Annotated in this window: 58 protein-coding genes and 1 pseudogene (2 of these 59 only partly in view); 30 read left to right on the top strand and 29 right to left on the bottom strand. The window is 67.8% G+C overall.

What is annotated here, in order from left to right; genetic code table 11:
• Positions 1-1,321, bottom strand: the 5' portion of a protein-coding gene (locus tag FHU33_RS22975; protein WP_170182661.1) for a putative bifunctional diguanylate cyclase/phosphodiesterase. The gene continues 596 nt to the left of window position 1, outside the view; only the first 1,321 of its 1,917 coding nucleotides appear in the window; the start codon lies at positions 1,319-1,321; its stop codon lies beyond the left edge, outside the window.
• Positions 1,322-1,583: 262 nt separating this feature from the next.
• Here FHU33_RS22975 and FHU33_RS22970 point away from each other — a divergent pair, with 262 nt between their 5' ends.
• Positions 1,584-3,857: a hypothetical protein gene (locus FHU33_RS22970; RefSeq protein WP_142027867.1), complete on the top strand. Its 2,274-nt coding sequence runs from the start codon at positions 1,584-1,586 to the stop codon at positions 3,855-3,857.
• Between the two features lie 84 nt (positions 3,858-3,941).
• Entirely contained in the window at positions 3,942-4,127 is a 186-nt protein-coding gene (locus tag FHU33_RS22965; protein ID WP_142027866.1) for a hypothetical protein, read from the top strand.
• Between the two features lie 18 nt (positions 4,128-4,145).
• On the opposite strand, the gene FHU33_RS25225 is transcribed toward FHU33_RS22965, so the two are convergent.
• On the bottom strand, positions 4,146-4,316 hold the full coding sequence (locus tag FHU33_RS25225) for a hypothetical protein (protein WP_170182660.1): 171 nt from the start codon (positions 4,314-4,316) through the stop codon (positions 4,146-4,148).
• Positions 4,317-4,589: 273 nt separating this feature from the next.
• Between FHU33_RS25225 and FHU33_RS22955 the strand changes: the two genes are divergently transcribed.
• From FHU33_RS22955 to FHU33_RS22945, 4 genes are all read left to right on the top strand, one after another.
• Positions 4,590-4,934 (top strand): DUF4916 domain-containing protein, encoded by a 345-nt coding sequence (locus tag FHU33_RS22955; protein WP_170182659.1) that lies wholly within the window; start codon positions 4,590-4,592, stop codon positions 4,932-4,934.
• A 173-nt stretch (positions 4,935-5,107) separates the two neighbouring features.
• Positions 5,108-5,242: a hypothetical protein gene (locus FHU33_RS26360; protein ID WP_281281704.1), complete on the top strand. Its 135-nt coding sequence runs from the start codon at positions 5,108-5,110 to the stop codon at positions 5,240-5,242.
• Positions 5,243-5,339: 97 nt separating this feature from the next.
• A complete protein-coding gene (locus FHU33_RS22950; protein WP_142027864.1) occupies positions 5,340-5,591 on the top strand; it encodes a type II toxin-antitoxin system VapB family antitoxin in 252 nt (83 codons plus the stop codon).
• The gene (locus tag FHU33_RS22945) at positions 5,588-5,992 is read left to right on the top strand and encodes a type II toxin-antitoxin system VapC family toxin (protein ID WP_142027863.1); all 405 of its coding nucleotides are present in this window, start codon (positions 5,588-5,590) and stop codon (positions 5,990-5,992) included. The genes FHU33_RS22950 and FHU33_RS22945 overlap by 4 nt, the downstream gene beginning before the upstream one ends.
• Before the next feature lie 48 nt (positions 5,993-6,040).
• Here the strand turns inward: FHU33_RS22945 and FHU33_RS26425 are convergent, their stop codons facing one another.
• Positions 6,041-6,748 carry an SGNH/GDSL hydrolase family protein gene (locus tag FHU33_RS26425; protein ID WP_342778703.1) on the bottom strand — a complete coding sequence of 236 codons (708 nt, stop codon included), beginning with the start codon at positions 6,746-6,748 and terminating at the stop codon, positions 6,041-6,043.
• 128 nt (positions 6,749-6,876) lie between these two features.
• On the opposite strand from FHU33_RS26425, the gene FHU33_RS22935 reads away from it, so the two are divergent.
• The gene (locus FHU33_RS22935) at positions 6,877-8,331 is read left to right on the top strand and encodes a lipopolysaccharide biosynthesis protein (protein ID WP_142027861.1); all 1,455 of its coding nucleotides are present in this window, start codon (positions 6,877-6,879) and stop codon (positions 8,329-8,331) included.
• A 470-nt stretch (positions 8,332-8,801) separates the two neighbouring features.
• Positions 8,802-10,046 (top strand): hypothetical protein, encoded by a 1,245-nt coding sequence (locus FHU33_RS22930; RefSeq protein ID WP_142027860.1) that lies wholly within the window; start codon positions 8,802-8,804, stop codon positions 10,044-10,046.
• Between the two features lie 222 nt (positions 10,047-10,268).
• On the opposite strand, the gene FHU33_RS22925 is transcribed toward FHU33_RS22930, so the two are convergent.
• Entirely contained in the window at positions 10,269-10,514 is a 246-nt protein-coding gene (locus tag FHU33_RS22925; RefSeq protein WP_142027859.1) for a hypothetical protein, read from the bottom strand.
• 21 nt (positions 10,515-10,535) lie between these two features.
• The gene (locus FHU33_RS22920; RefSeq protein ID WP_142027858.1) at positions 10,536-10,841 is read right to left on the bottom strand and encodes a hypothetical protein; all 306 of its coding nucleotides are present in this window, start codon (positions 10,839-10,841) and stop codon (positions 10,536-10,538) included.
• 88 nt (positions 10,842-10,929) lie between these two features.
• Here FHU33_RS22920 and FHU33_RS22915 point away from each other — a divergent pair, with 88 nt between their 5' ends.
• Positions 10,930-11,148 (top strand): hypothetical protein, encoded by a 219-nt coding sequence (locus tag FHU33_RS22915; RefSeq protein WP_142027857.1) that lies wholly within the window; start codon positions 10,930-10,932, stop codon positions 11,146-11,148.
• 262 nt (positions 11,149-11,410) lie between these two features.
• Here FHU33_RS22915 and FHU33_RS22910 read toward each other — a convergent pair whose 3' ends face one another.
• The gene (locus FHU33_RS22910; protein ID WP_142027856.1) at positions 11,411-12,265 is read right to left on the bottom strand and encodes a GDSL-type esterase/lipase family protein; all 855 of its coding nucleotides are present in this window, start codon (positions 12,263-12,265) and stop codon (positions 11,411-11,413) included.
• Positions 12,266-12,383: 118 nt separating this feature from the next.
• Here FHU33_RS22910 and FHU33_RS22905 point away from each other — a divergent pair, with 118 nt between their 5' ends.
• The 3 genes from FHU33_RS22905 to fdh all read left to right on the top strand — a co-directional run bounded on the left by FHU33_RS22905 (position 12,384) and on the right by fdh (position 15,935).
• The gene (locus FHU33_RS22905; RefSeq protein WP_142027855.1) at positions 12,384-12,596 is read left to right on the top strand and encodes a hypothetical protein; all 213 of its coding nucleotides are present in this window, start codon (positions 12,384-12,386) and stop codon (positions 12,594-12,596) included.
• 72 nt (positions 12,597-12,668) lie between these two features.
• Positions 12,669-13,229 carry a dehydrogenase gene (locus FHU33_RS26580; protein WP_170182658.1) on the top strand — a complete coding sequence of 187 codons (561 nt, stop codon included), beginning with the start codon at positions 12,669-12,671 and terminating at the stop codon, positions 13,227-13,229.
• A gap of 12 nt (positions 13,230-13,241) precedes the next feature.
• Positions 13,242-15,935: a formate dehydrogenase gene (fdh, locus tag FHU33_RS22895; protein ID WP_142027853.1), complete on the top strand. Its 2,694-nt coding sequence runs from the start codon at positions 13,242-13,244 to the stop codon at positions 15,933-15,935.
• A 5-nt stretch (positions 15,936-15,940) separates the two neighbouring features.
• Here the strand turns inward: fdh and FHU33_RS22890 are convergent, their stop codons facing one another.
• A complete protein-coding gene (locus FHU33_RS22890; protein WP_246064145.1) occupies positions 15,941-16,282 on the bottom strand; it encodes a type II toxin-antitoxin system PemK/MazF family toxin in 342 nt (113 codons plus the stop codon).
• Entirely contained in the window at positions 16,279-16,524 is a 246-nt protein-coding gene (locus FHU33_RS22885; RefSeq protein ID WP_142027851.1) for a CopG family ribbon-helix-helix protein, read from the bottom strand. Before FHU33_RS22885 ends, FHU33_RS22890 begins: the two co-directional genes overlap by 4 nt.
• 45 nt (positions 16,525-16,569) lie before the next feature.
• Here FHU33_RS22885 and FHU33_RS22880 point away from each other — a divergent pair, with 45 nt between their 5' ends.
• On the top strand, positions 16,570-17,628 hold the full coding sequence (locus FHU33_RS22880; protein WP_142027850.1) for a 4Fe-4S dicluster domain-containing protein: 1,059 nt from the start codon (positions 16,570-16,572) through the stop codon (positions 17,626-17,628).
• A gap of 2 nt (positions 17,629-17,630) precedes the next feature.
• The gene (gene nrfD / locus FHU33_RS22875; protein ID WP_142027849.1) at positions 17,631-18,686 is read left to right on the top strand and encodes an NrfD/PsrC family molybdoenzyme membrane anchor subunit; all 1,056 of its coding nucleotides are present in this window, start codon (positions 17,631-17,633) and stop codon (positions 18,684-18,686) included.
• Positions 18,687-18,717: 31 nt separating this feature from the next.
• Here the strand turns inward: nrfD and FHU33_RS26070 are convergent, their stop codons facing one another.
• The 3 genes from FHU33_RS26070 to FHU33_RS22860 all read right to left on the bottom strand — a co-directional run bounded on the left by FHU33_RS26070 (position 18,718) and on the right by FHU33_RS22860 (position 20,654).
• Positions 18,718-19,053, bottom strand: a complete 336-nt coding sequence (locus tag FHU33_RS26070) for a hypothetical protein (RefSeq protein WP_246064143.1) — start codon at positions 19,051-19,053, stop codon at positions 18,718-18,720.
• 459 nt (positions 19,054-19,512) lie between these two features.
• Positions 19,513-19,713 (bottom strand): S-adenosylmethionine decarboxylase, encoded by a 201-nt coding sequence (locus FHU33_RS26065; RefSeq protein ID WP_246064141.1) that lies wholly within the window; start codon positions 19,711-19,713, stop codon positions 19,513-19,515.
• 284 nt (positions 19,714-19,997) lie between these two features.
• Positions 19,998-20,654: an EAL domain-containing protein gene (locus FHU33_RS22860; RefSeq protein ID WP_246064140.1), complete on the bottom strand. Its 657-nt coding sequence runs from the start codon at positions 20,652-20,654 to the stop codon at positions 19,998-20,000.
• Positions 20,655-20,684: 30 nt separating this feature from the next.
• Here FHU33_RS22860 and FHU33_RS26060 point away from each other — a divergent pair.
• From FHU33_RS26060 to FHU33_RS22825, 7 genes and pseudogenes are all read left to right on the top strand, one after another.
• Positions 20,685-20,981: pseudogene (locus tag FHU33_RS26060) on the top strand (transposase); the annotation flags it as partial.
• A gap of 85 nt (positions 20,982-21,066) precedes the next feature.
• Positions 21,067-21,846 (top strand): DDE-type integrase/transposase/recombinase, encoded by a 780-nt coding sequence (locus tag FHU33_RS22850; protein WP_170182657.1) that lies wholly within the window; start codon positions 21,067-21,069, stop codon positions 21,844-21,846.
• 16 nt (positions 21,847-21,862) lie between these two features.
• Positions 21,863-22,060, top strand: coding sequence for a hypothetical protein (locus tag FHU33_RS22845; protein ID WP_142027847.1), 198 nt, complete (start codon positions 21,863-21,865; stop codon positions 22,058-22,060).
• A gap of 144 nt (positions 22,061-22,204) precedes the next feature.
• Positions 22,205-22,780 carry a methyltransferase domain-containing protein gene (locus FHU33_RS22840; protein ID WP_142027846.1) on the top strand — a complete coding sequence of 192 codons (576 nt, stop codon included), beginning with the start codon at positions 22,205-22,207 and terminating at the stop codon, positions 22,778-22,780.
• 484 nt (positions 22,781-23,264) lie between these two features.
• Positions 23,265-24,389 carry a polysaccharide pyruvyl transferase family protein gene (locus tag FHU33_RS22835; RefSeq protein ID WP_142027845.1) on the top strand — a complete coding sequence of 375 codons (1,125 nt, stop codon included), beginning with the start codon at positions 23,265-23,267 and terminating at the stop codon, positions 24,387-24,389.
• A 215-nt stretch (positions 24,390-24,604) separates the two neighbouring features.
• Positions 24,605-25,576, top strand: coding sequence for a glycosyltransferase family 4 protein (locus FHU33_RS26550; RefSeq protein ID WP_425456799.1), 972 nt, complete (start codon positions 24,605-24,607; stop codon positions 25,574-25,576).
• A 201-nt stretch (positions 25,577-25,777) separates the two neighbouring features.
• Positions 25,778-27,103 (top strand): polysaccharide pyruvyl transferase family protein, encoded by a 1,326-nt coding sequence (locus FHU33_RS22825; protein WP_142027843.1) that lies wholly within the window; start codon positions 25,778-25,780, stop codon positions 27,101-27,103.
• A gap of 1,293 nt (positions 27,104-28,396) precedes the next feature.
• Here FHU33_RS22825 and FHU33_RS22815 read toward each other — a convergent pair.
• From FHU33_RS22815 to FHU33_RS22795, 5 genes are all read right to left on the bottom strand, one after another.
• Positions 28,397-29,911: a lipopolysaccharide biosynthesis protein gene (locus tag FHU33_RS22815; protein WP_170182653.1), complete on the bottom strand. Its 1,515-nt coding sequence runs from the start codon at positions 29,909-29,911 to the stop codon at positions 28,397-28,399.
• Positions 29,912-30,157: 246 nt separating this feature from the next.
• Entirely contained in the window at positions 30,158-31,369 is a 1,212-nt protein-coding gene (locus tag FHU33_RS22810; protein ID WP_170182652.1) for an O-antigen ligase family protein, read from the bottom strand.
• Positions 31,370-31,664: 295 nt separating this feature from the next.
• A complete protein-coding gene (locus FHU33_RS22805) occupies positions 31,665-32,309 on the bottom strand; it encodes a YveK family protein (RefSeq protein ID WP_170182651.1) in 645 nt (214 codons plus the stop codon).
• A 322-nt stretch (positions 32,310-32,631) separates the two neighbouring features.
• Positions 32,632-33,516, bottom strand: a complete 885-nt coding sequence (locus tag FHU33_RS22800; protein WP_170182650.1) for a sulfotransferase — start codon at positions 33,514-33,516, stop codon at positions 32,632-32,634.
• On the bottom strand, positions 33,513-34,442 hold the full coding sequence (locus FHU33_RS22795) for a glycosyltransferase (RefSeq protein WP_142027838.1): 930 nt from the start codon (positions 34,440-34,442) through the stop codon (positions 33,513-33,515). The genes FHU33_RS22800 and FHU33_RS22795 overlap by 4 nt, the downstream gene beginning before the upstream one ends.
• A gap of 342 nt (positions 34,443-34,784) precedes the next feature.
• Between FHU33_RS22795 and FHU33_RS26055 the strand changes: the two genes are divergently transcribed.
• Positions 34,785-35,084 (top strand): helix-turn-helix domain-containing protein, encoded by a 300-nt coding sequence (locus tag FHU33_RS26055; RefSeq protein ID WP_170182649.1) that lies wholly within the window; start codon positions 34,785-34,787, stop codon positions 35,082-35,084.
• Positions 35,077-35,742, top strand: a complete 666-nt coding sequence (locus tag FHU33_RS22785; protein WP_142027836.1) for a helix-turn-helix transcriptional regulator — start codon at positions 35,077-35,079, stop codon at positions 35,740-35,742. Before FHU33_RS26055 ends, FHU33_RS22785 begins: the two co-directional genes overlap by 8 nt.
• Before the next feature lie 47 nt (positions 35,743-35,789).
• Here FHU33_RS22785 and FHU33_RS22780 read toward each other — a convergent pair whose 3' ends face one another.
• Positions 35,790-35,918 carry a lasso RiPP family leader peptide-containing protein gene (locus tag FHU33_RS22780; RefSeq protein WP_142027835.1) on the bottom strand — a complete coding sequence of 43 codons (129 nt, stop codon included), beginning with the start codon at positions 35,916-35,918 and terminating at the stop codon, positions 35,790-35,792.
• Between the two features lie 379 nt (positions 35,919-36,297).
• Between FHU33_RS22780 and FHU33_RS22775 the strand changes: the two genes are divergently transcribed.
• Positions 36,298-36,924 carry a hypothetical protein gene (locus tag FHU33_RS22775; protein WP_142027834.1) on the top strand — a complete coding sequence of 209 codons (627 nt, stop codon included), beginning with the start codon at positions 36,298-36,300 and terminating at the stop codon, positions 36,922-36,924.
• On the opposite strand, the gene FHU33_RS22770 is transcribed toward FHU33_RS22775, so the two are convergent.
• The 4 genes from FHU33_RS22770 to FHU33_RS22760 form a co-directional block, all read right to left on the bottom strand.
• Complete coding sequence (locus FHU33_RS22770) at positions 36,874-37,944, bottom strand: asparagine synthase-related protein (RefSeq protein ID WP_246064198.1); 1,071 nt, start codon at positions 37,942-37,944, stop codon at positions 36,874-36,876. The genes FHU33_RS22775 and FHU33_RS22770 overlap by 51 nt on opposite strands.
• A gap of 119 nt (positions 37,945-38,063) precedes the next feature.
• Positions 38,064-38,333: a PqqD family protein gene (locus FHU33_RS25215; RefSeq protein ID WP_170182648.1), complete on the bottom strand. Its 270-nt coding sequence runs from the start codon at positions 38,331-38,333 to the stop codon at positions 38,064-38,066.
• A gap of 28 nt (positions 38,334-38,361) precedes the next feature.
• Complete coding sequence (locus FHU33_RS25210) at positions 38,362-39,105, bottom strand: class I SAM-dependent methyltransferase (protein ID WP_170182647.1); 744 nt, start codon at positions 39,103-39,105, stop codon at positions 38,362-38,364.
• 41 nt (positions 39,106-39,146) lie between these two features.
• A complete protein-coding gene (locus tag FHU33_RS22760; RefSeq protein ID WP_142027831.1) occupies positions 39,147-41,048 on the bottom strand; it encodes an ABC transporter ATP-binding protein in 1,902 nt (633 codons plus the stop codon).
• 103 nt (positions 41,049-41,151) lie between these two features.
• Between FHU33_RS22760 and FHU33_RS25205 the strand changes: the two genes are divergently transcribed.
• Positions 41,152-41,409, top strand: a complete 258-nt coding sequence (locus tag FHU33_RS25205; protein WP_170182646.1) for a PqqD family protein — start codon at positions 41,152-41,154, stop codon at positions 41,407-41,409.
• Positions 41,410-41,479: 70 nt separating this feature from the next.
• Positions 41,480-41,896, top strand: coding sequence for a lasso peptide biosynthesis B2 protein (locus FHU33_RS26545; RefSeq protein WP_142027829.1), 417 nt, complete (start codon positions 41,480-41,482; stop codon positions 41,894-41,896).
• Here the strand turns inward: FHU33_RS26545 and FHU33_RS22745 are convergent.
• The 4 genes from FHU33_RS22745 to FHU33_RS22730 all read right to left on the bottom strand — a co-directional run bounded on the left by FHU33_RS22745 (position 41,829) and on the right by FHU33_RS22730 (position 46,346).
• Positions 41,829-42,926, bottom strand: coding sequence for a nucleotidyltransferase domain-containing protein (locus FHU33_RS22745; RefSeq protein ID WP_170182645.1), 1,098 nt, complete (start codon positions 42,924-42,926; stop codon positions 41,829-41,831). The two genes, FHU33_RS26545 and FHU33_RS22745, sit on opposite strands and share 68 nt — an antisense overlap.
• Positions 42,927-43,020: 94 nt before the next feature.
• Positions 43,021-44,226 (bottom strand): Coenzyme F420 hydrogenase/dehydrogenase, beta subunit C-terminal domain, encoded by a 1,206-nt coding sequence (locus tag FHU33_RS22740; RefSeq protein WP_142027827.1) that lies wholly within the window; start codon positions 44,224-44,226, stop codon positions 43,021-43,023.
• Positions 44,227-44,563: 337 nt separating this feature from the next.
• Complete coding sequence (locus FHU33_RS22735; protein WP_142027826.1) at positions 44,564-45,502, bottom strand: glycosyltransferase family 2 protein; 939 nt, start codon at positions 45,500-45,502, stop codon at positions 44,564-44,566.
• Positions 45,495-46,346, bottom strand: a complete 852-nt coding sequence (locus FHU33_RS22730) for a glycosyltransferase family 2 protein (protein WP_170182644.1) — start codon at positions 46,344-46,346, stop codon at positions 45,495-45,497. The genes FHU33_RS22735 and FHU33_RS22730 overlap by 8 nt, the downstream gene beginning before the upstream one ends.
• Positions 46,347-46,702: 356 nt before the next feature.
• Between FHU33_RS22730 and FHU33_RS22725 the strand changes: the two genes are divergently transcribed.
• The 3 genes from FHU33_RS22725 (at position 46,703) to FHU33_RS22715 (ending at position 50,554) form a co-directional block, all read left to right on the top strand.
• The gene (locus tag FHU33_RS22725; protein ID WP_142027824.1) at positions 46,703-47,440 is read left to right on the top strand and encodes a hypothetical protein; all 738 of its coding nucleotides are present in this window, start codon (positions 46,703-46,705) and stop codon (positions 47,438-47,440) included.
• A gap of 616 nt (positions 47,441-48,056) precedes the next feature.
• Entirely contained in the window at positions 48,057-49,481 is a 1,425-nt protein-coding gene (locus FHU33_RS22720) for a sugar transferase (protein ID WP_246064138.1), read from the top strand.
• Positions 49,482-49,609: 128 nt separating this feature from the next.
• Positions 49,610-50,554, top strand: a complete 945-nt coding sequence (locus tag FHU33_RS22715) for a hypothetical protein (RefSeq protein WP_246064137.1) — start codon at positions 49,610-49,612, stop codon at positions 50,552-50,554.
• Between the two features lie 13 nt (positions 50,555-50,567).
• On the opposite strand, the gene FHU33_RS22710 is transcribed toward FHU33_RS22715, so the two are convergent.
• Positions 50,568-51,671 carry an LCP family protein gene (locus tag FHU33_RS22710; protein ID WP_246064135.1) on the bottom strand — a complete coding sequence of 368 codons (1,104 nt, stop codon included), beginning with the start codon at positions 51,669-51,671 and terminating at the stop codon, positions 50,568-50,570.
• A gap of 309 nt (positions 51,672-51,980) precedes the next feature.
• Positions 51,981-52,166, bottom strand: coding sequence for a hypothetical protein (locus FHU33_RS22705; protein ID WP_142027822.1), 186 nt, complete (start codon positions 52,164-52,166; stop codon positions 51,981-51,983).
• A gap of 247 nt (positions 52,167-52,413) precedes the next feature.
• On the opposite strand from FHU33_RS22705, the gene FHU33_RS22700 reads away from it, so the two are divergent.
• Positions 52,414-53,733 carry a UDP-glucose dehydrogenase family protein gene (locus FHU33_RS22700; protein WP_142027821.1) on the top strand — a complete coding sequence of 440 codons (1,320 nt, stop codon included), beginning with the start codon at positions 52,414-52,416 and terminating at the stop codon, positions 53,731-53,733.
• A 53-nt stretch (positions 53,734-53,786) separates the two neighbouring features.
• On the opposite strand, the gene FHU33_RS22695 is transcribed toward FHU33_RS22700, so the two are convergent.
• Positions 53,787-54,923 (bottom strand): right-handed parallel beta-helix repeat-containing protein, encoded by a 1,137-nt coding sequence (locus FHU33_RS22695; RefSeq protein ID WP_142027820.1) that lies wholly within the window; start codon positions 54,921-54,923, stop codon positions 53,787-53,789.
• On the bottom strand, positions 54,920-56,422 hold the 3' portion of the coding sequence (locus tag FHU33_RS22690) for a right-handed parallel beta-helix repeat-containing protein (RefSeq protein WP_142027819.1). 213 nt of this gene lie beyond the right edge of the window; only the last 1,503 of its 1,716 coding nucleotides appear in the window; the start codon falls outside the window, past its right edge; its stop codon occupies positions 54,920-54,922. The genes FHU33_RS22695 and FHU33_RS22690 overlap by 4 nt, the downstream gene beginning before the upstream one ends.

The raw sequence follows: 56,422 nt of genomic DNA, 5'->3' as shown, positions 1-56,422 counted from the left end.
CGGTGATCAGCGGGGACTCCTCGGCCAGGGGCACGAATTCGGTGGGGGAGACCTCGCCGAAGAGGGGGTGCCGCCAGCGCAGCAGCGCCTCGACGGAGACGGTGCGGTGCATGACGATGTCGACGACGGGCTGGAAGACCAGCCGCAGCTCGCCGCGGTCGAGCGCGCCGTCGAGGTCGGTGCGCAGGGCGGCGCGGCGGTCCTCCTCGACGCGCAGGGCGTCGTCGTAGCGGTGGACCGAGCCGGGCCCGGCCGTGGCGGCGCTGCGCAGGGCGAGCTCGCCGCGGCGCAGGGCCTCCCCGGTGTCGACGTCGGCGAACAGCGCGGCCACGCCGGCGACGGCGGACAGCCGGAGCGAGCCGCCGGGGATCGGCACGGGGCCGACGGCGGCGACCAGGCGGGCGGCCACGATCTCGGCGTCGGCGATGCTGCCGTCGACGAGGACGACGAAGTCGCCGTCCTTGCCGCGGGCCAGCCAGTCCTCCCCGCGCAGGGCGCGGGTGAGCCGGGCGGTCAACGATCGCAGGACGGCGGTCTCGGTGTCGGGCGCGAGGATCTCCGAGGCCAGGCCGCTGATCCGCACGAGGGCGAGGGAGAACGACCGGCGGTGCGCCTCGCGCTGCACGGCGCCCAGGCTGCGGACCAGCGCCGCGCGGTTGGGCAGGCCGGTGACGGGGTCGGTGAGGGAGAACTCGTGCAGGTCGGGGTCGATGCCGGCCGCGGGGACGCGGGAGGAGGCGTCGCGGCAGAACAGGACGAACGCGCCGACGTCGGGGTCGGCGCGCAGATCGCGGACGGTGGCCTGGATCAGCCGCCACCGTCCGTCGGCGTGCCGTATCCGCGCGGTGCGGACGGCGAGTTCCTCGGGGCGGATGCGGTCGGCGTCCAGGATGCCGGAGACGGCGGAGCGGTCGTCGGGGTGGACGGCGCGGAGCAGCGGCAGCCCGACCACGGCGGCGGCGTCGAACCCGAGCAGGTCGGCGATGCCCTGGGAGGCGAAGGTGACGCGGAATCGGTCGTCGAGGATGACGACCGGGTCGACGCTGCTCTTCACCAGCGTCCGGAACGAGGACTGGCTGCGCTGCAGCGCCCCGGTCAGTCTGCGCTGGCGGGTCCACAGGGTGGCCTGGAAGGAGACCAGGACGGCGAGCCCCGTTCCGGCGAGGACCAGGCCGAGAACCGTGGGCACGGCCAGCAGGCCGACCACGACCGCGGCGACGGCGACCACGGCCACGGGGACGGCGAGGAGTCCGGCGCGCCCGCTGGGGGACGCGACCGGGAACGCAGCCGCTGGCTGCCCCGGGACGGGGGCGGTGGTCACACGCCTCTGATCGGGCTCCCGCCGGGGGTGCTGCAGCACCGTTCTCGGCCTGTCACCCCTTCGGGGGACGTCGCGATCGTTCGCGGACGCCGATCCCCGGTTCGGCGCGGCCGGAATCGGGTGTGTCCAGACGGGGGCCGGGGTAGCAGGGGGTCTCGTTCCGTAATGCCGCAGCGGACGCGCCCCGTTCCTTCGCCGGGTGTCGCGTCCGGAGCGAGCCTTGGATTGCTGACGCCGCACGAGCCCGGCGGGAGGGGTGACCATGAGCCGACCGGGTGGACGGCACCGGGCCCCCGCCGACGGGCAGGGTGGCGCGCCCCACGCGGGTCGGCATCGCGCTCCCGAGGACGGCCACGCGCGGGAAGTGATCCTCCGGGAGCGGGCGATCCCGGCGCTGTGGGGTGCGAACAGTTCGCTGGCCCTTGCCGCCGTGGCGGTCCTCCTGGTCGTGGGGCAGCCGGAGTCGGGCGGATGGACCGCCGATCAGCCGTACGGGCCGTCCGAGGCGTGGCCGGAGAGGCCGGGCGACGGGGACGCGGGAGGTCCCGCCGTCACGCCGGTCGGCCGGCAGCTCCCCCCGATCGCCGGTGGCATGGGCAGCTTCTGGTCCGCGGGAGGCCGGGATGCGCCGCTGCTCGAGGCGGCGCTGATGAGCACAGCGGCGGCGAGCGGCTCGCGGTCGGCGCCGCAGGATCCGTCCGGTGGTGCAGTGGCCCAGTTCACGGCAAGGTCGCAGCCGTCGCGTGGTGCGCTCGTTGCCCCGTCGTCGGCCGGTGCGCCCGGTGCGCAGCCGTCGCCCGGTGCGCCGGTAGCGCCCGGGTCCGGGCAGCCGACTACCGCGCCTTCCGGCGGGTCGCCGCAGGTATCGGACGGTCCGTCGCAGGACAGCAGCGGGTCGCAGCCGGACGGCGAGGAACCGTTGGTGGGGGCGGTGCCGCCGACGACCGCCCCGGCGGTGGAGCCGGTGACCGAGTCGGTGGTCGAGCCGGTGGGCGAGGCCGTGGAGCCGGTGACCGAGCCGGTGGGCGAGGCCGTGGAGCCGGTGACCGAGCCGGTGGCCGAGGCCGTGGAGCCCGTGACCGAGCCGGTGGGCGAGGCCGTGGAGCCGGTGACCGAGCCGGTGGTCGAGCCGGTGGGCGAGGCCGTGGAGCCGGTGGTCGAGCCGGTGGGCGAGGCCGTGGAGCCGGTGACCGAGCCGGTGGCCGAGGTTGTGGAGCCCGTGACGCAGCCGGTGGCCGAGGCCGTGGAGCCCGTGACCGAGCCGGTGGCCGAGGTTGTGGAGCCAGTGACGCAGCCGGTGGCCGAGGTTGTGGAGCCGGTGACGGAGCCGGTGGTCGAGCCGGTGGGCGAGGCCGTGGAGCCGGTGACCGAGCCGGTGGTCGAGCCGGTGGGCGAGGCCGTGGAGCCGGTGACCGAGCCGGTGGTCGAGCCGGTGGTCGAGCCGGTGGGCGAGGCCGTGGAGCCGGTGACGGAGCCGGTGGCCGAGGTTGTGGAGCCAGTGACGCAGCCGGTGGGCGAGGCCGTGGAGCCGGTGACGGAGCCGGTGGGCGAGGCCGTGGAGCCGGTGACGGAGCCGGTGGGCGAGGTTGTGGAGCCCGTGACGCAGCCGGTGGGCGAGGTTGTGGAGCCGGTGACGGAGCCGGTGGGCGAGGCCGTGGAGCCGGTGACCGAGCCGGTGACCGAGCCGGTGGCCGAGGCCGTGGAGCCCGTGACGCAGCCGGTGGCCGAGGTCGTGGAGCCCGTGACGCAGCCGGTGGCCGAGGTTGTGGAGCCCGTGACCGAGCCGGTGGGCGAGGTTGTGGAGCCCGTGACCGAGCCGGTGGGCGAGGTTGTGGAGCCGGTGAGCGAGCCGGTGGCCGAGGTTGTGGAGCCGGTGGCCGAGGTCGTGGAGCCGGTGACCGAGCCGGTGACCGAGGTCGTGGAGCCCGTGACCGAGCCGGTGGCCCAGGCTGCGGAGCCGGTGACCGAGGTCGTGGAGCCCGTGACCGAGCCGGTGGCCCAGGCCGTGGAGCCGGTGGCCGAGGTCGTGGAGCCGGTGACCGAGCCGGTGACCGAGGTCGTGGAGCCCGTGACCGAGCCGGTGGCCCAGGCTGCGGAGCCGGTGGCCGAGGTCGTGGAGCCGGTCGCCGAGCCGGTGACCCAGGCAGTGGAGGAGCCGGTCGCCGAGCCGGTGACCCAGGCAGTGGAGGAGCCGGTCGCCGAGCCGGTGGCCGAGGTTGTGGAGCCCGTAACCGAGCCCGTGACCCAAGCCGTGGAGCCCGTCACCGAGCCGGTGACCCAGGCAGTGGAGCCGGTGACTCAAGCCGTGGAGCCCGTCACCGAGCCGGTGACCCAGGCAGTGGAGCCGGTGACACAAGCGGTGGAGCCCGTCGCCGAGCCGGTGACCCAGGCAGTGGAGCCGGTGAGTCAGGCCGTGGAGCCCGTTACGGAGCCGGTGACCGAGGAAGCGGCGCCGGTCGCCGAGGAGCTGCCGGGGCCGGCGGACCTCCCGGCCCCCGAGGGCACCGAGACCCTCCCGGTCCAGCTATCCCACTGATCGGCTGACAGGCCGGCCGGCGGCGCCCGCCGCCCACCCGTGGATGGGCTGACGGCCCCGGCCGGGTGTGGCACTCTCCGGCGCGTGGGGAAGTTCCTGGCAGTTCTCCTGACCGTTGTCGTGATCGTGGAGCTGGTGCTCGTCTTCGGGATCGCGGGTGCGCTCTTCTGGTTCGGCGCGACCGGAACGATCGTCGCGGGCGCCGCGATGCTGATCGTGTCGCTGATCGCAGGGGTGCTCGCGCTGAGGGCCATGCGCCCCCAGCGGTGACCTGCGTGACGGCCACGCCTAGCCCGATCCCGTGGTTGCCCGGTGTTCGCCTTCGGTGTGCTTGCCGATCACTTCGGGCAGGCGGAAGCTTCGCTCGTGATCGGTGACGCCGAGGTGCTGGACCGAGTTCACCGCGACGCCGACCGCGTCGTCCTCTGCCGCTGCGGCGGTGCGGGGCGCGTGGTTCACACGCCGGTGAACCAGCCGGGGGAGCCCGAGACCTACGCCTGTTCCACCTTCACGTGCACGTGGGACCGACCCGGCCCGCACGAGCCCCGTCTCCCACCCCGCCGCCGCTGAGCGGCTACCTGTCGGCCGCCGACCTGGAAGCGGCCCGGGTGGCCGTTCCCATCGTCTGCGTCGACCTCGTGCCCGTGCGGAGCAGTGCATCGGGCGGCGTCGAGGTGGGTCTCGTACTCCGGGCCATGCCCGGGCGGGACGAGCCCGTGTGGTGCCACCTCGGTGGCCGCGTCCGTCGCGGGGGAGACGCTGCGCGCGGCGCTGCTGCGGCACCTGACCGAGACGGTGGAGGAGGCCGGGCTCGAGCTGCCACCGGATCCGCAGCCGGACGTCGTCGTCCAGTACTTCCCTTCGCCGGCGTCGGTCGAGTCGGGGCTCGATGCGGGCTACGACCCCCGCCAGCACTCTGTCGCGCTCGTGTACGCCGTGTCGCTGACCGGGGAGCCGACGGTCGTGGCGGGTGGTGAGGGGCTCGAGTTCCGCTGGTGGGACCCCCGCGAGCTGGAATCGGTCGCCGATCTCTGGCCGGGAACGGTGCAGACCGTTCGGGGTGCGCTGCGGTCCTGAGGTGGCCGGGCACAGCTGCTGACCGTGCGCGCGGGAGACGAGTTATCGGCCGCTCTCGGTACGCACATAACGGATGCCGGACGTCGTGTCCCGTGCGTCCCGCGAGTCACATCCGTCGTTCGCCCGGCCACGCCCGTCAGTAGCTTCGGTGCCTCCGGACGAGAGGGGAAGCCATGGCCAGCAACTGGCGCACGGACCACCACCACGTCGACACCGTCCGCAAGTGCTTCACCGTCGGGTTCTGGCTGCTCGCTGCGGGAGCATCCGCCGTTCTCGGGCTCGACCTGGAGCCCGACGCCAAGTCGTAGGAAGCCGTGCGGACGCCGCAGGAGCTGTCGCGGTACGGCTCGGTCTGCTGGCCGTTGCCTGATTCTAGAAGAATCGCTCTTCGTCTAGACTGACTGGATGGCGTTGAGCATCAAGACCGACGAAGCGGACCAGCTGGCTCGGGCACTCGCGGCGGAGACCCAGGAATCGTTGACCGAAGCCGTGACCATCGCTCTTCGGGAGCGGCTCGCCCGGGTCCGCGAGGAGCGCCACGGCGGGATCGGACCTCGCCTCGACCGACTGACTGCCGAGTACGCCCGGCTTCCACTGGCCGACGAGCGCAGCGCGGACGAGATCATCGGCTATGACGTCGACGGTCTGCCTACGTGACTGTGGTCGTCGTCGACACGTCGGCGCTCGTAGCGATCATGACCGGCGAACCGGCTCGGGGCTGGCTGGCGGATCAGTTGAGCTCTGCGACCGGTCGGTTCATCGCTGCCCCCACGGCCCTGGAACTCGGAATCGTCCTGGAAGCTCGCGCTTCCGCTGCGGTCGGCATCGCCAAGCGGACATTGCGTGAGGCGCGGATCGTCGTGGTGCCCTTCGACGAGGAACTCGCCGACCGAGCCCAGGATGCGTGGCGCCGCTTCGGTAAGGGCCGCCACTCGGCAGCGCTGAACTTCGGCGATTGCTGCACCTACGCGCTGGCCGAGCAGTCCGGCCATCCGATCCTGTGCGTAGGCGATGACTTCCGGCGCACCGATCTACCGGTTCTTCAGCCGCCCGGGTAGCGCTCCACGGGAGCAGGTCTTGCGTCGGGCGACCGGCGCAGGCGGCCCTCAGTCGCTTGGAGTCGCTGCCGTGGCGGGGTCGAGGTCGGGCGCCTCGGCGAGGAGTTGCCGGACGACGGGTTCGATGCGGTCGGCCAGGTAGACGTGACCCGCGTCGGTTGGGCTGATGAGGTCGGTGCTGATCAGGCCGGTGTCGTCGAAGAACCAGCGCTCGTCGATCGGATCGACGAAGGTCGCACCGGCGGCCGCGGCAGCCTGCTGGACGGCGTCACGGACGGGCAGCAGCTCCGGTGGCACGGCGGCATCGGTCCATGCCGGGCCGATCACCAGCAGTTCGGTCTGCGGGGCGGTGGCGCGGATCGTCTCGAACGTGCGGGTGGCCGCGGCGGTGATCTCGGCCGGGGTGGACAGGTAGTCGTTCCGGCTGCCGAAGACGATCGTCACGTCCGCGGCGGGCTCCGGTGTGTTCTGCGCGAGGGTGAGGAAGGTGTCGCCCGTGGCTGATTCCGCGACGTAGCCGGCGGCGGGAGCTGCGTGGGGAACGGTGGCCTCGGCGCCGATCCGCTGGCTGACGATCGCCGGCCAGCCGGCCGGTCCGAGTCCGCCCTGGGCGGTTCCCCAGACGTACCAGTCGCCGTAGACGGCGAGGACCGGTGCCCGCTCGGTGGTGGGGGCCGTCGTCGGGGCCGTTGTCCCGGCGGTCGGCCCGGCTGTCGCCTCGGCTGATGAGCCGGCGTCCGCCGGTGGTCGAAGCAGGACGACGAGGATGACCAGGCCCTCTGAGCGCCGTCGCGAGAGCGCGACAGCCGGACCGCTTGTTACGGAGCGGCCCCTCTGTGCCAGCGGACGAGGAGGTGAGAACCGGTGCCGGTTACAGTCCGCCGGTGAGCGGCGACACCGATCGGATGGAGCTTCGTTCGCTCGCCGTGGCGGGCGCGCGCTGGTCGGTGATCGACAAGTGGGGCGTGCGCCTGCTCAACCTGGCTACATTCGCAGTGCTGGGCTACTTGCTAGAGCCGGCTGAGTTTGGGGTGGTGGCCGCGGCGCAGGTAGCCGTCGCGATGGCGATGACTTTCGCCGAGCAGGGGCTCGCTCAGGCGGTGATCGTCGACGACCAGGACGACGACGAGACACGCAGCACAGCGTTCTGGATCGCGCTCGGCAGCGGTCTGCTCATTGCGCTCGTCATGGCCGCCCTCGCGCCCCTGATCGCCATGGCGCTCGGGATCCCTGAGATCGTCCCGGTGCTGCGAGCGTTGAGTCTGGTCCTGGTCCTCCGGGCGTTGGGATCTGTTCCCGACGCTCTGGCGCAGCGGCGGCTGCAGTTCAAGGCGCTGGCCGTTCGGTCGGTGACCGCCGCCGCGGTTGGCGCCGCGATCGGCATCGGCTGCGCGATAGCAGGCGCCGGGGTCTGGGCACTGGTAGCGCAGGTGCTCAGCCAGGTGGCCGTCTCAACCCTGCTGCTGTGGGTGGCGACGAGGTTTCGGCCACGGTTCCGCTTCTCCATGACGACCGCGCGACGAATGTGGCGGTTCGGCTGGAAGGTCGTCGCCATCGACCTGTTCACCGTGACGGCCGGGCAGGGCGACAACCTCGTCGTGGGGGCGGTATTAGGGCCGGTGGCGCTCGGCTACTACGTGATTGCGCGACGTCTGCTGAACGTCGTGGTCGATGCTTTCACCGGCGTCATGTCGGCCTTGTCGCTGCCGGTCTTCGCGAGGCTGAAAAACGACCGTCCAGGGCTCATAGCCGCCCTGCGCCAGGCGACGCGGACCTCCCTCGCCGTTAGCGTCCCCGTTTTCGGTTCGCTAGCGATCGTCGCGCCGTTCCTGGTACCTCTGTTGTTCGGACCGCAGTGGCACGACAGCGCCAAAATGTTGCAGGTGCTGTGCGTGACGGGCGTCGTCAGCTCGCTGGCGTACTTCGACCGGGGCGTTCTTCTCGCCGCCGGCCGCCCCGGCTTGGAGATAGCCGCGATAGCGACTCTCGCGGTCGTCACGGTTGCCGCGGCGGCCTTGGGAGCTCAAGCCAGCGTCTTCGCCGTCGCCGTGGCGATCGCTGCCCGTTCCCTGCTTATGGTGCCGCTGCGCCTGTCGATCCTGCGGATCGCGCTACGGCTGGATCTGTGGGCGTACCTCCGGGGGTGGTTGGCGCCGCTCTTGGGTGGTATGGGGCTCCTCGCGTCGGCTGCCGGAATTTGGCTGGTGATGCCGGCGCAGTCGGGATGGCTCGCCCTCTCCATCGCTGCTGCAGTCGGGCTGGCGGCCTATGCGGCGGTTCTCTGGCTGCTCGACCGCCCCCTCGTCCACACCCTGGTCGGCTTCCTCCGGCGCGCCTGATAGCGGCGGAGGAACCGCCACCGTCCGAGCCATGAACAGGCTGAGCCGGGTCTTCCGCGCATGGCGGCGCCGCCGTGCCTCGCTCAAGGAGATGCGCGACTTTCACTTCGGAGACCACCGCCCCCTTGCATGGTGCGACCCGAAGGGCGTCGACCCGCCACCGCCGAGCGGCGTGAGCCTACCTACAGGCTTGACGGCAGGTCGCGCGGTGACGCGACGACCGCCCGCGTCCCTGTCAAGCGTGCCGCAGAGCCGCTCCGCACTGGACGGGTCGAGCAGCCTGCTCGCGACCACGGCGGCCGACTGATCGAGCAGCACGCGGTGCTCGAGGTCGCCGTGCGCTCGACCGTGATCCCGTGGCCAGCGAGCGCCGCCCGAACGGGCGTCTGCAGCGTCGGAGCCGTGTATGGGCTCCTCATATGGCTGATCATTGCGACGACCTGAACGACTGTCGGTTACGGTCCTCGGCCATGAGCAGCGCCCTGGTTGTAACCGCTCGCGAAGTCTCCGAACGATCCGTTGTCTACACCGTCGAGGGCCAGGACGTAACCGTCACCGCCAGCCGCGGCGGGGCGCGGGCCGTCGGGGACGCGGAGGTCGCGCTTGGCCTGGTGCCCGCGCTGAGGGCTGGCAGGGCGGTGCAGATTGACCGCCCCTTGACGACGGGATTCTCCGACCGGCTCCAGCAGCTCCAGGAGATCTTCGGTAGCTGGTTGGACCGTCATCCCGTGCACGTTGAGGGTCCGGCGCCGGAGCCGCTGCCTCACTGCAACGGCGTGGGGGCATTCTTCAGCGGTGGGGTGGACAGCTTCTACACGGCGCTCACGCACCTGGACGAGTTGGATGCGCTGATCTTCGTACACGGCTTCGACATCCCCGTCGATGACAACGACCTCGGCGAGGAGGCCCTTAGACACGCCCGCGCTGCAGCAGCAGCTCTGGGCAAGGAATTGATCGAGGTTCGCACCGATCTGCGCAACTACCGGCCAGTCGGCAACGACTGGGGATTTACCCACGGTGCAGCGATGGCGTTGGTCGCCCACACCCTGAGCGGGCACCTCGGCAAGGTCTACATCCCCGCCACCTACACCTACCGTGACATGTTTCCCTGGGGCTCCCACCCCATGACCGACCCGCTGTGGAGCGGGGCCACGACCATGGTCCACGACGGAGCCCACGTCACCCGGCTCGACAAGCTCGCCTACCTAGCCGACCAACCTATCCCCGCTGAGCACCTACGGGTGTGCTGGGAAAACCGCGGCGGGCGGTTCAATTGCTGCGAGTGCGAGAAGTGCACCCGGACCATGATCGCGCTGCGGTCCCTGGGGGCGTTGAACCGGTTCCGCACCTTCGACAGACCTCTGAACCTCAACAAGGTGCGCTTCGGGGTTCTCCGGGACACCGCCCAGAAGACGTTCACGCGGCAGGTCCTGCGCCAGTTGGACGAGCGGGGAACTGACCCGGATCTGGCCGACGCCCTTCGCTGGCGTCTCCGGATCGGGCCTGTGCGCAACGCCGTCGTTAACACGCCTGAGCGGCTGTACCGCCGGCTGGATCCTCAGCGGCAGCAGAAGGCGAAGGCCATGGTGCGGCGGTTGCGCCAGAGCAGCGACAGCGGCGCCCCATCGACGGACCCGGTTTCAGCGAGCTCTGACCGCAGTCCCGGCAGAGGTTCAGGCCGCCGCCCTCATCGCGACGGACAAGCCATTGTCTGACCGCGTCGAGCACGCCCTGTTTCGTCGTGGGCAACTGGAGCGCGGAGGTGCGCGTGCCGCTGGCTGAGGAGGTTCGCCAGCGGCTGGCCGCGCTGGTCAGGTGATCGACCCGTAGACCGGCAGGAAGCCGATCGAGGTGCCGGTGGCGTCGAAACACCTCGATCTTGCGGTCGAGGGTGCCCACGGTCGTGGCGGCGGCCGAATCGTAGGCGCCGATCCCCTTCATGATGAGCTTCCCGGCGGCGCGAGCACGATGCTGCTGCTCGTTCCCGCGTTCACCACGTGCGCCAGCGCGTAGCCGCCATCGAAGACCAGGCCAGACCCGCCCGGCCCGATGGACACGATAAAGGTGCCGGTCGCGCCCGCCTCCTGCACGAAGCGATTGCCGACGGAGCGGTTGCTCGTGCCGTGGACGATGCGGACCCACATGCCGGCGTCGCCGCTGATGGCCCGGATGGTGCAGCCCATGGCTTCGTTGCCAGTGCAGCCCTACGAGCCGCACGGCTCGGCCAGGTCGAGCGCAGCCTTTTCGGTCTCCCGCCAGTCGGCGGAGATGCCGACGAAGCGTTTGAAGCTGGACCCGCCGTAGCAGCCGATCACCTGGCGGACGCCGTAGACGTTGCGGGCCGTGAAGGTGTTGTGGCTCGCGCTGTGACAGTAGAAGCGACTCGTGGTCGGCGAGGCACTGTCGGAGATGCCTGTGGTGGGCAGGACGGTGCAGCCCGAGATGACGTCGTAGTTGGATCCATCGTCGTAGAGGCTCTCGACACCGCCGTCGCGGTAGGCAAGCTGCACTCCCTGACCGGCCGTTGTTGGTGAAGCTCACGCCGATGATCCGGCTGCGGTTGCTGCCTCGACACTTGACGCCGTCGTATTCGTTGTCGTGGTAGCGGCCGCCGAGCACCTCGTTGTTGCCGCCATCGGGGAAGACGAGGCCGTCGCCGGTGCCGAGTTCGACGTCGACACCGAAGGTGCCGAGCTTGAGGGCGCCCTGGACGCCGAGGTCGACGAAACGGGAGTCGGTGACGTTGGTCAGGTCGATGACGCAGGACCCGGCGGTCGGATCGGCCTTCGCGCCGTCGAGGCAGACCGGCGACGGTGATGCGGGTGTTGCCACCGGCGAGATTGGCGTTCTTGAGGACGGCGGCGTTGAGGCCCGGAGCGGCCTTGAGCTCCGCGGAGCCCCGGCCGCGAAGGGTGACGCCGCTGTCAATCATCAGCGTGGCGTCGATCAGGTATGTGCCGCTGCTGAGAAGCGCCTCGCTGCCCCGGCCGCCGCGGCGGCGGACAGCGCTGTCTGGACCGCAGCCGTGTCTGTCGCGGCGGTGCCCGTCGGGGGCTGGACGGGTGAGACAAGGCCGCCCTCAGTCGCTTGGAGTCGCTGCCGTGGCGGGGTCGAGGTCGGGCGCCTCGGCGAGGAGTTGCCGGACGACGGGTTCGATGCGGTCGGCCAGGTAGACGTGACCCGCGTCGGTTGGGCTGATGAGGTCGGTGCTGATCAGGCCGGTGTCGTCGAAGAACCAGCGCTCGGCGATCGGATCGACGAAGGTCGCACCGGCGGCCGCGGCAGCCTGCTGGACGGCGTCACGGACGGGCAGCAGCTCCGGTGGCACGGCGGCATCGGTCCATGCCGGGCCGATCACCAGCAGTTCGGTCTGCGGGGCGGTGGCGCGGATCGTCTCGAACGTGCGGGTGGCCGCGGCGGTGATCTCGGCCGGGGTGGACAGGTAGTCGTTTCGGCTGCCGAAGACGATCGTCACGTCCGCGGTGGGCTCCGGTGTGTTCTGCGCGAGGGTGAGGAAGGTGTCGCCCGTGGCCGACTCCGCGGCGTAGCCGGCGGCGGGAGCTGCGTGGGGAACGGTGGCCTCGGCGCCGATCCGCTGACTGACGATCGCCGGCCAGCCGGCCGGTCCGACTCCACCCTGGTCGGTCCCGGAGACGTACCAGTCGCCGTAGACGGCCAGGACCGGTGCGCGCTCGGTGGTCGGGGCCGTCGTCCGGGCCGTCGTCCCGGCGGTCGGCCCGGCTGTCGCCTCGGCTGATGAGCCGGCGTCCGCTGGCGGGTCGAAGGCCGGCGGGGTGCGGTTGCCGGCGTACCAGGCGGACGCGCCGACGGCGATCGCCGTCACCAGCAGGACGACGAGGATGACCAGGCCCTCGGTGCGACTGGGAAGAGGCAGGCGCGCGAAGAAGCCCGGCCCGTCGGGCGCCCTTGCCATATTCGGGACGGTACCGCCCGGTTCATGGCGCCGCCGCGCATCCGCGCACGGCCGGAGGCTCAGCCCGCGGTGCGCTGATCGCTACCGCTCGACATGGGCGACTGCCAGGATGACGGCCGTGGACGTGCGTCAGCGGCGGGCCAGCCAGATCGGGGTCAGCGAGCAGCCGTGCGGCGTCTGCGGCAGCGCGAACGTCGTCGCCATGACGTCCCGGGCCGTGCGCCGGGGCGCGTCGTGGGTCAACCCGCGGTTCGATCCGGCGCCGAGGACCCACGACCTCTGCCGGGACTGCGGCGCAAAGCACCGGACGGAGAACGGCGTGCGGGTCTGACCGGCGGTTCCTGCCGGACACGCGCGCAACCCCGTCGTGCCAGACAAGGTTCCGGGTGGCAGAGTTCCGGGAGTGAAGACCTGGCTCGACGCTTGGCCGGTGTACCGGCAGCTGACCGGCACGGATCCCTTGGGCCGCGGCAAGGCCGCGCGCAGCAAGGCGACCGATGCCACCGTGTCCCGCACCGCGACCGCCGACCGCGTCGTGAAGAGCGTGTGCCCGTTCTGCGCCGTCGGCTGCGCGCAGAACGTCTACGTGAAAGACGAGAAGATCGTCCAGATCGAGGGCAACCCCGATTCACCGGTCAACCGCGGCCGGCTCTGCCCCAAGGGCAGCGCCAGCAAGCAGCTGGTCACCAGCCCCAGCCGGGTCACCACGGTCAAGTACCGCCGTCCGTACGGGACGGAGTGGGAGGACCTCGACCTCGACACGGCGATGGAGATGATCGCCGACCGCGTCCTCGACGCCCGCCGCAAGACCTGGCAGGACGAGGACGGCGGCAAGTCCGTCAAGCGCACGATGGGGATAGCGAGCCTCGGAGGGGCGACCCTCGACAACGAGGAGAACTACCTCATGAAGAAGCTCTACAGCGCCATGGGCGCTATCCAGATCGAGAACCAGGCCCGCATATAGCACTCCTCCACGGTGCCCGGTCTGGGCGCCTCGTTCGGTCGTGGCGGTGCCACGAACACCCAGCAGGACCTCGCGAACTCCGACTGCATCGTCATCGAGGGTTCGAACATGGCCGAGTGCCACCCGGTGGGCTTCCAGTGGGTGACCGAGGCCAAGGCGCGCGGCGCGAAGGTCATCCACATCGACCCGCGGTTCACCCGCACCAGCGCGATCGCCGACCTGCACGTGCCGCTGCGCGCGGGCAGTGACATCGCGTTCCTCGGCGGGCTGATCAAGCACGTCCTGGACAACGATCTGTACTTCAAGGAGTACGTGGTCGCCTACACCAACGCCGCGGCGCTGGTGCGCGAGGACTTCCAGGACACCGAGGACCTCGACGGCCTGTTCTCCGGCTACGACCCGGAAAACCGGATCTACGACCAGGAGAGCTGGCAGTTCGAGACCGAGCCGTCGACCACCTCGCTGGACGACCCGGCCGAGGCCCACGAGCAGGAGGAGCTCTCCCAGCAGGAGTCGGTGAAGCGCGCCGACCAGGCCCACGCCGCCGGTTCCGGTGGCCCGCCGCTGGCGGCCAAGCCCAAGCGCGACGAGACGCTGCACGACCCGCGGACGGTGTTCCAGGTCCTCAAGCGGCACTACTCCCGCTACACGCCGGAGATGGTGAGCGAGGTCTGCGGCATCGAACCGGAGGTGTTCCTCAAGGTCGCCGAGTGGGTGACGGCGAACAGCAACCGCGAGCGGACGACGGCCTGGGTGTATTCGGTCGGCTGGACGCAGCACACCGTCGGCGCGCAGTACATCCGGACGGCGTCGATCCTGCAGGCGCTGCTGGGCAACATGGGCCGCCCCGGCGGCGGGATCCTGGCGTTGCGCGGGCACGCGAGCATCCAGGGCTCCACCGACATCCCGACGCTGTTCAACCTGCTGCCCGGCTACCTGCCGATGCCGCACGCCGACGAGCACGCGACGCTGCACGACTACGTCGCCGACGCCGAGGGCGCCGGCGGCTTCTGGGGCAACAAGCGCGCCTACATGGTCAGCCTGCTCAAGGCCTGGTGGGGCGACGCGGCGACGGCGGAGAACGACTTCGCCTTCGACTACCTGCCGCGGATCAACGGCGACCACAGCTCCTACCGCACGATCAGCGACATGATCGAGGGCAAGGTCCCCGGTTACTTCCTGGTGGGGGAGAACCCGACGGTCGGGCACGCCAACGGGCGCATGCAGCGTTTCGGGCTGGCCAACCTCGAGTGGCTCGTCGTCCGCGACCTGCAGTTCATCGAGTCGGCCACCTTCTGGCAGGACGGGCCGGAGATCGAGACCGGCGAGCTGGTCACCGACCAGATCGCCACCGAGGTCTTCTTCATGCCCGCCGCCACGCACGTCGAGAAGGAAGGCACCTTCACCCAGACCCAGCGGATGCTGCAGTGGCGCGACAAGGCGGTCGAGCCGCCGGGCGACGCCAAGAGCGACCTGTGGTTCTACTTCCACCTCGGCCGGATGCTCCGGGAGCGGCTGAAGGACTCCACCGACCCCCGCGACCGGCCGCTGCTCGACCTCACCTGGGACTACCCGACGCACGGGCCCGACGACGAGCCCAGCGCCGACGCGGTCCTGCGCGAGATCAACGGCGTGGGCCCCGACGGCGAGCTGCTGTCGAGCTACATGGAGATGAAGGACGACGGCTCGACGAGCGGCGGCTGCTGGATCTACACCGGCGTCTACGCCGACGGGGTGAACCAGGCCCGTCGCCGCAAGCCGCGCCAGGAGCAGAACGAGGTGGCGCCCGAGTGGGGCTGGGCGTGGCCGCTGAACCGGCGCGTCCTCTACAACCGCGCCTCGGCCGACCCCGAGGGCAAGCCGTGGAGCGAGCGCAAGAAGTACGTCTGGTGGGACGAAGCCGCTGGCCGCTGGACGTCGACCGGTGACGTGCCGGACTTCGAGGCCACCAAGCCGCCCAGCTACGTGCCCCCGGACGGCGCCAAGGCGCAGGCTGCGATCGGCGGCGCCGACCCGTTCGTCATGCAGAGCGACGGCAAGGCCTGGCTGTACGCGCCCAAGGGGCTGACCGACGGGCCGCTGCCCACGCACTACGAGCCGGGAGAGTCCCCGGTGGAGAACGCGCTGTACGGCGTGCAGGCCAACCCGGCCCGCGAGGAGATCCGGGCGCCGTGGAACCGGGCGAACACCATGGCCAGCGACGTCTTCCCGTACGTGTTCACCACCTACCGGTTGACCGAGCACCACACCGCCGGCGGGATGAGCCGCACGCTGCCCTACCTCGCGGAGCTGCAGCCGGAGTTCTTCGTGGAGGTCAGCCCGCAACTGGCCGCCGAACGCGGCCTGGAGAACGGCGGCTGGGCGACGGTCGTCAGCGGCCGGGCGGCCGTGGAGGCGCGCGTGCTGGTGACCGAGCGCATGCGGCCGCTGAAGCTCAAGGGCGGCAAGGTCATCCACCAGATCGGCATTCCGTACCACTGGGGTGAGCGCGGGATCTCCACCGGCGACTCGGCCAACGACCTGCTCGGCGTGGTGATGGACTCCAACACCCACATCCAGGAGAGCAAGGCCGCCACCTGCGACATCCGGCCCGGCCGGCGCCCGCGCGGGCCGGAGCTCGTGGAGTTCCTCGAGGGGTACCGCACCCGGGCGGGCATGCAGTCCGGCATGGTGCCCGTGGGTGGCCGGGCCCCGGTGGAGACCTGATGCGCTCAGAGTCCGAGCACGAGTCGCAGCCCCGCGTCGACTCTCTGCATCGTCCACAACGGCACGGTGCCCACGCGTGCCTCGATCTCGCGACGGTCGATTGCTGCCACCGCGGTCACGTTGACCACGGAGTCGCGAGCGAGTCCGCTCTCCGAGGCCGGAAGAAAGACGTTGCCGCGCGCGGACGCCAGTCCGAGGTTCGACGTGATGGCCGCGATCACCACGGTGGACAACCGGGTGCGGGTGTAGGTGTCTGCCTGCACGACCACGACCGGGCGTCGACCCGCCGGTCGGCTGCCTACCGGCTCACCGAGGTCGGCCCAGTGGATGGCCCCCCGTTCGATCACCAGTCGTCGTCCGTGCGCGCAAGCATCCGCCGTCCTGCGGCGGCGGCCCAGGCGTTGGAGTCGTCTTCCCCGGCAGCCTCCAGGGCCGCGTCGATCTGGGCTGTGATCGACTCGGACTCGAGATCGGCGAGGTACCGCTGGACTGCCCGCGTGAAGAACTGGGAACGGTTGAGCCCCAGTTCTTTGGCGCGGCGCTCGACCTCCGCGAACGTGTCGTCGGGGATGGAGATGGCTGTCTTCACGACCAGAAGTATGACCGGGTATGACGACGCGTTCAAGGAGCGGGCATGACCACGGTGAGCTCGGCCAGCCCGGCCCTGAGCGGCAACGATCCGAAGAACCGGCTGTTCGGGCCGCTGCCCGACGTGTCGGCCGAGGCCGGCTACACCGAGGAGCACCCCAAGCGGGTCGGCTTCTTCACCGACACGTCGGTGTGCATCGGCTGCAAGGCCTGCGAGGTGGCCTGCAAGGAGTGGAACACGCTCCCGATGGACGACGCGGACGGCACGCGCGACGCCCTCGGGCTGTCGGGGATGTCGTATGACAACACCGGCATGCTCGGCGCCAACTCCTGGCGGCACGTGGCCTTCGTCGAGCAGGCGCGCACCGTCGACCTGCCGATGCCCGCGGTCGGCCTGCCCGGCGCTTCCGGGCGACCGGAGATGCCGCTGCCGAACCCCGCCGACGCCGACAGCACGGCCAAGGCCCAGGCCAGCGTGCTGAACGCGGAGGCGCTCGCGGAGTTCGACCCCCAGACGTCGCAGTCCGGTGACCGGGAGATCCGCTGGCTGATGTCCTCGGACGTCTGCAAGCACTGCACCCACGCCGGGTGTCTCGACGTCTGCCCGACCGGTGCGCTGTTCCGCACCGAGTTCGGCACCGTCGTGGTGCAGCAGGACATCTGCAACGGCTGCGGCTACTGCGTGCCCGCTTGCCCCTACGGGGTCATCGACCAGCGCAAGGACGACGGCCGGGTCTTCAAGTGCACGATGTGCTACGACCGGCTGACCGACGGCCTGCAGCCGGCGTGCGCCACCGCGTGCCCCACGCAGTCCATCCAGTTCGGTGACCTCGACGAACTGCAGGCACGCGCCGACGCCCGGCTGGCGACCCTGCAGTCGCAGGGCGTGGAGACGGCGCGGCTGTACGGCCGGGACGAGAACGACGGCGTCGGGGGAGCGGGGGCCTTCTTCCTGCTGCTCGACGAGCCGGAGGTCTACGGCCTGCCGCCGGACCCGATCGTGACCACCCGGGACCTGCCGGCCATGTGGAAGGCGGCGGCCACCGGCGCCGCGATGATCGTCGGGGTCGCGCTGACGGCGATCCTCGGCTCGCGGAGGAAGTGAGCATGACCGAGGGAATCGCCACCCCGGGGGCCGGCTGGCGCCGCGCGGACGGCTGGACCAGCCAGAAGCGGAAGAAGAACGGCCGACGCAGCGGCCGGCGGGCGGCCGGCGAGGTCGCGATGGTCGACGACGCCGAGTTCACCTCGTACTACGACCGGCCGATCATCAAGCCGCCGGTGTGGAAGACGCCGGACGTGCCGCTGTACCTGTTCCTCGGGGGAGCGGCCGGCACCTCATCGGTGCTGGGTGCCATGGCCGACCTCACCGGCCGGCCGGCGCTGACGAAGGTCGCCCGGGTGACCGCCGGCGTCGGCTCGATGGCGTCGGTCGGGTGGCTGATCCACGACCTGGGCCGTCCGGAGCGGTTCCTGCACATGCTGCGGGTGTTCAAGCCGACGTCGCCGCTGTCGGTGGGCACCTACATCCTGTCGCCGTTCAGCGCCGCGACTGCCGCGACGGCCGCCGTGGAGCTGCTGGGCTGGTTCCCGCGCCTCAAGCGCTTCGGCGGCATCGTGGCTGCCGTGTTCGGCGGGCCGATGGCCACCTACACCGCGGTGCTGCTGTCGAACACGGCTGTGCCGTCGTGGCACGAGTTCCACGGCAAGCTGCCGTTCGTCTTCGCCGGCTCGGCGATGGCGGCGGGGGGCGGGATCTGCATGGCGTTCACGCCCGTCGACGAGGCAGGGCCTGCACGCAAGATGGCAGTCGCAGGTGCCGCCATCGAACTGACCGTCGTGCACCAGGTGGAGAACGACGACAGCATCGTCTCGGAGCCCTATCACGAGGGACGCGCTGGGAAGCTCATGCGTGCGGCCCGCACGTGCACCGCTGCGGGCGCCGGGCTGACGGTGGTCGCCGGGCGCAACCGGCTAGGCGCTATTGCGTCAGGAACGCTACTGGCTGCCGGCTCGCTGCTCACCCGCTTCGGCGTCTTCGACGCTGGCATGGCCAGCGCGCGGGACCCGAAGTACACGGTCGTTCCGCAGCGCGAGCGCATGGCCGCCCGTGAAGCCGGCAAGGCCGTCCGCGACGGAGAGACTCGCTCGGTCGTTCGCTGACGGGGCGGGCACGGGTCGGCGGCCGGGACGACTACGCGCTGGGCGGGTTTGCGAACAGGTCCGTGCGGCGGGATGTCGGAGGTCGCCACCCGGTGGTGTCGCGGCGCGGGGGCAACGGCCGTTGTGGACGGCCGGCCGCAACGGTGTCCTGGACGACGGCGCCGCGGGTCGCCAGCAGATCGGCGGGGTCGACGTCGATCGAGCGGAACACGCCGTGGCCCAGGGCCAGCGCCAGATCCGGACGGGCCCCGTACACCTCTTCCTCCGCCGTCCGCACGGCGAAGACGCACGGGGTGCTGGCGGGTGAGCCCAGGTAGGGCCGGGAGGTCGCCCCGCCATCGGGTACCAGGGCAGGCCCATCGTGCATACCAACCGGCGCACCCGGTCGTCGAGGATGGTGACCAGGCCGGGGACGCCGCAGTTGCGGGCGTACCGCCAGATGCCGTGGCACAGGGCGACGCTGATCTCTGCACCGGCAGCGCCGGCGCGGTACCGGGGTCCACCGCCAGGCTCGCCACGTCCCACACCGTCCGGGGGTCGAGGCCGACCGCTTCCAGACTGTCCGCCACGGAGAGGTGCCACGGCTCGCCCGCCACGTCGAACAGGGTCTTCACCGGGCTGGCGTCGGCGGCGATCAGCCGCGCGGTGCCCAGTGCGGAGCCGTTCTCGTCGTCGAGCACCGTGACGAACCGCGACCGGGACTCGTAGGGGCCGTACTCCTGCTCCATGAGCTCCGGCGTGTTGCCGAACGCCTGCAGGAAGACCTGCGCTTCGACCCGCCGTGCGGCGTCCCGCGGGGAGTGCGCCACGATCAGCCGCAGGTGCATCAGAAGGACTTCGCGGCGATGGTGCCGGCGGCGAAGAAGTCGGCGGTGAAGGCCACGGCGACGTCCGGGTCGAACGCCTTGCACGTGTAGATGTCCACCGAGTCGAACAGCCGCGGCTGCTCCCAGGCGTAGAAGTGCGCTCCCGACGTCTCCCAATGGATCCACCCGGCCCAGCCGTACAAGTCGGAGCGGTGCGTCACCGGCTCGAGGAGTTTGCACCATGTCCACCTCGCGGGACAGCGCCGAGAGGTACCCCCGGATCTGCACGTCGTCCACGGGCCGGGCCGGGATGCCCTCGATCACCAGTCGCTGCCGCACGATCTCCGGCGCGAGGTCGCGCCAGGCGACGGGGCGGTGGAGCAGTTTTCGGGCGGGCGAGGACGGCGTCACGTGCCCATAGTCCCCAGTCGATCGCGCACCGTGCTCATGCGCCGTGGCGTGTCGCGACGGACACGCGGATCACATGCGCGATGTGCCTCGCAGTTCAGTCGCTGGCCGGGCCCTGGTTGAGCTGGGGCATCAGTGCTTCGTCGACGAGGCCGGAGTCCGAGGCGGCCAGCCAGGGCAGGAAGTCGTCGACCGGCATCGGGCGGGCGATGGCGTACCCCTGGGCCACGTCGTAGCCCAGGCGGGCGAGCGTGGCGCTCATCGCCAGGGTCTCGACTCCTTCGGCGACAAGGCTCAGTCCCAGGGCGGGGGCCAGCGCGACGGTGCTCTGCCCGATGGCCGCCACCCGGGGGTCGCGGTCGACGTCGGCGGTCAGACTGCGATCGAGCTTGAGCTCGTCGGCCGGCAGGTGTCGCAGGTAGGCCAGCGAGCTGTACCCCGTGCCGTAGTCGTCGATCGACGTGCGGACCCCCGACCGCCGCAGGTCGGCGAGCACCGTACGGCCGCGCTCGGGGTCGGCCATGAGGGTGTCCTCCACCAGCTCCAGCGTGAGCGCCCGCGCGGGCAGGCCGTGCCGGTGCAGCGCGGCGGCGACCTTGCAGGCGAGGTCGAGGTCGGTGACGTTGGCCGCCGACAGGTTGACCGATACCGGCACCTCGCGGTCGGGCCACCAGCGAGCGGCCGTCGCGAGCGCCAGTTCGAGCACCCGGTCGGTCTGCGGCCGCAGGCGCCCGGCCTGCTCGGCCGCCGGCACCAGGACGAGTGGAGCACCCGGGCAGCCGGCGCGGTCGCGGCCTGGGAACGGGCCTGGGAGGAATTCACCCCGTTCCTGGCCTTCGCCCCGGAGATCCGCAAGGTCATCTACACCACGAACCTGATCGAGTCGATCAACTTCCAGCTCCGCAAGGTCACCAAGGCCCGCGGCTCATTCCCCACCGACGAAGCCGCGATGAAGATCCTCTACCTCGCGCTACGCAACATCAGCGACCAGAGAGGAGGTGAAGCCGGCACCGGCACCCACGGCTGGAAGAACGCCCTCAACGCCTTCGCCCTCCAGTTCCCCGACCGCCTACCCCTCTGACCAGCATCCATCACAGAACGGCTACGCCCGCTTACACAGAAGATTTGACAGGCCCTGCTTCGGTGACCAGAAGGAGACCTTCCCCGTGACCCCTGACCAGATCATCCATGCCCGGCGTGCCCATGTGCTGGACCAGGCCGCGCTGACTGATGTGAGCGCCGCCTGCCGGGCCGCCGGCGTCTCGCGCACCAGCTACTACAAATGGGTGGCCAAGGCCGAGAAGTGCGGCCTGTCGGCGCTGATGCCCAAGGACCGCCGCCCGCCGATGATGCCGAACGCGATGACCGCCGAGGAGGTCAGCACGATTCTAGCGATCGCGGTCGCCAAGGCCACCCTGGGCGCCCGGCAGTTGGTCGACCACGTCGCCGCTGCCGGGGTGCACCGCTCGGCCAGCGGCATCCAGAAAGTGCTGCGGCGCCACAACCTCGCCACGCGCCGGCAGCGGATCGCGGCGCTGGCGTCGCTGACCGCCACCGAGTCCGGGCACCTGACCGACGCGGCGATGGAAGGGCCGTTCGGGTTCTGCCTGGCCGCCACCGACCCCGGACAACTGGTCTGCCTGGACACCTTCTACGTCGGCAAGCTCAAAGGCGTCGGCGCGGTCTACCAGCTCACCGCCATCGACGTGGCCACGCGCTGGCTGGTCGTGCGACTGATCGTCGGGGACAAGAGCGCGCAGGTCGCCGCCGGCTTCCTCGACCAGGTCCAGGCCGCGTTCGGCGAGATCGACGTCGAGCTGGCCGGGGTCCTCACCGACAACGGCCCGGAGTTCACCGGCCGCGCCTTCCGCGACCACGTCACCGACATCGGCGCCGCCCACCGCCGGATTCCGCCCGCGCAGCCCCAACCACAACAGCGTCTGTGAACGCGTCCAAGGCACCGTGCTGCAGGAGTTCTACCGGCCGTTCTTCCACCGCGGACGCGTGGACCGGATCGCCGATCTCGACGCTGCGCTGCAGACCTGGGTCACCGACTACAACACCCGCCGTCGCAACCACGGTGACTACATGAGAGGCCGCAACCCCCGACAAGTCCTCGACGCGATCACTGCCCGCAACGCCCTGTGCCAAGCTGCCTGACGATAGCGCAGCCGACGGCCCCACCTGTCACCTCGACCCGTGTCCTGGAAGCGCTAGGGTATTCAACTGACGCGTGCGACTGGGGGGCCTGTGCGACGGCGCTTAGCAACGGAGCTGTCTCGTCGATCGAGGGAGTCCAAGGTCGTGTGGCTCCGGCAGCGGATCGAGCCGGGAACCAGCGTCCTCCTCGTCGGAGCCAGCGCCTACGGCGGCGGGGGGGCGGGAACTAACAACCTGGTCGAGAGGGGCGTGGCCTCGTTCACCCGCGCGCACGCGCTGGTGTACGGGGGAGGTAATCCGCAATTGGGGTGCCCCCACAGTGCCGGTGACGCCTGCGCGCTGCCGTTCGCTGACTCGTCGTTCGATTACGTCGTGAGCAATGCAGTGATCGAGCACGTCGGTGGCCCGGAGAGGGCGCGCACGATGCTCACCGAAAGCCGACGTGTCGCCCGCAGAGGCGCCTTCCACACGACACCGGACCGGTGGTTTCCCGTCGAGACGCACACGCAGGTCCCGCTGCTCCACTGGCTGCCCCGGGACAGGCAGGCTGCAGCTTTCGCTCGCGCCGGAAAGCCGACCTGGAACACCACGTATTACTGGCTGTTCGGCTCCCGCGATCTGGCAGGCCTCGACCCGGCCTTCTCAGTCTCGAGGATCAACCGCATGACGCTGGTGACCGCGTGGACCGCCGACGCAACGACGAGCGCCGATTTAGCCTAGACACCGGTGGCGGGCCGCCGTTCCACTCGCCGGAGGGACAGCGCCGTGACGGGAAGCTTTCAAGTCGCTGCACACCGGTAGCGCGAGGGCCACTGAGTCGAGGGCCTGCCGACACACCGCAGGTCGGTGAAAATTGCCCACCTCGTTTCCTGGTCCCGAGTACAGCTGCGCTGGTCCGCCTTGGGCCATCGCGCGGGCGTTCCCCTCCACGTGCGACGAGGCCGCCCGTCCATCAGCGCACGACCGCGACGAGGCGATGCATGGGCGACCCAAGAGCCTTGGGACCCACGGGGCGCCCCTACCGTCCCGTAGCGCCCCTGCAACGCCAAGTGGATCCCTCGTTGAGCGACAGACGTTCGCAGCCGAGCCTGATAGTTTTCTCGGCCGTGACCGCCGAACCGAATGAGTAGGCCGATGTCTACGTCGAGACAGGGACGTTTCGTCCTCCGTGCGACAGATCCTCGCCCCCCGAAATGAGCGGCACATGCCCGTGAACCGCCGAGCGGCAATCACCTCCACTCGCCGCACCCTGTCGGTGCTGTCGAACTTTCCTCCCAGCGCTAGGACGTCGACCCGACGAGTCGCCTACGTCGGGTGGTCAGGGAACGGAAATCTCGGAGACGAGGCAATGCTTGCAGCGCACCGAAGCCTGCTGCCCGAGTGGGACATTCTTCAGGTGCCTAATCCTCCAGGCATAGAGCGCATGACCGCACCACTGCTGAGGCGTGTGGCGGCAATCTGCCTAGGCGGTGGGACGCTCATCTTCAATGGCCACTTCCGCAGGACGCTCGAGACACTGATGCGAGCTGCCCCGGACGCGCCCAGAGTGATGCTAAGTGTAGGCGCGGAGGACTTGGATTACCGGGAGGGGCGTCGAGCAGGCGTGACCACCGAAGTGCAGCGGTGGCGACCGCTGCTCTCCGAATTCGAGTCTATCCGGGTCCGGGGGCCACTGAGTCAGGAGGCGCTGCGACTCGCGGGCTTGCAGAGTGTGGTTGTCGGGGACCCAGCTCTGGCATTACCGACGGCACTGGTATCCGCTGAATCGACCACTGAGGCCCGCGCACGTGTCGGAGTAAATTTCGGCGTCACGGATGACATGTGGGGCGGCAACCACTCCGCCTTCAGAGCGGCGATGGTGGCCACCGTTAGGCGCCTCGTGGACGACGGACATGACGTAGTGCTACTTGCCACGACTTTGCAGGACCATGCGCACCTTAGGGAGATCTCCACTGAATTGGCGCGCCAAGGCACAACAGTTCGAGGCCCCAACAAGGTCACTCTCCCGGCGCTGGACGCAGCTTTGCAGGATTGTGACATCGTGGTAGCTGAGAAACTCCACGCCTTGGTACTCGCTGCACGATTCGCTATTCCTACTGTCGCCCTTGAGTACCGTCCAAAGTGTCGGGACTTCCAGCTGTCAATCGGGCGAGGCGGTCAAGTACTCAAAACATCGGAAGTCGATACCGAAGTTCTAAGCCGCATGGTCACGAACGAGCTTAACGCCAGCCACGAGCGTGATCGACTCAGCGGCGTGGTGAAACACCACCAGGCCGAACTGCGGCGGTCCGCCGCGATGATGGAGCGGGCCATGAGGGAGCCTTCGTGACTGAAGTTCGGATCGGGGTGACATACCCCGGAGACCTCGGAGACCCGGCCGAGCGTTCTGGCACACCCCATGGAATCGTCTCCGGCCTGCGACAGCTTGGCGTGGAGGTGACCGCAGTCCCGGTGAGCACTTCGCCCCTAGTAGAGAAGGCGGTCGCCGTGACGACAGGCGCAGCGCCGGATACCAAAACCCGCGGCACGTCCATTGCTGCCCGAATGCGCGCCAGGGGCTCACGTGGTCTGCAATCGACAACGACCGCCTGGCTACGTAGCAGAGTCGGCACCCATCGTGCAAACCATGTCGACGTTGACGCCTGGGTCCAACTTGGAGGCGGCTATCGCCTTCAAGTAGACGAGCCCATCGCAGTTTACGATGACATGACCGTGTTGCAGGCCCGGCAATATTCTTATGGTAATTGGGCTGATCTACCCGAGGCGCTGGTCCGCCGCCGTGCTCGGTTGCAGGGCGACGTCTATCGGTCCGCCGCTGCATGCTGCACAGAATCCTCCTGGGCAGCGGCGGCAATTTCCGATGGCTTCTTTGTGCCGGAGGAGCGGATCTCCGTAGTGGGCACCGGAACCGACTGGCGCCCAGAGACTGCAGGACGCGACTGGTCGACTCCGAGGTTGTTGTTCGTGGGGTTAGATTGGGAGAGGAAAAATGGCGCCCGCGTCCTGGACGCTTTTCGTCGTCTCCGGCATGACTATCCAGAAGCCACGCTGGACATAGTGGGCCGTCATCCACCCGTGGAGGAACCAGGGGTCCGCGGCCACGGTGTGCTACCTAGGAACTCGGTTGAGGGTCGGCGCGCCTTGGAGCAACTGTTCGCTCAGGCAACCTGTTTCGTGATGCCTTCCCTGTTCGAGCCGGCCGGCATCGTCTTCACGGAGGCATTGGCTGCGGGGCTGCCAAGCGTAGGCGGAGCCATCGGAGGGTCGAGAGATCTCATCGGCGACGCCGGGGTGGTGGTCAACCCTACCGATAGCCGCGCGATTGAGACAGCGGTGCGTGAAATGCTTGAGCCAGCGCGAGCGGCGGAAGTGGGAGCCCGGGCCTCACGACGGGCGCGTCTATTCACTTGGGCTGCGGTGAGTGCTCGCCTACTACATTCGTTAGGAATTCAGGCTCCGAACGGCTACGAGGTTACGCCATTACCGAACACGAGCGGTCGCGAGATAGGACAGTAGTGAGCGGCTAAGCCCGAACACGTAATCAAGTTGTTATGTGGACGACGGCAGAAGGACCCACAGTACGGCAGGTGATCCTGCGCTTAGGATCTGTCGGCGGTGGCTCAGATTGCCCTTCGCGGACCGGTCACAGCTTGGACCCTTCGGCGCTTGGCTGCATCAGAGGCGCCGACGGCGACCGGACGTTAGGCTTTGGTTGCCATGAGCTACGGTTTGCGCGATCGCGATATCCAGTACGCGAAGGGACACCAACGAATGTTTCCATCCTTGAGGTCATGTGTCAGCCTATTTGGCGCCCCCGGGTCTGAGTGGAACCTTGGCGTCGCAGCTCTTCGGGAATCGGCGACGATTGGGCTGCTGAGCCGCCGCCCCGATTCCTTGCTGACGATATTCGACGACGGGTGGGGCGTGCGGCCGGCCAGTATCACCATCGACGGAGCGGACCATCACTATCAGTTATGTGGCGTCCGTAACTCCCGACGCATCTACCGACCAGAGAGTTACGCACATATGCGAACATCTGCCCGTCTTGGGCTGCGCAACGCAGGAATGCAGATAGTGAACGAAAGTTCGGCAGTCTGGGACGTCAGCGGTGGCGACAGCTTCTCTGACTTGTACGGCGCAGCCCGTTTCCACTCTGTCACGCTGCCCAAAGAGCTTGCCCTATCAAGGGGCAAGCCGCTCATTCTCCTTCCGCAGACCTATGGGCCATTCAAGGATTCAACATTACAGCGACGGGCTACCGGAGTATTGAGGAAGACACTGTCCGCGTGGGCGCGAGATGTTGACAGTTTCAATTCGCTTCAGGAGCTCCTCGGAGCCGACTTCGACGTAGAACGACACCGTCTTGGCGTGGACCTAGCGTTTGGACTGCCGCCGGCAGAACCACATGAAAGTCTTCGTCAGGCAGTGCAGGCCAGGCTTGACGGCGCTGATGGATCACCTGTCGTTGGCCTGAATGTCAGTGGCCTGCTTCTCAAAGAGCCTGACCCTGCTGGGCGCTACAACCTGAGGGTGAATTACCAGCAGCTGCTGGAAGATCTCGCAAGAGCCCTGCTAGCGCGGGGCGTGGTCCTTGTGCTTGTACCCCATGTCCGTGGGTGGGGGCCGCTGGAGGGAGATGAGGATGTCACCGACGCATTGGCGCAGAGACTGCGTGAGAGCTATCCGGAGCGAGTACACACAGTCCCGTCGGAGCTAGGCGCCGGCGAAAGAAAGTGGCTCATCTCAAAGTTGGATTGGTTCTGCGGTGCACGAATGCATGCCACCATCGCGGCAATCTCATCTGGGGTACCGACCGCGGCCATCGCTTATAGCGGCAAGGTTCGCGGAATCTTCGCATCCTGTGGTCAAGAAGATCAGGTAGTAGATGGGCGCGTGTTAACGACGGAAGCCGCCCTAAACAGCCTCATCTCCTCGTACGAGGAGCGCGAAGAGATTCGGACGCGCCTTGAGTCGAAGCTTCCTGATGTCCTTACACAAGCAGAGGTTCAGATGGATCAGATAGTTGCACAGTCCGCTGTCTAGCGACTGATTCGCTAGAGACGGATGACCGCTCAGACCGATACGATGGAAATGCAGCCACTTCGGCTGCTGCATCAAGTTCTCATGGTGCGGGCAGGGCTTCGTGCATGGACAGTAAGGTTGGGCCGTGTGGGGCCCCGGCACAGGGCCCGTCTGGCTATGCGACGGGTTGAGCAATCTGATGAGCTCAGGACTCTAGTCCAAGAGCCCAGTCCGCCTGAAGACGATTGGGAGTGCCCATAGCCTCGTGATTGCTAACAAGCGCGACCAGAGCACGGGGCTCTAAGCTCTCGAAATCCAGCTCTCGTACCAACTGCTGCTGTTCTTCGGTCAGTCGTGTGCGAATGACCCTTGCTGGATTGCCGACCACGATGGCGAAGTCGGGTACGTCCCGCGTCACCACGGCTCCGGCGCCCACCACGGCGCCCAAACCGATGCGCGAACAACCGCTGAGGATCAAGGAGCCCGCGCCGATCCATGCGTCGTGCTCTATTCTGCAGGTCGTACGCGGGACATCCCTGTCGGCTGAGACCAGGCCGAGTGCAGGGTTGTAGACGTAAGGACTCATACTCAGGCGAGAGGTCGGGTGGTCGGCACCGAGTCGCCGAACGTCTGGACCAATGGACACAAATGCACCGATAGATGTACCAGGATCCGCTCGGCCAGGCTCTAGAAGTGAACCGTAACTGAAGGGGCCGACTTCCACGCCATAATATCGATCAAGAACGCCTCGAAGCGTCGCCGATGTGAGCTGCCCGCCTTCACGCCTAAGCACTCGTCGGAGTATCGCGCCCCTTAATGGTAGGCGCCTGTACCAGCGAAGGACAAGCCGCCCAGCAATCGATGCGTACATCCGTCTCCCGCTCGCCACGGTGCTCCTAGTCACGGTTTCCGACTATACGGGCCCCGGGGGTGCCCGAGCGGCGATGGAGTCCGGAGAAGGGTTTGTTTGCTGGCCGCAAGTTCCGTTGACAAGGCTTCCCGGCTAGGACTGATCCGCCAGATACCTCGAGCCAACGAACTCGGTCAGTCCAGAATCGCAATCAACCAGAAGCCCGCAGTGAAGAGCGCCCCGGCCAATAGAGCTAGGAGGACCACTCCAAGTATCCTGTTGCGGTCGCCATCGCTGCGTGATCCGTCATCCCTGTCCACCAACGCAAATCTCCCTGTTCTCGAGCTCGTTAAGCGACGTACCCCTCGGCCCTGAGGTGCTGGCCCACTTGTCTGTCTGATCCATACCCCACGGTCGGGTTGGGCCGGGGTGTTCGGTCGATGACAGCACCTGGCCGGCAAGCATCATGTGAGGGATCGCTTCCCTCGAGCCATAATCAGATAGTCACGTTCCCCGAACCAGATCAATATAAGATAAACCAACGCTGAGGCCCCCAGTTGAGCGGCTAGCACGATGGCGGAGTGACTCTGGTAAAGGGTGAACCGGGGAACCAGTGCGGCGCCCATGGACAAGATCGCTGCCAGCGTAACGAAGGCCACTGACCGGACCATGACCTGCAAGCGGATCGCGGCCAGACGCAATGCCGGGACCACAAAGAACCACACTGAGATCCAATTGGCGATTAGTAGCCCTGCGGCCACGCCCACGATGCCGTGGGAGAGTCCTACGACTATTCCCCCAACCGCCGCCATGCTGGTCACGAGTCCTAATCGAAATTGAAGGCCGGTCCTACCAAAAGTCTGGAACAGTGCGCCGCAATTCAAGATCATAAGTTGGGCCGGGATAGATCCCGAGAGAAGGGCAAGTACCGGGGCCATGGGTAGCCAGCGACTGCCGAAAAGAGTCTCCACGAGCGCAGGCGAGGTCGCTACTAGCACCGCCGCGATAGGAGCTCCCACTAGCCATGAAGCCTTGTTTCCGGCAAGCCAAACGGTAGTAGTCCGCTCTCGATTCTGCTGCACCCGTGCGAGAGTCGGAAACAGGACAGTGTAGAGAATCGCGCGGATCTGTCCGATAGGTGTAATCATCAGGTTGTAGGCGCGGCTATAGTAGCCCAAGGCGCTAACGCCAAGGAACGCGCCGATGAGCAAGCTATCTGCATTCCTCGCCCAGTAATTCACCACATTGAAGCCGAGCAAACCACGCGTGTATCGCCACAGAGCTGCGGCGCTCCGCCACGATGCTCGAAATCGTGGCCGCCATCGCGTATGGATCCAGCACTGTACCGATGTTGCTACCGTGGCCGCAAGAGATCCTAAGACTAAAGAAGCGGCACCCAATCCGAGGGCGGCGAGTGTGATAGCAGTGGAGGCATTGGCGATGGTGCTTACTACTGTGATGGTAGACAGCGTCTTAAACTCCAGTTGCCGCTGCAACAGAGCGCCATGCACAACTCCAAACGACAACGTGAACGAGAGCCCCGCGAGCGAAAGCAGGAGCGTGACGGACGGCTGATTGAAATAGCCGGCCACGATGGGGGCGGCCGCCAAGACGACTATTGTCACGGCCGCGCCCAGTACCATGTTCATCCAGAAGGCGGTGGAGAACAGTTCATCATCGTCGTGCTCACTTCGGACGATGGCGGACGATATACCGGAGTCGACAAAGAGAACGGCAAAACCCGTTACTGCCATAACGAGCGCTACGAGGCCGAAGTCTTCGGGCGCGAGCAGTCGGGCTAGCGCGATTGACATGCCGAGTTGGACGACGGCGCTTACCAGGCGGCCTAATCCCGTCCATGCAACTCCGCTGCGCGCCCGGCGGCCGAGGCCAGCGGGGACGTTTGCGGCACCGGCCTCTTTGGGCAAGGTCGCTGGGGCTGTGGCCTTATTCCCTAAGGGCTTAAGATGGTCGTCCACGCCAGCCCCTACAGGGGGAAATCCGAACGCGTTCCCCGTCGATGGGCGAGCCGACATGCGCACTTGCGCTGCCAAGCGTTGTCGTAGTGGCTGGGCCGCTCCAGTCGCCGACGGGTTCCTGTCGTTGTGTGAACAGACGAGCGGTCGTGCCATTGCGCTCTTCGGATCGTGTGGCGCGTCTATCATATGAATAAGTATCGGAATGGGATGCGCAGGGGTCCGCGAGCTGATCTGCAACGGTGCGCATCACGCCATCTCCTCGCGAGGATGTTCGGCGCGTAGAGGAGACGTCAATGACGGAACTCCAGGCGGCGCAGGTTCATGCGTGTCTCGCAGGCGCCAGAGGGCGCCGCTCATGCCGAAGACAAAAAAGATAATGCCGGCAAAAGTGGGAAACGCCAAAGAATCGAAAGTGAGGGAAGTTATGAGGGCAACCGCCGCGCTGGCGGTCACGGTCTGGCCGAGATGGCGGTCGACGTCCCATGTCGCATTCCTCCGGACATGTCGTCCGATGATGATGGCGGTGAAGAACACGGATGACAGGGCTAAGGTCCCGATGAAGCCCACCGCAAGGAAGGACCCAAGGAACTGATTGTCGAGCACTCGGTAGAGTTCCGGGACATATGTTCCTGGCCCTCGACCGAACCAAGGTCGGTCCCGTATGTAGGCAGATGTGGCGGCGAAGTCGGCGAGTCGAGCTTGGATGCTCGGGTCCGCGTCGTAGTTCAGGAACGCAGACTTGATCGTGCCAAGAACGCCCGGAATCGCTGTTCGGAATGCGGCCATACCAACCACAAGGCCAAGGAATCCCCACAACTTCATGCGGTTCGGCCAAGCAAGCCCTAAGACCACTAGCCCCGTGATGAGTCCAAGAAATCCCGCACGGGAGATGGCCAAAGGGATTGCTCCGGCGATGAGCGCCACTGTGGTCCAGCGCAAATAGGATGTCCTTCTGTTGGATGTCGCAAGGGCTCTGTGTATAGCGAAGGGAAGGACCATCGCGAGGACGACCCCGAACTCAATATAGTGCTGCTGCGTGCCGTAAACACGACTTAAGCCAGGTCCGCCCCGGAGTCCAACCCCTACGAGATCGGCGTTGTACACGAATCCGGGCGGTCGAAAGTACGGTGCTAAATCAATGCCGTAGAACTGCAGCCAGCCGACTGCCGCGCTAACGGCGGAAAGAGTAACCATCGCGCCTATGACGCGGTCAAGGTCCCGTCGCGTGCGCAGCCCGTCGGCAGCGACGAGGGCTACGCCAACCCACGACGCCAGAACTATGAGGTATCTGTCCGCCCCACTTGACTCCGGTGGAAGCAAACCGCGATCGTACCCAAGTGCGTAAGAGATGAGCACCGTGACAATCAGGATGAGAACGATCCATGTGACGGGATGCGAAGATCGCGTGGCGAGGCGCGGGTGGAGCCGTGTGGCAATCCACCACGCCAGCAGACCCAAGCCAGCTGCTACAGCAGGTCTCCCCGCGGCTCCCATACCTGGGAGCACCAAACGAGCCGGCACCAAGAGTAGAAGTACCAGATAAAGAAGAAAGAGAGTCGCCGCGATGACCTCGCGGGTGCTCCTGCGGAGGTGTCGCGGGCCGTTAGTCGGTCGTTCTTGCTCATTAGGTGCGGCCAACGCGTTTGTCATCTGGCTATCTCACGAGCGTGGGTGGGTGGGTGCTGAAACCGTCGCTTGCGCTGGCCTGCTTGGGGGATGCGTCAAAATCCCGCGGGCTCGTCGGATCCTCATTCTACTGGCTGCCTCTGACCCTTTGATCCGCATGCCGCTTGCGGCGACCAGTGACGCCATCGAAGAGAACCGTGACCGCGACCGTGAGAAGCAGTCCGATTGCTAGAGTCGCCACGAAGGCGCGCAGCTGAGAGTTGTCTACACTGGAGATTGCGGGCTGTGAGAGAACCTGTATCCCGAGGCGTTGATCGGCCTGAACTGCTTCCTGTTGCTTATCAAGGTTGGCGGACATCTGTTCGATGACACGTTGTGTTGCGCCGGTAGCTTCTAATGGATCCTTCGACTCGATCGATATGTTGAGAATCGGACTGCGGGTGGCGGTCTCAACGGAATAGGCCGCGAGGGACTCGTCGGCCATCGCCTGCTGTCGAAACTCAGGCTCCTGGGCCAAAATGGCCAACACCTGCGCGGCGAGTTGCGTCGATGACGAAGACCCCAGGAGGGGGTTCACCGGAACCGTCTGCACGCCAGATTCCGTATTTATTCGGGCCTCGCTGGGCGGCAGGACGATGACGCTAGCGTTGGCCGTATAGCCGGGTTCTACGCCTCCGCGCACAAATAACGCTGTAGCCAATGCAAGAAAAACTAGAGGCAGCGCCAAGCGCCAACGCCGCACGAGCGCTCGCCACACCTGCAATACGTCCACTACAATCCCTTCATACGGCCGGGGTGAAGCATACAGATGAACACGAAGGGAGATTTCTCTCTCACCCAGCCGAGGGAGGCGTGCCCTATCGGCGATCGGCGTGGTGCACTACTTGCTCGCTGCTGGGGCTCGAGGGCGGGTGGAGGAACCGCCTGGATCCGCCACTGAGCGACTGCCTACTGCTTCCGGGAGTCTAGTCCGGCGACGGCACACGGGGTCACGGGCGGGGAAGCCCGTCTCCCTGGCATGCGAGGCTACTGAGTGGGACCGATGGATTTGTATTCGCTGACGCACGGTACCGCTGGGTTGGCATGGTTCAGCGTTAACAGTCGTAACCCATGTCAGCGATCCGTGCGACCAGTGATGGACCGCCGAGGGTGGAGACGTCCAGTGCGTAACCACGGCCCAGTGAGGCCGGCGTCCTGATGAAGCTCTTGAGCCCGGGGGGGATCCCGTCATTCCTCGGATGGCCAATGAAGTCGGCGAGCTGTTGAATGCCGTGGTCGGGGTGCAGGATGAGGTCTTCGAGCCGCACGGCCAGGAAGCGAATACGGCGATCCCTTGCGTACATCACGGCTCGTTCATTCATCTCCGTCCACCAGTGCAGTTGGGCGGCCGCCCGGCTGCCGTGTCCATGCAGGCTCAGGTCGGGGAAGGCCCTCGACCAGATGGCGAACTGGTTGTGTGGCACAACTGCGTAGTCTCGGGGATCACGCATGACGTGCACGTAGCTCATGCGCGGGAACTCCTGAACCATGGCTGGAAGGAAGAGGTGCGCGGTGGGCTCCTTGAACCCCCAGCGCTCGCCTGGTGCATGGCGCCTGCTCCTCCATGCGGTTCTCAGCCGGCGGCCTGTCCATACCGTTCGTCGTGCGGGGGTAGGCCTCTCGATCCCGTAGCGGATATGGTCGGCCGAGGCGCGGAGGAGCTCTCGGGCGATGCCGGGTTCGGTCACGCTGCCGGGGGAGCGACACAATCGACCGAAGACATGCACCAGGTCTGCCGCCCTGTTCATGCGTTGACCGAGCGACGGGGCGGCCAGTTCGCGCGGCCGCTTCAGGAGAAGCGTAAACAGGAGATTGTCGAGTGCTCGGTTGAGGTCGTCCCCCATATGGATACCCAGCTCCTGCAGTATCTGGGCGACGACCCGCGTCCCGCTGCTTCCCAGGCCCGAGACGACGACCGGGGAGGAGTCCGCGGAAGTCACTGAGTGACGGAGCTGCGGCTGACGTGCCATCGAGCGGCTTCCTCGATGTCGGCCCACATCAGCTCGTCGACCTCGCGGCTGATCGACAGGTCTCGGCCGTCCAACTCCTTGGCGATCTGCAACTGGTGGTCGTCGACGTGCTCCCCGCGTGAGCTGCGGCGAGGGACGAGAACCGGTCGCCGGCCAGCGTTCAGTGAGCCCAAGGCGCTGCCGATGCCGGCGTGGGCGACCACCGCATCAGATGTGGCGATCGCAGCCTGGAGCTCGTGCTGCGGCATCGACGGTCGGGCAGTCAACGCGAGGCCGCTGACGTCGGTGACTCCCGTCTGCCAGAGGACCTCGACTCCTTCGGGGATGATCTCGACGAGCCGCTCCAGCAGGCTGCGGAATCCGTAGCCCTCGATCGTCCCGAGCGTCACGACCACCGATCGCACATCCCCGCGTGGTTCCGCTCGTTGGACAGCCTGGAAGTCGTCGAAGACGGAGACGTTCAGGTTCCAAGGTGGCTTGGCCCAGGAGGAATATTGCGCCGAGAGCTTGATTCCTGGAAAGCGCTGCAGCATGCGCCCCGTCGTCGAAGGGCCGTCGCTCCGGGCGGCGCTCTCGATGTAGTGCGCATCCCTGCCCATCGCCCTGGCGATGGGGAGAAAGGCGAGGGCGATCCCGGATCCGGTGCTGATCACTCTCCTTACTCGATACCGGCGGAGAATGCGGATGGCCCGGAAGGTGTTCGTAACCACGCTCCAGTAGCCGCGTGGCGGTGTGTACGGGACGAACTCGACGACCTCCTGCTCCAGCATGGAGCGGCTCTGAGGCGAGTCGAACGTGACCCACACCACGGGAGAGCCCGGAACGACCAGCCGCGGCCGCAACTGATACAGCTGGGCGAGGTGACCGCCGGTTGCTGCGACGAGCAGGGTGGTCATTCGCACTCCGTCCGCTGGCCGAGTTGCACCCCCCCGAGGAGTGGGGTCGGTCGTCCCGGCGAGTTCCCGCTGTTAGCGTTCTAGGGATACTAAGGGAGGGCGTAGGTGTCGATGGCCCGGCAGGTATGCGTGGTCGACCCATGCCGGTTCACCCGTTCTGCCATGACTCAGCTGCTCCAACGGCGCGGGATACGTGTGGAGTCCTTCGCTGTCGCACCTGAATACCCGTCAGACACCCGGCCGTGGGACTGGTTGGTGATCTTGTCGGAGCCAGGGCGGTCAGAGCGGTCGGTGGAACTGCATCCTCCGGGGGGGCCGCCCATGACGGTGGCACGAGAGGCGATGACTCTCGACCGCTTGCTCCGCATCCTGAGCGGGGATGATGATCCAGTAGCGGCGCCATCAGTTCATGTCCTCGGCGACAGCGGCCCGATGCTGACCCACAGAGAACTGCACGTGCTCCGGGCGCTCGTCGATGGCGACAGCTCGCGGGGAATCGCCGAGCGGCTCGGCATCAGTGCGAAGACGGTCGAGAACCACAAGGCGAGGATCTACGCCAAGTTGGGTGTGCAGAGTCAGGCGCAAGCGGCTGCGATGGCCGTGCGGCGGGGGCTCATCCAGGCGGACCGACGCGGTGCCTGAATCCGTCCGAGTGCTTCTCGGCGACCACGACCCCCTGACGCGGGATCTCGCGGCGGACGTGCTGAAGACGGGAGGGTGTGAGGCCTTCCTCTGCCCCCGTGACGAGTCGCTGGCAGCAGCCGCGCGACGGGTCCGGGCGGATGTTGTTCTGCTGGATGTGAGCCGAGAACCCTCCCCAGAGGCCGTGGAACGCACGGTTCTCTCCGCGCTCGAGAGTGGCGCGAGGGCGTTGCTCATCGCCGACGGCGCATCGAGGGAACAAGTGCTCGCGGGCTTGCTGGCCGGCGCTTCCGGCCAGGTCCAATTGTGGACGACATCACCGCAACGGTTCTTGAGGGCCGTTCGTCAGGTCGCCGAGGGAAGCGCGGCGCTGCACCCGGACGTCGCGGCAGCGGTACTCAGCCAATGGCGCGCCATGCGAAGCCTCGACCAGCCCAAGTCCCGCAGTGGGCTCAGTACTAGAGAAGTGGAGATCTTGTCGGCGGCCGCTGACGGGCTGACAAACCAGGCGGTCGCTCGGCGGCTCAACTTGTCCGCGAGGACCGTGGAGAACCACAAGGCGCGCATCTTCGCCAAGCTTGGTGCGCGTAATCAGGCGGAAGCGGTCAGCATCGCGATTCGGCAGGGGCTCCTACCGAATCACGAAGTTGGTTCCTAAGACAGCGAACGACGGCTCCCCGAGTGGGAACCGCCGTTCGCCTTTGGTCAGGAAGCGTTGCCGATGGCCTGCCCCATCAGAGTGAAGCCATCGTTGCCGCTGAAGTCCTTGTCCTGCAGCGTCAGCTCGTGCAGTGAGCCGATCTCGACGATCTGGGGCGCCTCATAATTCTCCATGCCTTCTCCTGACCTGTGGCCGAACCATCTTCGGCGTTCGCCATAGGATAGGAAACCGGCTGGTCACTGGCCCATAGGCAGTAACCCCTAGGGGTGCAGGGGGATGCGATCCGAGGTTCGGGCGGACAACATCTGCACAAGCGCGAGATGACGGGGGTGGCGGGTGCGTGGTTGTTACGGCCTTGGGTTCGAGGGGGTTCCCGGGGCGGCGTCCCTCCTTCGACCCGTGCCGCGGGGCACTCCGCGGCTGTCGGTGCGGGTGTCGGCACCAGCCGTAGAGGTCACGGCCGAGAAGGTATCTCCTGACGTTGCACACTTTCGCCTTCAGGGCGGGGGAGCGGCGTTTGTCGACCGCGTCTCCGGCACGGCCCATCTCAGGATGGATGATGCCGACGCGGTGCCGCACGAGCATCTCGTACACCCGTTCCTCTCCACCTCCGTAGCGGTCATGAGTCGTTGGCAGGGGCGTGACGCCTTCCACGCCGGCGCGGTCGTGCGTGACGGCGGGGCGTGGGCCGTGCTGGGTGACAAGGGGCAGGGCAAGAGTTCCCTGCTTGCGCTCTTGGCACTGCGAGGTGCAGAAGTGCTGAGCGATGACCTCGTAGTCCTCGACGACGGGAAGGTCCACCGCGGGCCGCGCTGCATCGACCTCCGCGCGGACGCGGCCCAGCGCTTGTCGTGCGGCGAGGACCTCGGCATCGTTGGAGCGCGGCACCGTGCTCGACTCCGACTCGGCGAAGCGCCCGGTGTCGTTCCTCTGAAGGGGTGGGTCGTCCTGGGATGGGGGGACCAACTGAGCGTCGAAGAGGTGCCCGTCGACCAGCGTCTCCCGGCGCTACTCGGCAATCTGGCCCTCCGACTGCCCCCGCCGTCGTTCGCCCGGGTCATGAGCTACCTGTCGAAGCCTTTCCTGCGGCTGACTCGACCTTGCGACTGGAATGTCGCGGACGAAGCTCTAGACGTCCTCTGGACCTTCGTCGACCGTCCCGAGCTGGCGCAGCCGTAGCACCTGCAACAGCCACTGAGACCGCGCGTCCACCCGCGGCTGTTCCCAAGCCAGACGCAGTGCGCGCGGGTCGACTATCGTCTCGTCCAGACCGGTGCCGTCCCACGCGGCAGCCAGTGCTCGGCTCCGCGGGCCGAAAAAACTGTGGTTGAAAGATGCCTTGCTGATGCGTCCGCTCTGTCCTGCCGGCAGAAGGTCGCCGGCAAGGACGTCGAGCGCCTCTCGCCGGCTCTTGAAGCCGAGCGCGCCTCGTTCCCGGGCCGCGGTCACGAGAAACGTGGGATCGGAGAAGGGGTGGATGGCCGTGGCGCCGACGTCGTCCGCGACCGCTTCGATGCTGCGTTCTCCCATCACCCTGGCCCGGTCCGTCCACCATGCATGGCTGATCCAGCGATCCCACCGCACATCCTGCGCCGCGATGGACCGCGCTCTCCAACGGCCCAGCTCGCGGTTCGCCACCGGTGTCAGCCAGTCCAGGTGATACGGCTCGCGCCGCGCCACCCCCGTAGCGGCCAGCCACCGCGGCCCGTAGGCAGCCGCGAGAGAGAGCAGATCGCGGGGTCGTGGGTGTTCCTGTCCGCGCAGGACGGCGTTGAGACGCCGGAATCGAGGGGGGGACAGGACCTCGTCGCCGCCGATTCCGGTCAGGAGCGATCCGCCACGTGCATGGTGCAGGACCGGCACGTGGAAGTGGGTGTTGAGCGGGTAGAGAAGGCCGTGACGGTGTAGAACGCTGTCCGCGTACGGCCCAACCACATCGACCTCTGTCTCGAGGTCGACGCGCTGCCATTCCTCGAGGCGGAGGTGCCGGATCAGGGCTTCCTGCCACTCCCCCTCGTGCGATGCAGGATCCTTGGGAAAGCGCAGTGTCACCGGAACAGGCCGTGGTAGGCCCTCCCGAACCGCGACGGAATTGGCGATGGCCAAGACGGCGGATGAGTCCCTGCCCCCCGAGAAGCTGACTACGCAGGGAGGGCGCAGGAGGGCCCGAAGCACAGCGCTCTCCAAGGCCCTGCGCATGCTGGTGGTCGGTTCGACCGAGAGCGGTTCCACCCGCTCGTTGCCACGGAGAAAGCCACTGGCGATCTCGAGCGGGTGGTAGTCCTGGACACTCAGGCGCGGTGGACGGGGAGGTCGGGTCACTCCACCAGTCCCCGCGCGCGGCAGGTGTCGAGGAACTGGTCGACGTCCCGGCCGGCTTCCTCAGGGGTCACAGCGAAGTGCTGCACCAGCAGGGACACCAGGTCCGCCCGGCTGGCGCCCTCCACAAGCGCGCCCCAGAGCTGCGAGCCGGTGGCATTAAGTCCGAGGTAGCTACCTGACGCCACGTCGAGAACCACCGTCTCGCCGTCGATCTCGCGCCAGACCGCGGCGTCACGACGCACCCGGAGCTCACCTTCCGCCGTCACGTGTACCTCCTGGCGTTGGGCGTCGAGGTCATTCAAGCGGGTCGACGGCGACAGCGACAGCATGGGCGAACGGTCTCGGCCGCCAGACCTCGAGGCGAAAGCCAGCGTCGGCAAGCTCGGCGGCAAGTTCCTCGCGAGTGAAGTGGTGTGCGTACATCGGTGCAAATCCGTCGCCGAGGTCAATCGGCGCGCCTCGACGCAGGGCGCGCAGCGGTTGAGCGACCCACCGAACGGCTCGGTGATATCGGGTTCTCGACGGCCGGGTGTAGACGGAGACCAGGAGCGGAGAGCCCGCGACGAGATGACTGCGAGTCTGGCGCAGGAAGTCCACACGGCGTCGGCGGCCAGCGATGTGGGTGTATGAACCCCAGCCAATGACTGCGCCATCGAAGGTGGCGTCGAGCGCCGGCCAACCATCACGGGGCGCGACGAGCAGGGATGCGTCAGAGCGACCTTCGAGAATGGTACGGCCGAAGGTCACCATTCCTTCGTTCGGCTCAAAACCCGTGACGCGCCTTCCGTTACCGGCGAGTGCGAGCACTTCGCGTCCTCCCCCCGCGCCGGTTACGACGATGTCCGTGCAGTGCTGGAAGTACTCGCTGACGGCAGCGTTCTCCCAGTCGGTCAGGCCGCTGCGGGTGTACTCCTCGGCTACGTACTGCCCCTGCGAGGCGTAGAAGGCTGCGTCGATCCCGTAGAGGACCCGTCGGGACGCGAGCCCGAGCCACAGTCCGTCCACAAGTCCGCGGATGAGCTGGAATGCCTGTGTCAAGCCATGATTCAGCCGGAGGTACGCCCTCGGCATCCGGTCACTCAATGTTTCTCCTGATCTGCGTAGGCCGAGGCCTGCAACGTGTACAGGGCGGCGTATCGCCCGGCGAGTGCCATGAGGTCTTTGTGTGTCCCACTCTCGACGATCTGGCCCTCGTGCAGCACGTGGATTCGGTCGGCCGACCGCACTGTGGAAAACCGGTGGCTGATCAAGACCACGGTTCTGCCTCGCTGCAGATCTCGGATGCGATCGAACAGGTCGGCCTCCGCTCGAGCATCCAGTGCCGCGGTCGGCTCGTCGAGGATGAGAACAGGCGCGTCTCTGAAGAAGGCTCGGGCAAGTGCTAGTCGTTGCCACTGTCCGCCGGAGAGATCGCTGCCACCGAGGAACTCCGGGCCGAGCGGGGTCTCGTACGCGTCCGGCAATGACGCGATGAATTCGTGTGCATCGGCCCGGCGGGCAGCGTCCGTGACGGAGGCGTCATCCGCTGGGCGTTGAGGCGCCCCGAAAGCGATGTTGTCCCTGGCGCTCAGGCGGTAGCGGACGAAATCCTGCAAGACCATGCCAATCTGGCGGGCGACGTCGTCCGGCGCGCAGCGGGCCAGATCGGTGTCGTCGAGGAGCACTCGACCGTCGCTGGGCTGGTACAGGCCAGCGAGCAATTTTGCGAGGGTGGACTTCCCAGAGCCGTTCTCCCCTACCAGCGCGATGATTTCACCTCGACGGATCTCGAGGGTCACCCCTGACAGCGTCGAGGCCATCCGGCTCGGATAGGAGAAGTGGACGTCCTCGGCGCGCAGGCGGGACCAATCCGCGGGGACCGCCTCGATAGGCTGGGGTCTCGATCGTCCATGAGCTTCCGCGGAGAAGGACGTAACGTCCTCCAGGAACAGTGACGACTCGTAGACCGCCCCGACGCCGGACGCGAGCGACTGAAGGCGTTGCCCGAGAAGTACGAGAGCAGCGGCGGCCGTTCCAGCATCCGCGATGGTCATCCTGCCGGTGGACACGAGAAGGATCATTACGACGAGAGTGGCGGCGATCAGCCCGGCTGCCAGCAGGCTGGAGATGAGTCCTGCTTTGAGGCGCTGTCGGACGAGCATCCGGAAGTCAGCGAGGCGCCGTTGCGCCAATTCGTCGTGACGGTCCCGAAGGGCACTCTTCAGCCCGAAGGCTCGCAACTCCGTCGCGTAAGGCTTGTCCGTGAGCAGCTGGAAGAAATAGTTGCGGAGCCGTTCGCGAGGTGTCTGGTTGCGCGAGAAGTCGTATGCGGCGGATCCGCTGCGAGTTGCCGCCAACCACGCGGGTGCGTACGCCACAGCGACGAACAGCACAAACAGGGGCTGCACGAGGAAGAGAGCGGCACCGATGCCGACGACGGCGAAACTCGCGCTGAGGATTCCCAGTGCTCCCGTGGTCATCTGGACGGGGCGGACGACTGCATTCAACCGAGCGCGCTGCAGGCTGTCGTGGAAGGCTGGGTCCTCGAAGGCCAGAAGGTCGACGGACGTTCCTACATCGATCACCTTTCCGGTGGCATGGATGCTGACGACTTCGCCGAGGAGACGCTGCTGCTCCGTCCGCACCGCGTTCGCTGCACCGACGACAGCGGATATGGTCGAAAGCGCGATGACGTGCGGAACAAGCGTGCCGACCTCCACTTGATCCCCCAGCAGAGCCTGGAGCAGGGATCGCACAGCCAGCAGTTGGGCAGCCACTCCGAGCCCAATGAAGACCTGGATGAACGCGAAGACAGTTGCCGTTCTCGGGGCGGCATCGAAGGTCAGGGCGAACGCTTCGCGGAGGAGACGCGGCAGGCTTCGGGCGGACCTCAGCCGAACGGGCCGCAGCACTTGGTCGAGATCGAAGTTTCGTGATGTTCGCGCCACGCCGACGGTAACTCCCTCGCGCTCGAAGAATGCCCGGGCGATCCGCAGCAGCATACGGAGATCGAGGGCGACGTTTCAGCGGGTGTGGCCCCTAAGAGTGACTCGTCCCCTGTGCTCCTCTTCGCGCGGGTACGTTTGCCGAGTCGAAGGAGGTCGCATGATCAAGTTGCGGGGCGAAGAGATCGTGTGGCAGAGCATCGAGGGTGAAGTCGTGGTTCTCGACCTGCGCTCGTCTGTCTACCTAGCGGTCAAGGGCAGCGGGGCGGTGCTGTGGCCGCAGGTCGTGGAAGGCGCCACGCGCGAGGATCTTGTGGGAGCACTGGTCGATCGCTACGCAATCCCGGTCGAGCAGGCCGGCCGCGATGTCGACGCATTCGTGACCATGCTGCGGGACAGGGAACTGTTGGGTGCCTGAGGTTCGGCGCTACCCGAGGTCGTTGCGGGCTGCGTGGAAGCGCGTCCTCCGCCGCAGCGACCCAGGCAACATGCTGGCTGGAGCCTGGGCCTACGTGGCCCTGAATCGACTGCGGCGCGAGCTCCCCCAGCGTGGAATCTCCGCCGTCGTCGTCCGGCCACGCCTGGTCCTGCCTTCAGGGATGGAAGGGATCAGGGCGGTCCTCCGCCGCCGCGGAGCGACCTGCCTCGAGCGAAGCCTCATCCTCCAGCGCTGGCTCGCCTCGCAGGGGCACCCCACGGAGGTCGTGATCGGAGTCAGCGCACCCGGCGAGGAGTTTGCAGCCCACGCCTGGCTCGCCGGCTACGGCTTCGACCCCGAGTCGCTGCGCTACAAGGAACTCATGCGACTGCCGTCCCCGTCGGGGGGTGGAAAGCCCACTATTGGGAGTGGTGCACCCCAGGCCGCCGTGCGCCGACGGCGTCGAAGAAGGCCGCTTTCGCACTAGCGCCGCCCGATTCGTATAGCACCGAGTGCGGGTGGGCAGCGTCCCACGTGTGATCGGGCTCGGCCCAGCCACCGCGTCGGGCGCGTGCGATGAGCCTGTGGCCCAGCTCGACGGCCGCGGAGCGGCCGTCGGCCCTCGTGGCTCGGGCGAACATACGCGTGAGCGAGCCGTCTGGCCCAGCTCGCGTGACCGGAGCGACGCGGTCGACCACGCGTCCCAGCACGCGCCATGATCCACGTCCTCCGATCTGGCGGAGCACCTCGTCCGGGATCTCGGGGCTTCCGAAAGTGGCTCGCATCCGATGGAGCATGACGGAGACGGCCAGTTCAGCATGGTGTTGCGCGCTGCGCTCGGCCAGCTCGTCCCACGAGAACCCCCCGGCCAGGACCAGCTGCTCCAGGTCCTTCAACCAGACCAGCCGATCACCGCCGGACCTGGCAGCATGTACTGCCGTGTGAACGATCGTGTCCAAGACGTCCAGTGTCTGCACCTGAAGGCCCCCGGCCAGTGTCAGACTGGTCGCGCGCTGGAAAAAGGTATCGGTGACCATCGCGTAGCTGTCCCGCGTTGCCCGATCGTTGAACAAGTCCCAGTGCAAGTCGATCATCGCGCCGCGCGGAGAGCGCAGATGGAGCTCGCCCGACAACCGTTGTACCAGCAGTGTCCAGTTCCGGTCCAGAAGGACGTACCCCTTCTCCTCGAGGAGTCGGAGTGCCTCGTGGAGCAGAGTCGGGCGAACGAGGACGTCGAGGTCGACGTAGCTCCGCAGTTCCGGACGGCGGTAGTAGCCCCGGGCAAGCGCAGGCCCCTTTACCACCAGCCAGGGGACCTGCCTCAGGGTTGAATCAATTCTCCCCAGCTCGCTCTCTAGGAGGAGTTGCCGTACGGCAACGGCTCGGCTGGCGAGGTTGAGTTTTGCACGGACCTCGGCACGCAGGTCTCCGCATCCTCGGAGACTTGCACCAACCGCCGCCGCGACACGGTGACGGTTCGCTAGTTCGAGCAGTCGGTCCTGGTCGACCTGCGACAAGGATGCGGCCTCCGGAGGAGGCTGGTGCCAATCGTGCTCGCGAACGCAAGCGATCAGCAGGCGTTCGACAGCCTTCCCCCGAGTGCCGGAGTGGCTAATCGCCATCGCCCGGTGGCGGCCCGTCGTCGGCTCGGCCGGCGGGCATGACCAAAGCACGCGTGCCGAGACGCTTCTTCCGGATGCGCCGAAACGTGCCGATGGTCGACTGCCCTTTCGCCTCCATGCTCAACTCTCGCCACCAGAAGCGGAAAGCCGGCATGCCGCGGAAGCGGGGGGCGGGCAGCAGCGCTGTCCGCAGGACGAGTGAGCGGCCCCAGACTGATCCCCGCGTTCGCAGAAGGTTCATCTGCGAGGCGGGCAGCGTGCCCGCCTCGACCTTCTCGAGGGTCAACGCGCCCGCCTGCACGGCCCGTCGAACGGCTGCGCGCCCACGCTCCGTTCGCGCGAGCACCAGGGATCGTCCAGGGTCCCCTCCGGTCGGGCGATACCAGGGGTCACCTACGGCCACGTCCGCCATCTCACCAGTGTGATCGGCGCAGACGTGACAGCGCCATTGACGATGCTTCTGCAGAATCGCCCCCCAGCTCTCGTCGTAGGTGAAGGATTGGACGTTCTCGTCGTGGCGGTCAGTGCGAGAACGCACCTCGGCAGCGCCTGGCCAGCCGTTTCCTCGATAACGCACACCTGTGACGGCGTCGAGATCGGTCACCCCGGCCGCGCGGATCATCTCAAGGGTTCCCCTTGTGCTGGGCGTACCGGCGCAGAAGATCGCGATGGTCAGGCCCAGCTTCTCGTCGAGAAGGGGGCGCCGTGCTCGGGCAAGCGCGGCTCCTCCGATGTCGCACGGTTTCCCGATCAAGACACTCGGGGAGGGCGCTGCCTCCACCAGGTCCAGGCGTTCGCAGGGGCTTGCCGGCGCGTACCGCGATCCGGTGGCTGCCATGAGTTCTTCGCGCGTGCTGCTGTACACCGTCTCGTTCAGGTGCGGAGCATCCTTACGGGCGGTGATGTGCAGGACTCCGGACATGCCTTCCTGTTCGACAGCGTGCAGCGCGAGGGCCGTCGCGACTCCGCCGCTCGAGCCGGCGAGCCTGATGTCGGGGTCTGATGCATACCCCTCCCACAGTTCCAGGACCGGCCCCCAGCCTGCCGCGAGCTCCGGGATCACGCCCGACGTAGGCATCCCGGAGTGCCCGTAGCCGACGCCAGAGCAGCAGGCCAGGGCCTCGCGAGTGTCGGCCGGCCGGCCATTGACATGCAGGACGAGTGGGCGCCGGCCCTGGTCCGGAACGTCGACCATGGAAATCACGTCCGGTTGGACGAATGCACATGTCCCGCAACCTTCACACAAGTGCTTCTCTGCGACATCTTGAATTGATTTAATCCAAGGCCCAATCATTGATAGCACACCGCCCTTCGGCTTCAATCTCGGGAAGTCTGTTCATGTTCGACCGCCCGCTCCAGTGCATATATGCCAATATGGTCGATGTAGGTCGCTCGGAGGAAACCGAGTTCCCATGTCGTCATGGAGGCGGTCTTCGCGAGCGAGCCTCTGCATACTGAGCGTTGGCAGAGCATCGGCATCGTCTCGCAAAGGGCGATATTATCACGGCTTTGGACTCGCGCTCGGAGAATGGCTACTCTGCCGCGCCCTCCCAGCCCAGGCGCCACTCATCACGGCGACGCCAAGCCTCCTGCCAGGCCGATCCCGAAGAACGGCCGGGTGACTCGGGGAAGAGGCCGACACGACTTGCTGCGGCCCGTAGAGCAACTCCGGCGAGCAGTAGGTGAACTCCGATGTACGCCTGCCACGGCGGCCACAGCTTTTTTAGAAATGTGACCTTGCCCCGGTGGAGCAACACCAGCTTGCCGCCGGCGGAAGAGGAGCCACCGACTTCGTGCTCCACGATGGCTTCCGACACGAAGTATGGGAGGAAACCTGCTCGCCGTGCTCGCTGGCACAGGTCGATGTCCTCGGCATACATGAAGTATCGGCTATCGAAGCCGCCGAGACGCAGCCAAGCATCGCGCCCGACCATCAGCGCGCCGCCACTAAGCGCCGGGACGGGGCGCGATGTCAGCCGATCCCACCCCGGCATGCTCTCCGGGTCCGACCAGCGCCGAGAGGGCGCAAGGGTCGTCATCCCGGTGGCAAAGCACATCAGCGACCAGAGTGTCATCCGACCTTGAGCACTCGCCATCACGGTCCGCCCCCCGGGTGTGATCGTCCGGGCTCCGTAGAGGCCAGCATCCGGTCGCTGGTCGGCCGCTTCGACGAGTCTCCTGGCCGCCGCTGCGTGAACCTTCGTGTCGGGATTCAGGAACCAGAGGTAGCGGCCACGGCTGCGCTGACCCAGCAGGTTGCATGCGGCCGCGAATCCCAGGTTCGTTGTGCCCTCCTCCACCGCCGCTTGGGGATAGCGACGGAGACGATCGAGGGTGTCATCGGTGGAGCCGTTGTCGTGCACCAGGATCTCGCTGTCGATGCCGTCGAGTGCCTGCAGGAGTGACTCGAGGCAGGCGTCGATATGGCGGCCACTGTTGTAGGTGACAAGGAGGACGGAAAGCTCAGGCATCGTGAGGCATCCGCTCTGCACGCGACCACGACATGTCTCCCGATCTAACCCGGCCTTTCGCCCTTCTGCGGATGATGAGCGTCACGATGGTGTAGAAGGGAAGCGCCAGTACGGCCTTCGGTTCGCTGAGCATCCGATGGACCTGAGCCCGTCGCGACGGCCGGTCGACACTCGGCGATGAGGGCGTGGCCGTGAGGTTGCCAACGGCGACACGCGTGCGTACCGCGATCACCTCTGACATATGCTGCGCCGGCCACACCTTGACGGGCGGCTCGACGAGCCGGCGCTCGTGGGCGCGGAAGAGGCTGTGTACGTACCTGTCGTCACCGATCAGGTCGGGGAACGTCCCGAACCTCTGGCGGCCTGCCTCGTTCAGTGCGTAGACGCCAGTGCCGATGATCTCCCCTCGGGCACGCTGCAGCGCTTCCCAGGCCGAGAAGTACCAGCGTGTGGCAAACGTGGCGTTCTGCAGCTGGAGTTCACGGCGAGGCGACGCGATCAGGGGGCCTTCGTCGTCAAGCACATCGACGACCGACCTCAACGCGTCGACCGACAAGGCGACGTCGGCGTCGGCATAGATGCGCGGATAGCTGCGGGCCGCCGAGTCGCCGGCGTTGAGAGCTCCAGTCTTGGACCCGACCTCCAGTTCGATGAGCCGGACGCGCCCCTCGTACCGGCGCACGCGATCGCTGGTGCTGTCCGTGCAGCCGTTGGCCACGACGACGATGTCCCACTCGTCTGGCTCAGCGCCGTCGAGGAGGGCATCGAGGCACCGCTCGATGACCGCTTCCTCCTGATGCGCCGGGATGATGACCGACGCACGAGGACGATCGACTGAGGTCACGGTGGAATTCGACCACATGATCACCCGGGGATCCCGCCGTGTCGCCTTTCCAGGTGCCAGCATGCATAGCCATGGCGCATCGCTCGATCGGCTCTCGGCGTGTTGCACTCATCGGGTCTCTAGGAGCGGCAACGGTCGTGCTGACCGCGCTCCTTCTAGGACAGGCCCAAGGGTGGTGGGGCGAGCCGACTTCTGCGACGAGCACCAGAGGAGAGGCCAGTGTGGCGTCGTCGCAGGCCGATCCGCCGCCGACGTCTGCAAGAGAGGGTGAGGACAGGGGAGGCGGAAATGCTGTCCCTAGCGGGTTCCCAACTGCCGACACGACTGGGGTGCCAGTGGGTGTAGCTCTTCGGTCGATGGAGGGCGACGTCTACGTGAAGACCGATGGAACAGTCATCCAAGGTGTCGATCTGCGTGGCTGCATCGTTGTGCGCGCCGATGACGTCGTCATTCGTGACAGTCGCATTCGATGTGGGGGTGGGCCCACGACGCCGTTCCCCATTCGTATCATCGACGGCTTCACAGGGTTGCGTATAGAAGACACGGAGATCGACGGATTAGGTCGTGCCCGAGTGGCCGTCCTGGGCAGCAACTGGTCGGCGCGAAGAATCGACGTGCACAGTGCAGTCGACGGGCTCCGTATGGCCAGCAATACCTCCGTGGAGGACTCGTACATTCACGATCTCAGCAGGCTGCCCGAGTCGCACAACGACACGGTGCAAACCATCGGCGGCAGTGGTATCCGGATCGTCGGCAACACCCTTCTCGCCTACAACCAGCGCACGGACGACCCCATGAACGGTGCTATCCAGACCGGGCGACTGCACAGCCCTCTGGTCGGGATGCTGGTCGAAGGCAACTATCTGGACGGCGGTTCGTACACGGTGCGAGGTGGGAGCGGTCCTCGAGACGGACCCCTCATCACGGATTACGTCTTTCGTGACAACGTGTTCGGCCGCAATTGCATGTACGGCCCCGTCCAAGGGGTCGACCCACCCGTCACATGGGAGCCGAACAACGTGTGGGCCGACACCGGTGTGGTGATCGGGACGGATTCGCGAGCGAACAAGCTGCGGTGTGCTCAAACTCCGTGACGACTTCACTCGTGTGCCGCTGTGCCGCTGTGCCGCTGTGCCGCTCGCTGCAGTAGGCCATGAGGCAGCCACCGTGTCGAGCGCAACCGTGCTCGGATCCCGTTCATCTCCGATGAGGTGGACCGTGCAGCACCGACCCCGGCCGGGGTCCGTGCCCTGCGCGGTGTGGTGGCGCAGTGTGGAAGGAGCGTGTGGCCTGGCAGGGCGGTTGGTGAAAAGGGGGTGCAGCCTTTGCGTTGACTTCAGGCTCTCTGTAGATAGCTCATAGTACGGGGACCGTGACCGTATGTGCAGTCCGCCGGCCTCGCCACCCCGGTGACTCTCCGGAATCATCTCGAACGTATCGTGTCGCGCCCGACCGGTATTGATGCAACGGCTCACAAACATCCCTCGACCCCTCCCGCTAGCCCCTTGGGAAGAGGTACGGTGCGCCGCGCAGTTGAACGATGAAGTTCCTGCTCATGGGGGCCATCGAGGGCGGCAACGCCCGGTTGTAGGCGCACGGGGGTGCCGCATTTCCATGCTCGATGTCCGTGACGGCGAGGTTCGCCACGGAGAACGATCAACCAGCCGAGGCTGGTACTCGTACGCAGCCAGGTTCCGTGGCGAAGGCACGGTGGCCCGTCGCGCATGGCGTACCGAGTACGTGCGCCGCACCGTGCTGGCCGACGCGCTGTGTGCCGCTGTGGCCGCGCTCGTCGCCTATCTCGTGCGGTTCGGTCCGGTCGACCCGGACGCACCCGTCGCGCCGGTGCACGCGTCGCCCTGGGTCATCCTCCTCCTCCCGCTGTTCTGGGTCGGGGCCATGCTCGTTGCCCGCAGCTACGAAGAACGCTTTCTCTGGGTGGGGCCCGAGGAGTTCCGCCGCGTCTTCTTCGCCGCCGTCACCACGCTCGCGACCGTCGCGACGGTTTCCTGGGGCCTGCACCTGGAGGTCGCTCGCGGCTTCGTCGTGATCGCCCTCCCGCTGGCCACCGCGCTCACCCTCGGGCAGCGCTACGTGCGGCGGCAGCTGCTGCACCGGTCCCGCAGCCGCGGTGAGCACCTCCAGACCACGATTCTCGTCGGTCACCGGAACGCCGTCGCGGCGCTCGACGAGCAGATGGAGCGCGAGGCCTACCACGGCTACCGCGTCATCGGATGCTGCCTGCCGGCCGACCAGTACCACCCCGCCGCGGACGCCTTCAACGGTCTGCCCGTCCTGGGCGATCTGAGCCAGGTGGCCGAGGTCGTGGCCAAGTACGAGGTCGACACCGTGGCCGTCCTGCCCTGCCCGGAGCTCGACGGCCCGGCCCTGCGCCGGCTCGGCTGGGACCTCGAGAAGACCCGGGCCGAGCTGCTGCTCGCCCCCGCCGTCACCGAGATCGTCGGCCCACGCGTGCGGATCCGCCCCGTCTGCGGCCTGCCGCTGCTGCACATGGAGCGCCCCGAACTCAAGGGCGTCCGCCGGCTGACCAAGGCCCTCTTCGACAAGACCGCTGCAGGGATGGGCGTGCTCTTGCTGCTGCCGGTCCTGCTGGGCATCGCGCTCGCCGTCAAGGTCACCAGCCATGGGCCGGTCTTCTTCCGGCAGGAGCGGGTGGGCCGGGACGGTCGGACCTTCTCCATGCTGAAGTTCCGCAGCATGGTCACCGGGGCCGACCGCATGGTCCAGCAGCTGCAGACGACCAGCGATGGCAACGGCGTCCTCTTCAAGAAGAAGAACGACCCGCGGATCACCCGCGTGGGCCGGCTGCTCCGGCGCTACTCCCTCGACGAGCTGCCGCAGTTGTTCAACGTCCTCCGGGGTGAGATGTCCCTGGTCGGACCGCGGCCGCCGCTGCCCACCGAGGTCGAGCGCTACGGGTTCGACATGCACCGGCGCTTTCTCGTGAAGCCGGGGCTCACCGGCCTCTGGCAGGTCAGCGGGCGGTCGGACCTGTCCTGGGACGACTCCGTGCGGATCGACGTCCGGTACGTCGAGAACTGGTCGCTGACGTTCGACTTCATGATCCTGTGGAAGACGGTCGGTGCCGTGTTCCGCGGGTCGGGCGCCTACTAGGCCGCACGTCGGTCCCTGTCCGTGCCGGATGTGGCGGGCGTGACGGGGGGGCGTTTTCAAGATCCACTAAGCGCCCGCAGGCGGCGCGTTGCGGGTCGTCTCACCCGTAAGGGCGACAGTGTGACCGCGTGGTCACAGTCGCGCGCGGTTCTGCCGATGACTCACATGTGTGGGTGATGTGGGTCCTCGGCGGGCTGGCTGCGTGGTTGGCCATCGCCCTCGTCGTCGCGGTCGTGATCGGCAGGAGCATCCGGCTGGCTGACCGTCGCGCGGCCGGGGCCGCGCTGGGCGCGACCCTTCCGCAGGCGGAACCCCGAGCCGTGCGCCGACCGGCGGCCGTGCGTGAGCGCCGCCGCGCCGTCCCCGTGCCGGCTCTGGGCGTCGCCCTGTTCGCCATCGCGGTCGCCCTGGAGACGACCGGCTACGTGGTCCGCCTGACCGGTGCCACCGGGGAGACGGCCCGGTTGCTCTCGATGGACGCGCCGTTCTCCCTGCCGCGCATGTACGTCGCGGCCTTGTTCGCCGCCGCGGCCTTCGCCGCTCTTGCCGGGGCCGGCAGCATTCCCGGCCGTCGTACCTGGTGGCTGGCCGTCGGCGCCGTGGCCGGCGGGATCGCCGCGGTCAAGGCCGGCAGCACCGTGCATGCGACGGCCCTCCAGCCTGTCATCCGCGCCGTGGGGGCCGAGGGCGCTTTCGCCCTGAGCGCCCTGGCCGCCACCGCCGTCGTCGGAACCCTGTGGTTCCTCAGCCGTACCGAGCGACGTGACCGCCGCCGGATCCTCAGCGTGCTGGCGCTCTACGCAGGCGCCTCCGTGGGCCTGTCCGCCGTGTCCGGCGCCGTCGCGGAGGAGTTCGGCCGGATCAGCACGGGGGCTGCGGCCGCCACCTTCGTCGAGGAGTCCGGGGAGGCCCTCGCCGGCGTCGGGTTCCTCGTGGCTGTGCTCGTCGGTGTCGCCCCCCGGCTGGTCCTGCCTGCCGCCTGGGCTCTGCGCCGCTCGGCGGACGCGCACACCCTGGAACTCCCCGAGGCAGTGCCGGGCCGTGCGACCGCGGACGGCGCCGCCCGGCACTGACCGTGCGGATGCGTCAGCGCGGGACGGCGGGAAGCGCGCTCTTCTCGAACTCCGCGGCGTTCGGCGCCAGCGAGTCGCTGCGCAGATAGGCCCACATCCGCTCGCACGCGACGGCGTCCAGGTAGACGACGCTCGCCGGCCCCTCCCTGCCGGTGCCGAGCACCGGTGCGGTGAAGAAGTCGATGCTCTCCGGGGTCACGTTGCGCAGCGAGTAGGCCAACGCCAGCAGTTCACCGTTGCCGAGGGTGTCGTCGACGGTGACCGCGCTGGTCACCGCCAGCAGGACCGCGTCCAGCCGTCCGGGCTCGCCGAAGGTGTTGGCGCTGAACAACTTGCCGAACAGCGACTGCAGGTACTGCTGCTGGCGCCTCACGCGGTCGAAGTCGCCCCCGGGCAGCCCGTACCGCTGGCCGAGATACCAGCGGGCCATGTCACCGTCCAGGTGGTTGACCCCGGCCGGGAACGTGTACGGCCCGTTGCTGGTCGTCTCCGCGACGACGACGTCCACACCGCCCAGGTCGTCGGTGACCTGGATGAGCCCGTCGAAGTCGATCGTCACGTAGTGGTTGATGCGCACCCGGGTGAGCTGCTCGACGGTCTGGATGAGCAACGTCGGCCCGCCGAACGCGTAGCTCGCGTTGATCTTGTTCATGCCGTGCCCGGGGATGTCGACCCAGGAGTCGCGGGGGATGGAGATCAGCTGCGCATGCCGCCGGTCGGCGGTGAACCGCGCCAGCATGATGGCGTCGGACCGTCCGTCCGGCGTCTCGCCGGGTTCCGGATCCGCTCGGGTGTCGGAGCCGACGAGGAGGAATGTCACCGGCTCCTCGTCGGTGGCCCGCGCCGGCGTGGCGTGAGCCGGACGTGCGGTGTCGTCCAGGCCCGTGAAGACGTCGGAGACGCGGTCGATGTTGCCGGCGTAGCGGTCGACCAGGAACCAGAGTCCACCGCCCAAGACCAGGGCGAGAACCAGCCCCAGGACGCCGAGGCTGATCAGCAGCCTGCTGGCCCTGCGACGCTCCCCCGAGATGGCCGCCCCGTTGCCGGTCGACGGCTCACCGGGCCCGCCCGCCCCCGGCGTTGCGGTGGCCTGTGCGCTCGCCTCGTCGGCGCTCATCCTGACCCCCGTCGGTACACGTGGGGTCCGACGGTACGGAGCTGTTCGGCTGCTGCCGACCTGTCCTCACCCTGTCGAGGGAGAGGAAGTCGCAGGTCAGGGACTCGGTCGGACGGTTCCGCAGCGGCACGTGTAGAGCGAGCCGTTGCCGAACGGCTCGTGCCCTGACCAACGGAACCAGTGCACGTGGCGCTTCGGCGCGTTCTCGATCGCTTGCCTCAACAGCCGGGCAGGCGAAAGGGGGAGCCCCCCAGTCGGATCTCGGACCATCACCGGCTCCCTAGGCATACCTGTGACGCCTGATCGCCCTCAGCGGGCCCCGGCCAGCCATCCTGACAGGTAGCCCGCATCGACGTCCGGGGCGGCGGCCTGCACGTCGATGCGCCGGCACCGCGGGTCCCGCGCATCGCCGAGCGTGATCGACCTGCCGAGCACGAGTGCGAGTCCCGCACCCGTCAACAGCCAGACGATGCCGACAGCCAAGAGCCAGCTCATGTGCCCTTCTTTCGAGGAGGGCCGGGTCCACGGAAACCGGACGCGGTCAGCACTTCGCCAGCTTGTACCCCTCTCGGGTGAATTCCATGCGTGCGTGCATGACCTGGACGGCGCGAGGTCGCATCGCTCTCCTCATCCGTCGGATGCAGCCCTGGCAAAAGCCCTGGGTGAAGCTCTACCGTCCGAGGCGACCAGCGGGGGCGGCAGTAAGCGCCGGCCTGCTGTCCTTTGAATGGGAGCAGGGCATATGAAGATCTCGGTCATCGGCTGCGGCTACCTGGGAGCCGTCCACGCAGCCTCGATGGCGGAGCTCGGTCACGACGTCGTCGGGATCGACGTCGACGAGGCCAAGATCGCGACGCTGGCGCAGGCGAAGGCGCCGTTCTTCGAGCCGGGTTTCGAGGAGCTACTGGCCCGCACTCTGGCGACGGGGCGGCTGCGGTTCTCCACCGATTTCGCCGACGCGGCCGGGGCCGCCGTCCATTTCGTCTGCGTGGGCACCCCGCAGAAGCGGGGCGAGTACGCCGCGGACATGCGCTACGTGCAGGGCGCGGTGGAGTCGCTGCTCGACGTCCTCGCGCCAGGCGATCTCGTCGTCGGGAAGTCCACGGTGCCCGTCGGGACGGCGGCCGCTCTCGCCGACCTGGTCGCCGCGAAGGTGCCCGGGGCCCTGCTCGCCTGGAACCCCGAGTTCCTGCGCGAGGGCTTCGCCGTGCAGGACACCCTCCACCCCGACCGGCTGGTCTACGGCCTCCCCGCCGGCCCCGACGGTGACACCGCCCGGGCGCTGCTCGACGAGGTGTACGCACCGATCGTGGAGCGGGGCACCCCGAAGGTCGAGAGCGACTACGCCACCGCGGAGATGGTGAAGACCGCGGCGAACTCGTTCCTCGCCACCAAGATCAGCTTCATCAACGCGATGGCCGAGCTGTGCGAGGCCACCGGCGCCGACGTGAAGCTGCTGGCCGACGCGATCGGCTTCGACGACCGGATCGGCCGCAAGTTCCTCAACGCCGGTCTCGGATTCGGCGGCGGCTGCCTGCCCAAGGACATCCGCGCCTTCATGGCCCGCGCCGGCGAGCTGGGCGCCGACCAGGCGCTGACGTTCCTGCGCGAGGTGGACAACATCAACATGCGCCGGCGCATCCGCATGGTCGAGCTGGCCCGCGAGGTCTGCGACGGTTCGCTGCTGGGCAAGCGGGTCGCCGTCCTCGGCGCGGCGTTCAAGCCCGACAGCGACGACATCCGCGACAGCCCGGCCCTCAACGTGGCCGCCCAGCTGCAGCTGCAGGGCGCCGTCGTGCGGGTCACCGACCCGGCCGCCGTGGAGAACAGCCGCCGGCAGTGGCCGCAGCTGGACTACGCCGACACCGCCGAGGAGGCCGCCGAGCGTGCCGACGCCGTCCTGGTGCTGACGGAGTGGAAGCAGTACCGCGAGCTCGACCCGGTCGCCTTCGGCCGCATCGTGAAGCAGAAGCGGGTGCTGGACGGCCGCAACGCCCTCGACCGGGACGCCTGGACCTCCGCCGGCTGGAGCTACCGCGCCCTGGGCCGACGCGCCGGCTGAGCACCTCGGTCCCCGGCCGACGCAGCCAGGTCTCCGGCGGAGCCCGACGATGCTCAGATGTCGGAGCAGGGCACGTTGCTGAGGGCGGTCCCACCGTCACCGGAGTTGTCGCACGCGACGGTGGTGCTCTCGCGGAGGTCCCGGTTGCCCGCGGCGTTGATGGCCAGCTCAGTGATGCCGCTGGCCTGGTTGCCCGTGAACACGTTGCCCCTGCCCCAGCCGTCGGCCACGTCGTGCACCTGGTAGCCGTCGGTCGGCGAGTTGGTGCCGCGGTTGCCCTCGATCAGCCAGTCGTTGCCCTTGACGTCCACCCACGAGTCGGCTTCCACCATGGCCGAGCCGTCGAACGTGTTGTCCCGCAGGACCCCGCCGGTCGTGCCCTCCTTGATGTCCACGGCCTCGGCCGTGGTACCCGCGATGTCGTTGCCCATGATGAGGTTTCGGTCGCTGCGGTCGGGCTCGCAGTCGGTCTGCCGGCACCAGTTGCTCTCCGCGCTGCCGATGTAGATGCCCTCGCCGTACTTGGGCTTGCGCAGCCCGGTGTCGCGGACCGTGTTGCCCACGACGACGTTGTCGGAGCTGTTCGTCCGCAGGTGGATCGCCTCGTCACCCATCGAGGTCACGAGCAGACCCTCGATCCGGTGACCGGTGCCGGCGTCGACCATGACGCCCTTCTTGCCACCGGTCACGGTGAACCCCAGCAGGTGCCAGGACGACGCACCCTGCAGGTGGAGGGTGTAGTCGCCGTCGATGTCGCCCCCGTCTAGCACGGCGTCGCGACTTCCGCACAGCAGGATCGGCGCGTCCGGCGTCGCCTGCGTGGTGGCTACGAAGTTTCCCTCGTACGTGCCGTCGGCCAGGCGGATGACCTGTCCCGGCTGAGCCTCCTCGAGCGCGGCCTGCAGTCCGTCCGCGTTCTGCACCTCCACGGCGTCGGGGGCAGCGCAGTCCTCGGGCAGCGCTGCCGTGCCGCCGGCGTTCTCCTCCGCCGTGGGTGGGGCGGTGGTCGGCGAGGCAGTGCTCGGCAGTGGCACGGCCGAGGAGGTCGGCGAGGCCGAGGACGGGTCGGTCGAGCCCGATCCGCACGCGGTCAGCGCCAGCAGCGCGACGGCGGCCGGCAGCAGGACTCGCGTCCCGAGCCCGATCCGGCCGGCGCGAGCCCGCGAGAGGCTGGTCGGTGTGCGGGTCATGCGTGGCCTCCTGAAGGCATCGGTCGGCCGAGATCGACCCGTCGTGGGGCGGGACGGTCCCGCCGGATTTGGTCCCCGTAGGGCGCGCTGCCGACCGTCAGCCGGTTGCGGCGGGCCCGCAGCCCCAGTGCCAGGGGCGCACCGAGGATCACGACCCACAGCACCAGCATGGGGTGGTTCGGTACGAAGGTGGACCAGTAGACCCAATTGTCGCGGTCCCGGACCCACCCGTCGAGGTCGTTGCCCGACTGCTCGATCACCACGCCGGGGGCGAGGCGGTGCAGGTCCAGGCCGCTGGGCCCGCGGCCGGCCACCGTGTTGTCGACGACGGAGGACGCCACTGCGGCGCCGACCACCGAGATGCCGTGGTTCGTGGCGCCCTCGACGGTGTTCCCGGTGACGGCGGCGCTGGCGGTCCGCACCCGGATCGCGGTCTCCCCACCGGTGACGCGGTTGTCGCTGATCGTGGCCGCACCACCGGTTGCCGAGATGCCGAACCGATGGTCGCCCGTGACGGTCGTGCCTGCCACCGTCGCCGGGGCCGCGGTGTTCACCAGGACGATGCCGTCCCGATTGTTCGCGACCTCGGTGCCGACGATGGCCACGTGGTTGGCGTCGACCACCCGGACGCCGCCCTTCCCGTTGTCGCGCAGCTGCCCGCCGGTGATCGCGAGGTCGCCGTAGGCGCGCAGTGAGGCGCCCCCGGCCGACGGCCCGTCCGACAGCGGCGACCCGCTGAAGTAGACGCCGTACTCGGTGTTCCCCGACGCGGTGACGTCGGTCAGCGCGACCTCCTCCGAGGCCTGGTCGGCGGCGATGCCGTGCCGGCCGTTCTCGTTCACCAGTGAGTCGATGACCGAGGTGCCGACGGTGTGCCGGTGCAGCGCGAGCCCGTCGACGGCGTTCGCGGTGAAGCGTGACCCGGACACCTCCAGGTCCTCCGCCTCGGAGGCGAAGAGCCCGTAGTGACCGTCCTCGAAGGAGGAGTCGATGATGGTGCCGCTCGACGGGCCGCTCGACCCGCCGGTCAGGGCGACACCGCCGGTGCGGCCGGCCCAGAAGCCCAGGCCGGCGGCGTGCACGTGGCTGAACTCCACGTCTCCGCTGACCGTGCGGATGTAGGCCCGCCCGTCGGCCACCTCGTCGTCGGGCTGCCGCAGCTGCGCATCCCAGCTGGTGACGGTGAGCGCCTCGCCGTCGTCGCCGGCCAGCTCGAGGTCGGCCTTCCAGGCGACCAGCGAAGCGATGCCGGTCGCGTCACTGCGGAGGCGCAGCGTCGTCCCCGGAGCTGTGACGCTGAGCCGTGCACCCGGCGCCACCAGGACGTGCTCGGTCAGCAGCACGGCACCGCCCGGCAGCTCCTCCGCGACGCCGTTCGAGATCAGGTCGCCCAGCCCGTAGTCGAGGCCGCGCGGGGTGAGCACGAGGGTGTCGATGCCGTCGACGGTCACGACATACGGGGCCGAGCCGGGGCGGAGGCCGGCCACCAGGCGCAGCAG

The organism is Blastococcus colisei (genome assembly GCF_006717095.1).
GTDB lineage: Bacteria > Actinomycetota > Actinomycetes > Mycobacteriales > Geodermatophilaceae > Blastococcus_B > Blastococcus_B colisei.
The sequence above is the reverse complement of the archived record's forward strand: the minus strand, read 5'-3'. Positions and strand labels throughout refer to the sequence as shown.

Excerpts from the sequence above, each read along its gene's own strand:
- FHU33_RS22970 (WP_142027867.1), top strand. The coding sequence starts at position 1,584 with ATGAGCCGACCGGGTGGACGGCACCGGGCCCCCGCCGACGGGCAGGGT.
- FHU33_RS26360 (WP_281281704.1), top strand. The coding sequence starts at position 5,108 with ATGGCCAGCAACTGGCGCACGGACCACCACCACGTCGACACCGTCCGC.
- FHU33_RS22950 (WP_142027864.1), top strand. The coding sequence starts at position 5,340 with ATGGCGTTGAGCATCAAGACCGACGAAGCGGACCAGCTGGCTCGGGCA.
- FHU33_RS22930 (WP_142027860.1), top strand. The coding sequence starts at position 8,802 with ATGAGCAGCGCCCTGGTTGTAACCGCTCGCGAAGTCTCCGAACGATCC.
- FHU33_RS22925 (WP_142027859.1), bottom strand. The coding sequence starts at position 10,514 with ATGGGCTGCACCATCCGGGCCATCAGCGGCGACGCCGGCATGTGGGTC.
- FHU33_RS22910 (WP_142027856.1), bottom strand. The coding sequence starts at position 12,265 with ATGGCAAGGGCGCCCGACGGGCCGGGCTTCTTCGCGCGCCTGCCTCTT.
- FHU33_RS22880 (WP_142027850.1), top strand. The coding sequence starts at position 16,570 with ATGACCACGGTGAGCTCGGCCAGCCCGGCCCTGAGCGGCAACGATCCG.
- nrfD (WP_142027849.1), top strand. The coding sequence starts at position 17,631 with ATGACCGAGGGAATCGCCACCCCGGGGGCCGGCTGGCGCCGCGCGGAC.
- FHU33_RS26070 (WP_246064143.1), bottom strand. The coding sequence starts at position 19,053 with ATGCACGATGGGCCTGCCCTGGTACCCGATGGCGGGGCGACCTCCCGG.
- FHU33_RS22835 (WP_142027845.1), top strand. The coding sequence starts at position 23,265 with ATGCCCGTGAACCGCCGAGCGGCAATCACCTCCACTCGCCGCACCCTG.
- FHU33_RS26550 (WP_425456799.1), top strand. The coding sequence starts at position 24,605 with ATGCGCGCCAGGGGCTCACGTGGTCTGCAATCGACAACGACCGCCTGG.
- FHU33_RS22825 (WP_142027843.1), top strand. The coding sequence starts at position 25,778 with ATGAGCTACGGTTTGCGCGATCGCGATATCCAGTACGCGAAGGGACAC.
- FHU33_RS22795 (WP_142027838.1), bottom strand. The coding sequence starts at position 34,442 with ATGACCACCCTGCTCGTCGCAGCAACCGGCGGTCACCTCGCCCAGCTG.
- FHU33_RS26055 (WP_170182649.1), top strand. The coding sequence starts at position 34,785 with ATGACTCTCGACCGCTTGCTCCGCATCCTGAGCGGGGATGATGATCCA.
- FHU33_RS22780 (WP_142027835.1), bottom strand. The coding sequence starts at position 35,918 with ATGGAGAATTATGAGGCGCCCCAGATCGTCGAGATCGGCTCACTGCAC.
- FHU33_RS22775 (WP_142027834.1), top strand. The coding sequence starts at position 36,298 with ATGGATGATGCCGACGCGGTGCCGCACGAGCATCTCGTACACCCGTTC.
- FHU33_RS22770 (WP_246064198.1), bottom strand. The coding sequence starts at position 37,944 with ATGCGCAGGGCCTTGGAGAGCGCTGTGCTTCGGGCCCTCCTGCGCCCT.
- FHU33_RS22760 (WP_142027831.1), bottom strand. The coding sequence starts at position 41,048 with ATGCTGCTGCGGATCGCCCGGGCATTCTTCGAGCGCGAGGGAGTTACC.
- FHU33_RS25205 (WP_170182646.1), top strand. The coding sequence starts at position 41,152 with ATGATCAAGTTGCGGGGCGAAGAGATCGTGTGGCAGAGCATCGAGGGT.
- FHU33_RS26545 (WP_142027829.1), top strand. The coding sequence starts at position 41,480 with ATGCTGGCTGGAGCCTGGGCCTACGTGGCCCTGAATCGACTGCGGCGC.
- FHU33_RS22740 (WP_142027827.1), bottom strand. The coding sequence starts at position 44,226 with ATGGTCGACGTTCCGGACCAGGGCCGGCGCCCACTCGTCCTGCATGTC.
- FHU33_RS22735 (WP_142027826.1), bottom strand. The coding sequence starts at position 45,502 with ATGCCTGAGCTTTCCGTCCTCCTTGTCACCTACAACAGTGGCCGCCAT.
- FHU33_RS22725 (WP_142027824.1), top strand. The coding sequence starts at position 46,703 with ATGGAGGGCGACGTCTACGTGAAGACCGATGGAACAGTCATCCAAGGT.
- FHU33_RS22710 (WP_246064135.1), bottom strand. The coding sequence starts at position 51,671 with ATGAGCGCCGACGAGGCGAGCGCACAGGCCACCGCAACGCCGGGGGCG.
- FHU33_RS22705 (WP_142027822.1), bottom strand. The coding sequence starts at position 52,166 with ATGAGCTGGCTCTTGGCTGTCGGCATCGTCTGGCTGTTGACGGGTGCG.
- FHU33_RS22700 (WP_142027821.1), top strand. The coding sequence starts at position 52,414 with ATGAAGATCTCGGTCATCGGCTGCGGCTACCTGGGAGCCGTCCACGCA.
- FHU33_RS22695 (WP_142027820.1), bottom strand. The coding sequence starts at position 54,923 with ATGACCCGCACACCGACCAGCCTCTCGCGGGCTCGCGCCGGCCGGATC.